Genomic DNA, 57671 nt, shown 5'->3' with positions numbered 1-57671 from the left:
CCCCGCCCGTCTGCCCAAGATCTTCTTGGTCAACTGGTTCCGACGCACACCTGAGGGTGGATTCGCATGGCCCGGATTCGGCGACAACGCCCGCGTCCTTAAATGGGCTATCGAGCGCCTCGAAGGCAAGGCTGAGGCGGTGGAGACGCCGATCGGTTTTGTTCCGACCGGTGAAGCCATCGATCTGGAAGGCCTGGACATGACTCCGGCCGAGGTTGAAGCCGCTGTTCGGGTGGATCCGGACGAGTGGGCAACCGAGCTGGCATCCATCGAGGAGTGGTTTGCCAACTTCGGCGAATCACTCCCGGCGGCACTGCAGTCCGAGCTGGATGGCCTTAAGGCCCGACTGGCCTAGACCTCTTAGGAACAACGGCGTTCTTAAGTGAACGACGGCGGCCCGTCACCCTCGGTTGAAGGGTGACGGGCCGCCGTCGTGCTTTGGTCAGAGTGCTTTGGTCAGAGTTGCGCCGCGGGCTTCCTGAATTCAGGCCGGAGGCCGATGGACTGGAAAACCGGGTTCATTTGTCGAGCATGGGGGAGCGATGAGATGACTACTCCGTCGAGCTCCTGGTAGAAAGCCTCACGTGCGCGACTCATGGCATGGCGCAGTGCGCATTCGGTGATGAGCGGACAATCCCCAGTGCTTGACTGACACTCGGCGGGGTCTTGCCGGCTGTCCAAATGGCGGAGGAGCGTTCCAACGGTGGCTTTACGCCCGGATTCGCTAAGCCGCGAACCGCCCAGACGGCCACGTTCAACGTCGATAAAGCCGAGCGAGCGCAAACGAACCATTGCCTTGCTGACATGGTTGTACGGTGTTCCGACTGCGTCGGCCACCGCCTGAGTGGTCAGCAGGGCGCCCTCAGGAACCGCCGCCAACACCATGATGGCGCGAAGGCTGACATCGGCGAAGGCGTTGATCTTCATGGATTCAGCCTAGGTAGCTCTCGTCCACCCAAATGGATGGCTCGTGGGTGTCGGGTTCCATCGCCTGAAAGACGAAGCCCTCAGCACCCGGGGTGTAGGGAATGATGGCGGCGCGCACGCTTCCATCCCGGTGCTCGGCCGCACCATGAATGCCGTCGGAGCCGTGTTCCGGGAGGCTGACATCGCTAATGATTGCTGCGGCCCGGAACTCGTCACGGCTTTGGCGAAGCAGCTCATGAAGATCGTCCAGCATCTTTCCGGCATCGACTTCCCCGTCCTCATCGGGCTCGCCGGGGGTGACGAGGAGAACCCTTAGCTCTCCATCATTTAAGAGCGTTACGCCGAAGGGAAAGAATCCGCCGTTCTGTTGGAGATGCTCCTGAGCCGTGCCTAGCCCGGTTCCCAGGGTTTCCCGTAACTCCCTATCCTGAACCGACTCCTGCGGACCAGTAAATTCCGCTGACGCAGCTGGTTCCCCGGACGGGGTATCGCCGGAATTTCCGTTGTCCGGGATGGCATCGCCGGTGCCCAATTCGCTCATACTGTCCGGCTCCTAAGCCCGGACCAGGGCGAGGACACGGTCACGGATCTTTTCCATGGTGGGCTGGTCCGTGGCCTCTGCGTTCAACCGGAGGAATGGTTCGGTGTTGGATGGACGCAAGTTGAACCACCAGCTACCGTCCTTGGCAGTGAAGGTGCTGCCGTCCAAATGATCGATTTCTACGTTTTCATTTTCGAAGTCCACGCGGACGCGCTCCACCGCTCCGGCTTTGTCCTCGATCTCCGAGTTGATTTCCCCGGAAGAGACGTAGGGCTCGTACTGGCGTCCGAGCTCGGACAGTGGACGGTCCTGCTCTCCTAAGGCGGCGAGGACGTGCATGGCGGCAAGCATTCCGGTGTCCGCGTTCCAGAAATCGCGGAAGTAGAAGTGGGCCGAGTGTTCCCCGCCGAAGACTGCTCCTTCCTCGGCCATGACGGCCTTAATGAACGAGTGCCCCACGCGGGTCCGGACTGCGCGACCGCCGTCTGTAGCTACGAGCTCCGGAACGGCCTTGGACGTCAGGAGATTGTGGATGATGACGGGGGTCTGTTCGCCCGCTGCCTGTGCCCTGGCGATCTCGCGGCGGGCGACCATGCCAGTGATGGCGGAAGGGGAAACCGGGTTACCGTTTTCGTCGATCACAAAGCAGCGGTCAGCGTCGCCGTCGAACGCCAAGCCGATGTCGGCGCCGTGCTTGATGACGGCGGCCTGGAGATCGCGGAGGTTCTCCGGTTCCAGCGGGTTGGCCGGGTGGTTCGGGAACGAGCCGTCAAGTTCGAAGTACAGCGGGATGATCTCGAACGGCAGGGCCGGAAGCAACCTGTCGCCCAGGACCGCCGGTGTGGTCAGGCCCGCCATTCCGTTGCCCGCGTCGACCACAATCCTCAGCGGACGGGAACCGGAGAGATCAACCAGTTGACGCAGGTACACAGAGTAGTCCTTGAGGACATCGTGCACGCCGATCTCCCCGCGGCTGGCCGCGGCGGGGATAACGCCGGCGTTCAGGTACTGCTCGGCGAGGGCTTGAATTTCCTTAAGTCCGGACTCAGAAGAGATGGGTTGCGCTCCGGCCTTGGCCATTTTGATGCCGTTGTACTGCGCAGGGTTGTGGCTCGCCGTGAACGTGGCGCCTGCAGCATTGAGGGCCCCGCATGCGTAATAAAGCTCATCGGTGGAGATCAGGTCCAGCAATTGCACGTTGGCTCCCCGTGTTGCTGCACCCTTGGCGAAGGCTTCGCTGAACTCCGGTGAAGATGGGCGCATATCGCCACCAACCAGCACTGTGCCGCCCTCGAGGCCCAGGACGTCAATGAACGCAGCACCGACGGCCTCGACGATCTGGGCCGTGATGGACTCACCCACGATGCCACGGACGTCATACGCCTTGAAGGAAGCGGAGAGGTCGAATGTCTTGTTCTGCTCTTTAGTCACGGGCTCAATCCTACTGTGGACGCGCAATTCGGCACCTATACCGGCCGCTGTCTGTGGACAGCCGATGGGCCTTGGCTGCTGTTGTCCACATAGGAGGCCCAGCGATTCCGGCCCTCATGACCGACTGGAATACTGGAGTGATGGCCAACAACTCCCCGAATGCTTCAGTTTCAGTGCAATCACCTACCGGACAGGACGCCCTGCAATGCCTCCGCGAACTGGTGGGGCACCCTGAAGCCACGTTCCACGACGGCCAATTTGAGGCTATTGAGGCTTTGGTCGACGAGGGGCGGCGCGCGTTGGTGGTCCAGCGCACCGGCTGGGGAAAATCCGCTGTTTACTTTGTGGCGTCATTGCTACTGCGCCGGCGGGGAACAGGTCCGACGCTGATCGTCTCGCCCTTGCTCGCGCTCATGCGGGACCAGGTGGCGGCAGCAGCCCGCGCAGGTGTGCGGGCTGTCGCCATAAACTCTGCCAATGCGCTCGACTGGGATAGCGTGCTGGGTCAGCTGGCTGCGGACCAGGTCGACGTGCTCCTTGTATCTCCCGAACGGCTCACCAATCCGTCTTTCAGGGAAAACCAGCTTCCGGAGCTCATCCGCAGGACGGGCCTTTTGGTTATTGACGAGGCTCATTGCATTTCCGACTGGGGGCACGATTTCCGTCCCGATTATCGTCGCATTGCCGACTTGATAGCCCAACTGCCGGCATCGGTTCCGGTCCTTGCTACCACTGCAACGGCGAACTCAAGGGTGGTGCATGATATCGAGGAGCAGCTCGGTGAGGGCGTGCTGACCATCCGCGGGGCCCTTGGCCGTGAGTCGCTGCGGCTCGGGGTGCTCAGCCTGCCCGACTCCCGGGACCGGTTGGGCTGGTTGCTGACCCACCTGGCTGAGATGCCCGGCAGCGGGATCATTTACACTCTCACTGTTTCAGCGGCGGAGGACACAGCCCGGCTTTTGGTTGAGGCTGGCCATAACGTCCTTTCATACACAGGGCGAACCGATCCGGCGGACCGGGAGCGGGCTGAACAGTTACTCAAGGAGAACAAGGTGAAGGCCCTTGTGGCCACCTCCGCCTTGGGCATGGGGTTCGACAAGCCGGATCTGGGGTTCGTGATCCACCTCGGTGCGCCCTCATCACCGGTCGCTTACTACCAGCAAGTTGGTCGTGCCGGGCGCGGAGCGGCCAACGCTGACGTACTGCTCCTCCCAGGAGCTGAGGACCGTGAAATCTGGCAGTACTTTGCTACGGCGTCCATGCCATCAGCTGAGAAAGCAGCCGCCGTATTGTCGGTTCTCGGTGAGGCAGGGGCAGCCCTTTCCACGGTTGCCCTGGAGGCGCGAGTGGATCTTCGACGAACGCCATTGGAGCTCCTGTTGAAAGTCTTGGCCGTGGACGGAGCTGTCGAACGCGTCGGCGGGGGGTGGAAAGCAACTGGACGATCCTGGACCTATGATGCCGAGCGCTACGCGCGTATCGCGGAGGCCCGTGTCGATGAGCAGGACTCCATGGTGATCTACCAAGACACGGCGGGCTGCCGCATGGAGTACATCACCTCCGTGCTGGATGACGAGAGCGCCACCGCCTGTGGTCGCTGTGATAATTGTGCAGGTCGATGGTTTCCCGAGGACATAGCGGCGTCCGCCGCCGACGCCGCGGGGCAAACCTTGCGCCGGGCCGGCGTTGTGATCGAACCACGACTCCAGTGGCCCTCAGGGATGGATCGTCTTGGCGTTGCCGTCAAAGGCAAGATCAGGCCAGACGAGAACGCGGCCGGAGGGCGTGCTTTGGCGAGGCTCACCGACTTGGGCTGGGGTGGCGCCCTCCGGGACCTGTTCGCGGCGGGCGCCCCCGACCGCTCCGTAGACCCGGGCATGCTGACAGCGTGTGTGCAGGTGTTGCGCGAATGGTCGGGCGCTGAAGGGGGTCCCGCGTGGAGTGGCGCAGGACGGCCAGCGGCCGTGATCAGTATCCCTTCGCGGAGTAAGCCTTTGCTGGTTGACTCGCTTGCCCGAGGAATTGCCGGTATTGGTCGTATGCCCTACTTGGGCCAACTGCAGATCGCTCACGGCGGCCCGGCGGGCTCCCGCGGGGGCAACAGCGCGTACAGGCTCGCGGGAGTCTGGGACCGCCTCGTGGTGGGCCCGGAGTTAGCCCAAGGCCTTACCGGGATCGATGGACAGCCGGTCCTCTTGGTGGACGATCTTATAGACAGCCGTTGGACCATGACTGTGTCGGCCCGGGCGTTGCGTCAAGCCGGCGTAGGAGCGGTGCTCCCGTTGGCCTTGGCCCAGGCAGGCTAGCTGGGACGTCATCTTGTGAGCGCTATCACGCGTTCCGGCTAGGATCAGAGAAACCCGTCCGTGTCCGCCCCACGGTTGGACCAGGCATACCTTGGACCGGAGCCATGACCTTAAATCCCAGAGATATCCAAACCGTCGACGCCGCGGAGAGCTCGTGGCGGCCGCAACTGGCCCTTCTGGTTGCAGCGACGTTCTTCATGGAGTTCCTGGATGGAACAATCCTCACCACAGCGATCCCCAGCATCGCCTCGGATTTCCATGCGGCCCCGGCTGATATCAATGTCACCATGACCGCATACTTGGTGACGGTGGCCATGGGAATTCCTCTTAGCAGCTGGCTCGCTGAAAGGTTCGGTGCCCGCAGGGTCTTTTGCCTGGCTATTTCGATATTCACCATCGCGTCGCTGTTTTGCGCGCTCAGCACGGGCTTGCCGGTGCTTACGCTCAGCCGTGTGGCCCAGGGCGTGGGCGGTGCCATGATGGTCCCCGTCGGAACGCTGGTGGTTTTGCGCGGCACCCCTAAGTCCGAGCTGCTGCGAGCCACCGCCTATCTGGTGTGGCCGGGCCTCCTCGCGCCCGTGCTGGCTCCGATGGTAGGCGGTGCCCTCACCACCTTCCTGTCCTGGCACTGGATTTTTCTCATCAACGTTCCGCTTGGAATCGCTGCCCTCATAACAGCCCTGCGCCTGGTTCCACGAACGAACTTCGACTCCGATCGTCGACTCGATTGGTTTGGCTTGGCGCTCACCACCCTGGGGGTCGGCGCGTTGGTGGTGGGCCTTGAAGCCCTCGGCGGGCGCGGGTCCAACTTGCTGGCCGGTGTAACGGTCGTCGGCGGTGTGCTTTCCCTCGGGGGAGCTGTCTGGTGGATGTCCAAGGCGAGGGTTCCGCTGTTCAACCTCGCTGTTTTTGCGACCAAGACTTTCCGTACGACGTCGACTGGCGGCTTCGTTTACCGTCTGACCATCAGTTCGGTGCCATTCCTGCTGCCCCTGATGTTCCAAGACGGGTTCGGGTGGGACCCGTTGAAGGCCGGGGTCATGGTCGCCGCAGTCTTCGTGGGTAACATCGGCATCAAGCCCGCTACGACTCCACTCATACGTCGCTTTGGGTTCAAGCCAGTCCTTGTCTTCGCGTCACTCGCGTCAGCCCTGACGTTCGCGATGTGCGCTCTCCTGACGGCCCAGACACCTGAACCGCTCATCTTCACTCTTCTACTTTTCAGTGGAGCGTTCCGTTCCATCGGTTTCTCGGCCTATGCCTCAGTGCAGTACGCGGACATCGTTCCGGCCCAGCTCCCTTCGGCCAACGCGATCTCCGCAACGCTGGTTCAGCTGGCCGCCGCTGGTGGAATCGCCATAGCCGCTTTGTTCCTCCGATCTTTTGAGACGTCACATCTGTTCGGTCCCGATCACGTGGGGGTTTACAAAGGGGCGTTCCTTGCTATGGCGGCGCTGATGCTCATCAGCACAGCCGACAGCCTTACTCTGCACCGGCACGCCGGTGCGGAAGTCAGCGGAGGGGCCAAGCGAAAGCAGGCAAATCCCTAGCCGCTGCCTCCCCGGGAATGAGGCGCCGGCCCAGGGACAGAACCCCTTAAACGCAGGTGGTCCGGTCGAAAGCGGGGACCACTTCGAGACATCGTTGACAGTCTTGGCATAGGCCGCGCCCACAAACACAAACGCATCATCCTGCTCGTCCGGGACACCGACGTCACCGCCGTCGAATACGGCACCGGCGAAATCCTCACCGACTTCAGCATCGACCCAGCCCGCGGCTGCCAACCGAAAAAACAAAACACCCCCGGTCCGAAGACCGGGGGTGTCAATGATGTCCTGACACATCCGTAAGGGATGTCCCGCTACATCACAACGCGGAGACGGGGGTGTGTAGTTTCACGACATAGTTCACACGTGAGTCGGGACATCGTTCTCAGGTGACACTTCCCCGGTGAGTCGGGACATCGTTCACACTTTTGTGGCCGAGCATGATTCATGTCGAAGCAGAAAGTCATCGTCCTCGCCGTCCGTGACCAAGGCCTGACCATCACGGCCGCAGCCCGCCGCTACGGAGTCAGCCGCCGCTGGGTCCACGAACTGCTCAGGCGCGAAGCAGAAGGAGGCATCGAGGCCGTCGAGCCCCGACCCAAACGCCCGCTGACCAACCCCCACCGAACCACCGAAGCCATGACCAACCGCATCCTGGCACTACGCCGCGAACTGGTAATCGCCGGCCTGGACGCCGGGCCCGTCACAATCGCTTGGCACCTTGAACGCGAAGCACTCCAACCGCCCTCAACCTCGACCATCCGGCGGGTCCTGCACACCGCAGACCTGATCACCCCCGAACCAAAGAAACGCCCCAAAGCGTCCCTGCACCGCTTCGAAGCCCACCAGCCCAACGAAACCTGGCAGTCCGACTTCACCCACTGGGCCCTGGCCGACGGCACGGACACCGAGATCCTGAACTTCCTCGATGACCACTCCCGCTATCTTCTGGCCTGCACCGCGTTCAGACCCGTCACAGTCACCACCGTCGTGACCACCTTCCTGGCCACCGCCGCGGACTACGGCCTCCCAGCCTCCACCCTGACCGACAACGGCATGGTCTACACCACCCGCCTCGCCGGCGGCCGGGGCGGCCGGAACGCCTTCGAACACCAACTCCACGCCCTAGGCATCACCCAGAAAAACGGATCCCCCAGCCACCCACAAACCCAAGGAAAAATCGAACGGTTCCACCAAACCCTCAAACGCTGGCTCACCGGGCAGCCCCGCGCCCACACCCTTAAAGACCTCAACGAACAACTGGACAAGTTCCGGCAGATCTACAACCACGAACGCCCCCACCGCGCCCTGGGCCGCCGAACGCCCGCCGCCGCCTACGTCGCGACACCCAAAGCAGCACCCGCCGGAGCGAAACAAGGAGACCACTGGCGCCGCCGCGTTGACCGCGTCGACAAATTCGGGAAACTCACCCTCCGCCATGCCGGACGCCTCCGCCACCTCGGCATCGGCCGCGCCCACGCCGGCACGCACGTCCTCATGCTCATCCACGACGCCGACGTCACCATCAGCAACGCAACCACCGGCGAGATCATCCGCGAACTCACCATCGACCCCACCAAGAACTACCAACCCAGAGAATCCGGACAAAGAAAAACACCCCGGTCCGAAGACCGGGGTGTAACCGATGACTCGACTCATCCGTGAAGGATGTCTCGACTCATCACACAACGCGGAGACGGGGGGATTTGAACCCCCGGTGGAGTTGTGCCCCACACTTCATTAGCAGTGAAGCCCATTCGGCCGCTCTGGCACGTCTCCGTTTGCTATTGCTAGCCCACCAAGGATACGCAGAACCTGTGGTCTAGCGCAAAACAGCCCGGGAAGCGCCCGATTCGGTGGTTCCCTGCCAACTGTGCCGTGCGCCCGGCCTCCTGCGCAGCGAACCATCGAGTCGGGTCCGAACCCCGGCCCGAACCCGGTCCGAACCCGGCCCAAGCCGGGTGCCTGAACTGGCCCGCCCTACTTGGCGCCCGCCAGCGAACGCCACAGGAAGTGGTTGCTCCGGGCTTGCAGGGCAGCGGCTTGGCGGTTGTCCGAGGCACCGGCGTGCCCACCTTCGAGGGCCTCGTGGAACCAGACGTTGGGAATGCCCATTGCTTGCATTCGTGCCGCCATTTTCCGCGCTTGCACAGGTCCTACACGGTCATCGGAGGTCGCCGTCCAAATGAACGTTTCCGGGTAGTCCACGCCGTCCCGAAGCAGGTGGTACGGCGAGAAGGTCCGGATGAATTCCCACTGCTCGGGCACATCCGGGTCCCCATACTCGGCAATCCACGAGTATCCCGCGGAGAGCTTGGTGTAGCGCCGCATATCCAGCAGCGGCACCCCGCAGGACACTGCGCCGAAGAGTTCCGGGTACTGGGTGAGCATGTTGCCGACCAAGAGTCCACCGTTGGAGCCGCCTACGCAACCCAAGCGACGCCGGCTGGTAACCCCGCGCGTCATGAGGTCCCTGGCCACTGCGGCGAAGTCCTCGTAGGCCCGGTGCCGGTTTTCCTGCAACGCCGCGCGATGCCAAGCAGGTCCGTACTCGCCCCCGCCGCGGATGTTGGCCACAACGTAGACCCCGCCGCGTGCGTGGGGAGCGTCGCCGCCGTCGGACGACGTGCGGCGCTCGAGCCAAGCCCGTCCGATCGTTCCGGAGTACGCGGGCGTGCGGGAGATCTCGAATCCCCCGTAGCCGGACAACTGGGTGGGGTTTTGGCCGTCCAGCACCAAATCCTTGGATGCCACTTGGAAATAAGGGATGCGTGTTCCATCCGCAGAGACCGCGAAATGCTGCTGCACTTCGTACCCGGCTTCATTGAAGAACGACGGCGACCGTTTGACCTCTGAGTGTTGGCTCATGACCTCGCCGTCCGGACCCGGGGTGAGAGTCCCGCGAGTGAGCGTGGTTGGAGTGGTGAACCCGGTGGCCACGAGCCAGAAGTCGTTGCCTGCACCGGTCTGATCGGTATCCTCGTCGTCCACGGCGTAGGCGTTGACGTCGTGGAGGGGCGGGCACGCGTCCAACACGGTGGAGCGCCAGCCGCCGTTGGCGTCGGATGTGGACGGGTCGAGCACTCGGATCTCGGAGGAAACGTCGCGCAACAAGTTCAGGAGCAGGTAGTCCTTGGTCCAGCTCCATGACTGCAGGGACGTGTGCTCGTCAGGCGAAAAGAGCACCACAAACTGGCGCGAACCGGCCAGGTACCCTTCAAAGTCCGCAGCGAGCAGGGACCCGGACGGGTACGTGTGGCCATCTACTTGCCAGTCTTTTTGTGGACGGAACAACAACCAATCCCGGTGGGCGCTGATATTCACATCCGTGGGCACGTCAATGTTCACCCACGAACTCTCGCGCAGGAGCCAGGTATTCCTGTTGTAGAAGTCGATGTAATCAACGGCGAAGGTCCGCTCATAACCTGGGGTGGAATCGTGGGCCACCATGGCCAGCATGTGGTCCTCGGGAATTTCGAAGAGCCGCTCAGCATCAGCAAGGGCCTGGCCTCTGCAGAGTTTCACGCCAGTGCGGGCGTACGACGATGAGGTCGCAGGCAGGCCATCGGCGGTGCTGGATACCAAGAGTGTGTCAGCGTCCAGCCAGCTAACGTTCCCCTTCGCCGTCGGCAGGTCGAAGCCCCCTTCGACAAAAGTGCGGGTCTCGACGTCGAACTCGCGGTGGCGGTCAGCGTCACCGCCGTCGGGGGAGAGGGAGACCATGGCCAAACGGTAGGCGGCACCGTCTGAAGGGCGCAGGAAACCGGCGCCGTGGAAGACCCACTCCACCCCTTCCGCATCGGCCAATGCATCGACATCCAGCAGCACGTCCCACTCGGGAGCGTCTGTAAGGTAGCTCTCCCACGTGGTCCGTCGCCAGAGGCCCTTGGGGTGCTCTTGGTCCTTCCAAAAGTTGTAGTAGAAGTTTCCGCGTTTGTTGACCATGGCGACGCGGTCCGTCGAATCAAGGACTTCGAGGATTCCGGCCTCGACTGCCGCGTAATCGGAGTCCTCCAACAATTCCTCGGTGCGGGCGTTCTGCTCACGGACCCAAGCAAGCTGTTGATCGCCGTGGATGTCTTCAAGCCAGATGTTCTCATCCGTTGGCATGGGGGCGATCTCCGCAGCGTGGCGGCCCCTGGGTTTACCGTCGATGGCATCGCCATCCCCGGGAAGTGGCGTGTGATCAGCTTCTGTGGTGGTCATGGGCCCATCCAAGCAACACTGTTCAGCGGTAAGCAAGTCACAGGAAGTTAAGCTTGAGCGTGGCTATATCCGAAACCAACCGTGTTGCCCTGATCGGGGCAGGCCCTCGGGGCACCAGCGTCCTTGAGCGGTTGCTCGCGAATTGGGCGCCGATGGGACGTTCAGTGGGCGCGCGACGCTTGCAGATCGACGTCGTCGATCCTTACCAAGCGGGCCCGGGACACGTGTGGCAGCCGGAACAATCCCGGCTGTACCTGATGAACACCCAGGCGTTCTATCCCACGCTCATCCCCGAAGACGCCGAACTGGCACCCCCTTTGGCCGGCGGTTCTTTTGACCAGTGGCGCGAACTTCGGCGTCGTGATGGCATCGGTTTGAACGACGCCGAAAAGGCGGAGCTGGCCACCCTCGAGTCCCACGATTTCCCCAGCCGCGCTTTGTACGGGCGGTACCTGCGCCAAACCCTGGAGTCGGTCCTTGAGCGACTACCCGACGGCGTCGCGGTCACCTTTAGGGAGACGACAGCGCTTGCGGTCCGCCCCGCCGGACGCCGGGATGGGATGTTCGACGTCGAACTGGCCGACGGCGCGACGCTCACCGTCGACTCCGTGGTGCTGGCCCTGGGCCACATCGAATCCCGGTTGAATCCCGAGCAGCGGTCCTTCCAGGGCGCCGCGGAAGAGCGCGGCTTGCGTTATTTCCCCCCAGCAGCACCGGCGGATGTCGACTGGCAGGCCGTGCCTGACAACGAACCAGTCCTGGTGCGGGGCATGGGCCTTAACTTTTTCGACGTCATGGGTCAGCTGACTGAGGGCCGCGGTGGCAAGTTCGTCGACGCCGGCCTGCCGGGTGCCGGGGTACTCGAATACCGTGCGTCCGGCCGGGAGCCCAAGATCATAGCCGCCTCACGCCGCGGAACGCCGTATCGGGCCAAAGCGGGTTTGGCTGGGTACTATCCGCGGAGCATCACTATGAGGTACCTGACCGAGGATGCCGTGGACCGGTTCCGCGCTGCCGGCATCCAGCCTGGTTTTGACCATGACCTGTGGCCTCTGCTGCACCGGGACGCGTTGTGGGCCTACTACTCGACGTTGGCGGCCTCACAGCCCGCTGCTATCCGTGATGCGGCCCAATTCCTGGCTGATCTTGCGGATGCGCTCCAACCCCACGCGCACACCACCGCGAACTGGGAACACGACGTAGGGGATCTGGTTGAAAAGCATGTGCTGGCCTGCCGCCGGCTGAACCTACGAGCACTCGCCGCCCCGCTGGCCGGCCGCACGTTCGGCTCCCGTAAGGAACTGGACGCAGCGGTCACAGCCTATTTGGACGACGACGCACGACGATCTGCCTTGGGTGAATCGGATCCGATAAAGATGGCCATCGGAGCCCTCCACACAGGCCGCGCCATCCTCAAATCCGTAGTAGCCGACGGCGGGATAACGGACGAATCCTGGCTGGCGGGGCTACGGGGTTGGTTTGAAGCGTTCGTCGAAGGGTTGGCCAGTGGTCCGCCCGCCATCCGTTCGGAACAGTTGGCCGCGTTGGCGCGCGCCGGCGTCGTAAGTTTTGTCGGGCCCGACCCCAAATTCACGGTGGACCGGGGCGCGCGGGTGTTTCGGGCGACGTCGCCGTGGGTACGCGATTCGCCAGCCGAAGCCAGGACCCTCATTGAGGCGATGTCGCCGGCAAACAGGGTGGGCGTCAATGTTTCCCCGCTGCTGGAACAGCTCCTCGCTGATGGGCTGGTGCGGCCCAAGATCATGATGAGCGTTGAAGGAATGCCCATGCAGACCACAGGTTTGGACGTGGAGCCACATCCGTACCGCCCGGTCGCTGCCAACGGCTCCGTCACCGAGGGTCTGTATATTCTGGGCCTGCAACTTTCGGCGTCACAATGGGGGACTGCGATTGCCGCAGAGGCGCGACCGCTCGCCGGGCCGGTCTACTCAAGTGGGCAGCGCACCCTCCGCGATGCGGATGAAATCGCGCGCGGCATTCTCAAGGGTTAACGGCGGTTCAGGGCCGCCCATCACTCACTGAGCGGCCCTGCCTCAAGGTGTCAGCTTTGTAGCCCTACGCGCCCGGGTTCAGGGCCTGTACCACCTTGAAAACCGCGCCGGTGGGATCGGATACGGTGGCCAGCCGCCCGAAAGGCGTGTCCTCGGCAGGCTGGATCACCGAGGCGCCGAGGCCCACGGCCCGCTCCACAGTGGCGTCTACATCGTCCACGGCAAAGTACACGCTCCACATGGAGGGAACTTCCTCCGGAAGGAATCCGGATGCGTCCATGATGCCTGCCTTGGCGTCGTCGCCGGAGCCCAAGGTGGTGTAACGGAACTCCGGGGTGTCGCTCATGACGGCGGTTTCCCACCCAAAGACGTTCCGGTAGAACGCCACAGCAGACTCATAGTCCTTGGCGAGGAGTTCATGCCACGCCGGAGCGCCGGACTCCGCAGCAAGCTGGAAGCCCTTCATCTGCCCGAATTGCCACGCACCAACGGAGGCTCCGGATGAATCAGCGTACATAGCCATGGCGCCCTGTTCGGGGACATCCATGGGTTCCATATACACCTGGCCGCCGTTCGCGGCGGCAGCTTCGGTGGTGGCTTTGATATCGTCCGTGCGCAGGTAGGTGGACCAGAGATCGGGCATGCCGCCCATGTCTTCCTGCTTCTGCATAATGCCGGCAACCAAACGGCCATCCTTGGAAGCGGTGATATAACCGCCGTAGGTTTCCTGGTCGCCTGTTTCATACGTCCAGCCGAAGAGGGCTGTATAGAAAGCTTTCGCCTTCTCCGTATCGGTGGTCATGAGGTCGATCCAGCATGGAGCGCCGGGGGTGATATCAGGGGTAGGCATACGTCAAGCTCCCGTTGTTGTTCTGCTGCCAAGATTCGGCGGTATCCGAAGATGGTGGAGACACTGAGAAGACTATGCGGGGGGTCTGACACTTTCAATGAAAACGCAAAAGTGCCCCGGGCTGGAACCCGGGGCACTGCATTGGCGGAAGGTAAGGGATTTGAACCCTTGGTACGGGGTTACCGCACACTGGTTTTCAAGACCAGCTCCTTAGGCCGCTCGGACAACCTTCCCTGCCTAGTAGTCTTTCATAGGGAGTTGGCTGTACCAAAACAGCCCGTACCAGTCCCTGCCCCGGGGCTGGAGCACAAGCAAGAAACCGGGAGTTCGTCATGAAAGCCGTCTACATCTCAGAGCCTGGCGGGCCCGAGGTCCTCGACATCCGGGAAGTCCCTGCTCCGGTGCCGGGCAACGGCGAGGTGCTGATCGACGTCGTCGCCGCCGGCCTGAACCGGGCCGATGTCCAGCAGCGCCGCGGCTTCTACCCGCCGCCTCCGGGCGCCTCGGACATCCCCGGACTTGAAGTATCGGGCCGGATCGCGGCCTTCGGTCCCGGCGTGACCAAGGCCTTCTCCCTCGGAGACAAAGTGGTGGCCCTGCTGGCCGGTGGCGGGTACGCCCAACAGGTTGCGGTCTCGGCCGAACAGGTCCTCCGGATTCCCGAGGGCGTGGACCTGATCACGGCTGCGGCGCTTCCTGAAGTCGCAGCGACCGTGTACTCGAACCTCATCATGACGGCCCAGCTGCAGCCCGGTGAGACGGTCCTTATCCACGGTGCCACCGGCGGCATCGGCACCATGGCTATTCAGCTGGCCAAAGCGTACGGAGCCACCGTGGCAACAACGGCAGGGACAGACGAAAAAGTTAGTACGGCCAAAGCCTTCCTCGGAGCCGACATCGCCATCAATTACACCGAGGAGGATTTCCCCGAAAGCCTCAAAGCCTCCAACGGAGGCAAAGGCGCAGACGTGATCCTCGACGTCGTGGGCGCCAAATCCCTGCAACAAAACATAGATGCGCTCGCCGACTACGGCCGCCTGGTCATCATCGGCCTCCAAGGCGGGACCAAGGCCGAAATCAACCTCGGGCAGCTCCTCAGCAAGCGCGCCGCCGTCATCGGCACCGCCCTCCGTCCGCGCCCGGTGGCCGAAAAAGGCATCATCATGTCTGCCGTCCGCGAGGTTGTATGGCCAATGCTCACCGACGGGCGCATCAAGCCCCTCGTAGCGAAGACTTTCCCGTTGGAGCAGGTCCAGCAGGCCCACGAATACTTCGATAGCGGCGAGCACATGGGTAAGGTGCTGTTGCTTCTCTGATCCGTCCGTCCCAAGGCAGCAAGGAGCACCATGTCTATCCGGCACAGCCTGCTGGCACTGCTTCACGGCCAACCGCGTTACGGCTACGAGCTACGCGTCGAGTTCGAGGATCGGACCGGTGCAGCCTGGCCGCTGAATATCGGACAGGTGTACACCACTCTGGACCGGTTGGAGCGGGACGGCTTAGTCACCAAAGAGGGCGACGACGGCGGCGGCCACGTCATCTACAGCCTCACCGAGGCGGGGGCTGAGCAAGTCCGGGCGTGGTTTTCAGGGGCGGTGGACCGGGGCAATCCGCCCCGGAACGAGATCGCCATCAAACTCGCGCTCGCTGTGACGATGCCCGGAGTGGATGTTTCGGCCGTCATCCAATCCCAACGCGAGGCATCCCTCAGGGCCCTACAGGAACATACGCAGTCGAGGAAGTCGGTCGGTGCGAACCAGCGACCCGCGGATACGGCATGGCTCCTCGTCCTGGATTCGCTGATATTCCAAGCCGAGGCTGAGGTGCGTTGGCTGGATCTGTGCGAGGCGCGGATGGTCCAATTCCAACCGGGAGGCAACCAGTAGTTCCGGGCCTTTTCGCTACGGACGAAGTCCAAAATTGACCCTCGGCTCCGGGACCCTGCGAACCACATGAGAGTATGAACCAATGAGCGATCTGAACAACATTCAGCCTGCGGATGAGGCTTCGGACGACACCCCCGTGGAAGGCACTCCCGTGGATGCCGAAGCACCCGCGGAGCCGCCGCATGGCGCTACCCTCCAAGAACTCGTGGACGAGCCGGCAAAAGTCATGCGGATCGGCACCATGATCCGCCAGCTCCTTGAAGAGGTAAAGAGTGCCCCGTTGGATGACGCCGCACGGGGTCGCCTGGCCGAAATCCACGAACGCTCCATCAAGGAACTCGAGGACGGACTCGCTCCGCAGCTGATCGAAGAGCTGGAGCGGATCACGTTGCCGTTTCCCGAGGAAACCACCCCCAGCGACGCAGAGCTGCGCATCGCACAGGCCCAGCTTGTGGGATGGCTCGAAGGGCTTTTCCACGGAATCCAGGCGGCCATAGCGGCGCAGCAGGCCGCCAAGGAGCACGCAGCCGCCCAAATGCAACTCCGCCAGCTCCCCCCGGGCACGGTGATCGCGCCCGGAATCGTCATCGGCGAGAACGGCCAGCCCCAGCGCGCAGCTGCTCCCGGCGCTCCGGGCACCGCGCCGCGGGGGCGCCCGGAAGATCCGGACCACCGTCCCGGCCAGTACCTCTGAGCTGGCGCATGGGTTTCTTTGGGGCCGTCCGGCAAGGGCGGAGAGATGATCTCGAGCTCGGCAAGGGTATTTGGCGCAGGGCCCACGACCGCTTTCACCGCGGGTTGGACCGGTATCACCAGGTCCTGGAGGGCGTAGACGACGAACAGCTTTATGGCGAACTTTTAGTAATCGCCAACGAGCTCGCTGAGTTATCCCCACGTGTCAGGTCTATTTGTGTGGAGGCCCAGAAGCGCTCTCCAAGTGATGGGCTGGACGTCCCGGGGCCGCTCGCCGGTGTGCACCGGGCCCTTTCCAAGGCCGGAAATTCGCTGGCCACCACGGCAGAGGCTGCCGCCATGTTGCGGCTTGCGGTGGGTCCGGTGCCCGTGGGCGCATTGTCTGTCCGGCGTCGCTTGGAGTCGGTGTACGAACAAGTCGAGGACGCCGAGCGCCAACTCCGAGGCTAGGTTAAAGGGCGGCGTCAGCAACTACGAGCGTGCGCGGTTATTCCGTTTTTACAATGAGTTAAGCGGATAGCTGATAAGGGCAATCCTGGGTGCCTGAGGCAACCACTGCTGGCACTATGGGACCATGACTTCCTCTCCCACACTTACATTCAACGACGGCAACACTATTCCCCAGCTCGGCTACGGGGTGTGGCAAGTTGAAGACGATGTAGCCGAAAAAGTGGTGCGTCAAGCGTTCGAAGCCGGCTTCCGCCACATCGACACCGCTAAGATCTATGGCAACGAGTCCGGCGTCGGCCGTGCCATCGCGTCCTCGGGCTTGTCTGCTGAGGAAATCTTCATCACCACCAAGCTGTGGAACGCCGACCAAGGTTACGAGTCCACGCTGGAGGCCTTCGAAGCGTCCATGGACCGCCTCGGAATCCAGACACTGGACCTGTACCTCATCCACTGGCAGCAGCCCAAGCAGGAAAAGTACGTCGACACCTGGAAGGCCCTGATCGAGCTCAAGAAGCGCGGCCGGGTCAAGTCCATCGGAGTCTCCAACTTCACAAAGGAGGGCCTGCAGCGCATCATCGATGAAACCGGGGTCGTTCCGGCCATCAACCAGGTTGAACTGCACCCGTTCTTCAACCAGGCCGACCTCCGCGAGTTCAACGCCTCCAAGGGCATCCTGACCCAGGCTTGGTCGCCCCTCGGACAGGGCGGCGAACTTCTGGAGAACGCCACTATTGCCGAGATCGCTGAGAAGCACGGTGCCACACCGGCACAGGTTGTCATCGCATGGCACCTGACGATCGGCAATGTCGTCATCCCCAAGTCCGTCACCGAGTCACGGATCCAGGAGAACTTCGCCGCCTTGAACGTCACGTTGGACGCAACCGACGTCGAGGCCATCAGCAGTCTGGACCGCGGCACCGAAGGCCGCATCGGCCCCGATCCTGCAGTCTCCGACTTCGCCTAAGCACTGTTCAGCGCTAACTAAAAGCGCCCCGCATGCAACCATTCGGTTGTGCGCGGGGCGCTTTTGGTTAAGTGACGACGGCTTTAACCGGCAATCGACGGCGCCTTGGCAGCGCTGCTTTCCCGCACCCGCAGCGTTGGCGTTAACCTTGCCGGCTCGGGTTTTTCGCCCCTGAGCACGGCCTGCATGAGCTGCAATGCCGTCCGTCCGATGTCCTCCATCGGGGAATGGACCGAAGTCAACGGGACGGGAAGCTCGGCCGCCAGGGACGTGTCGTTGTAGCCCACAACCGCGACGTCCTCTCCTACTGTGAGGCCGCGGGAGCGCAAAGCGCCCATGGCTCCAATGGCTGCGAAATCGTTGACGGCGAAGATGGCGGTAGGGCAGATCTTGCTGTTGGCGAGGATTTTTTCTGCGGCCTCGCGGCCGCCGGCCGTATCGAACCTGGACAGCACCACGTCGTCGTCGGAAATGGTGCCACCCAGTGACCGCCAGCGGTCCAGGAATCCGGCTGTACGGTCGACGCCGGTACTCGCATACGGTTCGCCCGCAATAACCGCCACTTGCCGGTGGCCCATTTCCCACAAGTGAGCAGCCACGAGTTCACCGCCAACGACGTCGTCACACGTGGCAGATGGGTAGCCGGGCACCCGACGGTTCATCAGCACGAAGGGAACCTTGCGGTCAGTAAGTTCCTGGAGGAGGCTGCTGTCCAGATGGGCGTCGCCAATGATCAGGCCGTCCACCCTGCGGGCAAGCATGAGGTCAATCTTCCGTCGCTGTTCTTCGGGGTCGTCGCGCGAGTTCATCACGAAAGCGGAGTAACCCACCTGCGCTGAGGCCGCATCGATGCCCTCGTACATGATTGCGAGGACCAGGTCCGAGAGCCGCGGGACGATGACGCCGAGCAACTTGGTCCGCCTGGTCCGAAGGCTGGCGGCCTGCGGATCGGGGGAGTAGCCGAGCTTCCGGGCCAGTTCACGGACGCGCTCCGCCGTCGCAGCCGAGGCAGCTCCCTTGGCTACGTCGGACCCGGAGTGCAGGACCCGGGAAACCGTGGAGGGATGAACGCCCAGCTCCCGTGCCAGATCCTTCAACGTGACCGCAGCGTCGCCGTCGGCCTTTTCTTTCATGTCCCTCTCCTGCCCACCGGCATCACTGTAGCCCAGGTCTGTTACGGAAGGTCTTAGGGCACCCCTTGACGTGACCTCCTTCACATTCTATAGTCGTTTTTCAGTGTTACCCAAACGATTGGGTAACGGGCAGACCACCAGGCGCCACACCCCCGGCGCCATTCACCACTCTTGCCTCTTCCCTTAATGCGGAAAGTTACCCAAACGATTGGGTTGCTTGCCGCAGAGCAACCAACGGAGCTGAAATGACTGTTACCGGCGCCCACGTCGTGCTGCTGGCCACGGGAGGCACCATCTCGTCGCGTTCATCCCACAAAGGCGGGGCTGTCGCATCCGATACGGGTGCCGAGGTGTTCAAAGCCATGGGCTCACCGACCCCCCACCCCGTCCGGGTATTGGATGTGTTCCAGAAAGGTTCGTATCTGCTCACCTTCGAGGACATGCTCAGGATCTGCGCCACCATCAAGGATGTCCTCAAGGATCCCGACGTCTTGGGCGTCGTGGTGACCCACGGAACGGACACCATGGAAGAGACAGCCTTCCTCGCCGACCTGACCCATGACGATATGCGCCCGGTCGTCTTCACCGGTTCGCAGCGTGCTGCCGACTCGGAAGCCCCCGACGGGCCGGACAACCTGGCCCGCGCCATCGCCGTTGCAGGTTCGACGGAGGGGAGGGGTAAGGGCGTCATGGTTCACTTTGCCGGCAGCGTCTTTCCCGCAGCCGGGATCCGCAAAAGCCAGACCCTTCGGCTTGATGCCTTCGCCAACCCCGATTTCGGGTCACTCGGTCGCGTCAGTGCCCAAGGAGAGGTAGCAATGCTCGACGGCGGCAGCCGGCCTGAGCCTTTGCCGTTGCCGGAACCCGGCGGAACCTGCCCGCGCGTCGACCTCGTGGCCGCCTATCCCGGCGCCGACGCCACCCTGATGCGCGCCGCCCTTCGGGCCGGCGCGACAGGCATCGTCCTGCAAGGCACCGGAAGCGGCAATGCCAACCCCAGCCTCTGTTCGGAAGTCGCGGCTGCCGTGGCGTCCGGCGTCGTGGTTATCACGAGCACCCGCGTGGACGCCGGACCTGTGGTCCCGATCTACGGTGCTGGCGGCGGCGGTGAAGACCTCCGGGCCGCCGGGGCGATCGGTTCCGGCCATCTCCGGCCGTCGCAGGCCCTGATTCTGCTCAACCTCCTGCTCAGCATCAACACCGGCCCGGAGCGGATCGGCGAAATCTTCACCCACCGAGGGAGGCCCCCCAAACCTTCCGCCTGACACCCCAAAAGCTCCCGGACTTAACACTTTGAAAGGAAAATCTCATGGCTAAGGACATTCAAGTCGCCTTCGGCGTTGACGTAGACGCAGTGGCGGGCATGCTCGGATCTTATGGAGGGGAGGACTCCCCGTGTGACATTAGCCGCGGCCTGTTCAGCGGCGAAGTGGGGGGACCTCGCCTGATCCGCTTGTTCCAGAAATACAACCTCCCGGCAACCTGGTTCGTGCCCGGTCATTCGATCGAGACGTTCCCGGAACTGACACAGATGATCGTCGACGCCGGTCACGAGATCGGCGTGCACGGATATTCGCACGAGAACCCGATTGCCATGACCCGGGAACAAGAGACCGCCATCTTGGACCGCTCGATCGAACTGATCGAGAAGGTGTCCGGTCGCAGGCCCACAGGCTACGTTGCGCCGTGGTGGGAATTTTCGCCTGTCACTAACGAAATCCTCCTCGAGCGGGGCATCAAATACGATCACTCCCTGATGCACCGTGACTTTGAGCCCTACTACGTCCGGGTAGGCGACTCCTGGAAAAAGATCGACTACACCAAGGACGCCGAGACGTGGATGGAACCCCTCAAGCGCGGACAGGAAACGGACCTCGTGGAGATACCAGCCAACTGGTACCTGGATGACCTGCCTCCCATGATGTTCATCAAAGCGTCCCCGAACTCCCACGGGTTCGTCAATCCCCGCGATATCGAGCAGATGTGGCGTGACCAGTTCGACTGGGTCTACCGCGAAATGGACCAAGCCGTGTTCACCATGACCATTCACCCGGACGTATCGGGACGCCCCCAGGTCCTGCTGATGCTCGAACGCCTGATTGAACACATCAACTCGCACGACGGCGTCAGCTGGCTCACCTTCGACCAGATCGCAGACTCCTTCATCTCCCGCAGCCCTCGTAAGGAAAGCAAGTCATGACCATCCAAGAACCAGCTGTTGACCTTTCGCAGCCCCGCCCCAACGAGAAGCGCCGTTTCCCCATCTTCTCCAAGCGCCACACCACCACCGCCACAGTCCTCGCCCTGCTGGCCTGGACAGTGGCCGTCTTCGACTACGGCCTGTTCGGCACCCTGCTGCCGGCCATGCAGCAGGAATTCGGCTGGTCGGCCACGGAGGCATATGCCATCAACACATGGATCGCCGTCGGTACCGCGATCGTCTGCTTTGGTATCGGCCCCGTCATCGACCGGCTCGGACGCCGCAAAGGCATGATGAGCACCATCGGTGGAACCGCCGTCGTCTCCGCCCTGACTGCTGCGATTCCCACCGGCATTCCGGTTCTCAGCAACGCACTCCTGGTAGTAGTCCGGTCCTTCGGCGGCTTGGGCTTCTCCGAACAAGCCGTGAACGCCACCTACATGAATGAGGTCTACCAGGTCACGGAGGTTGCCGATAAGCGCAAGCGCCCCGGGTTCCACTACTCCTTCATCCAGGGCGGATGGCCCCTGGGCTTCCTATTGGCCAGCGCGCTGGCACTTGCCTTCCTGCCTTCCCTGGGATGGCGCGCCCTGTACCTGATGGCCACCATTCCCGCAGCCATCATCGTCTGGACCATCGCCCGGAAGCTCAAAGAAACCCCGCAGTTTGAACTGCACCACAAGCTCACCGAGCTGGAAAAGGGCGGGAGGTCCGAAGAAGCGCACTCACTCGCCAAGGCCTACGGCGTCGAGCATTCCTCAGCAGCCCCGCTGAAGCGCATCTGGGAGCCGCAACTGCGCCGGAACACCATCGTTTTCTCGATCGCGTGGATCGTGAACTTCTTCGGTATCACCATCTTCAGCGTCCTCGGCAGTTCGGTGCTGAAGAACGCCAAGGGCGTGGAGCTCTCGGATGCTTTCTGGATGCTGATCGTCATCAACCTCCTGGCCTACTTTGGGTACGTCTTCCACGGCTGGATCGGGGACAAAATCGGCCGCAAGCGGACCATCATCGGTGGCTGGATCATCTCCGGCATCTGCTTCTCCATCATGCTAAGCCCCCTCGCGGCAAGCCCCGTCATGATCATCCTGACCTACGGCGCCGGGCTGTTCTTCCTGGTGGGCCCGTATGCTGCCATCCAGTACTTCATGGCCGAGTGCTACCCGGTAAGCTGCCGGGCCACGGGTACCGCCTTCATTGGTGCCATGAGCCAGCCCGGAACCATCATCGGTGGCGCGATCTTTACCGCCATCGCAGCCGTCGCCGGTACCGGCAGTGCGGCCCTCTGGGTCGGTGCCCTCGGCACCTTGGTTTCCGGACTCTTGATGATCGCAGCCAAGCCACCCGTTGAAGCCTTGAGCGAGGATCACCCGCATGACGTCTAACCACAAAGCCGCCATTATCACCGGCGCTGCCAGCGGCATCGGACGGGCCCTGGCCGTCCACTACGCCCGCCAAAAAGTAGTGTCCGTCATTGGCACCTTCCCCGGCGACCCCCACGATCCCGAGGAAACCCTCCGCCTGGTCAAGGAAGCCGGCGGTGAAGCCGTGATCCATGAAGTGGACGTCCGCACCACTGAGTCCGTGGACGCCCTGGCGCAACGGGCCGTGGACGAGTACGGCCGGCTGGACATCGCCATCGCCAACGCCGGAATCCTGCGCAATTCTTCACTCAGCGAGATGTCGGACGAGCGCTGGCATGACATGCTCAACGTTGACCTCACCGGCGTGCTGCGCACGCTGCGCGCTGGTGCGGAGAGAATGTCCGACGGCGGAGCGCTGGTTGCCGTCTCGTCCATCGCCGGCGGCGTCTATGGGTGGGAGGAGCACGCCCACTATGCCGCGGCAAAGGCCGGCGTCCTGGGGCTGGTCCGCAGCGTGGCCGTGGAGCTCGGTCCCCGGCAGATCCGGGCCAACGCCGTTATCCCGGGACTCATCGAAACCCCCCAGTCCTTGGACCCTGTGAATTCGCTGGGTCCGGAGGGGCTGAAACGGGCCGGAAACGATATCCCGTGGGGCAGGGTGGGAACACCGGAGGAAGTGGCCAGCGTGATCGCTTTCCTCACCTCCGACGACTCCCGCTACATCACGGGTCAGGCACTGGTGGTCGACGGCGGACTGACCGTCAAGATGCGGGCCTGACGGCGTGACCCGAGAAGGAAAGGACAGCATGGACACGTTGACTGACGGTGCTGGCCGGCCGTCCGGGAGCGTCCCGGACGGCAAGGGCCGGGGAGTGGTTGTCACAGGCGGTTCCAGCGGGATCGGTAAGGCCATCGCCGAGGCTTTCATGGCCAACGGGGACCGGGTGGCGGTGCTGGACAGGGCCGGAGGCGAAGGCGTCATCCGCGTGGACGTGGCCGACGAAGCCAGCGTACGGTCTGCCTTCGCCGAGGCACGGGAGACGCTGGGCGAAATCGATGTCCTGGTCAACAGCGCAGGACTTTTGACGGAGTCTCCCCTTGAGGACATGTCCTTGGCCACGTGGAATGAGACCCTGACGGTGGACCTGACCGGGGTATTCCTCTGTTGCCGGGAGGTGGTGGGGGAGATGCGGCAGCGAAAGTGGGGCCGCATCATCAATATCGCCTCCCAGTTGGCAATCAAGGGCGGGGTGGGGCTGACCCATTACAGTGCTGCGAAGGCTGGTGTGGTTGGTCTTTCCAAAGCCCTGGCCTTGGAAACAGCGGCGGACAATGTGCTCGTCAACTGCATCGCCCCGGGCCCGATCGAAACGCCGTTGGTGGAGGGCATCTCGGAAAGCTGGAAGGCAGCTAAGCGCGCCGAACTTCCCCTCGGTCGCTTTGGGACGCCAGAGGAAGTAGCCCCTGCAGCCTTGTTGCTGGCAAGCGATCCGGGCGGCAATCTTTTCGTCGGACAAACGCTGGGGCCCAACTCAGGCGACGTCATGCCGTAGGGCCGTCACCTCAAAAAGGCGCGATCGAAAACTGGAGGAAACGATATGTGCGGTGCCTGTGGAAGGACAACCGTTGCCGACCCGATCCTCGGGCCGGTGCGGACCATGCGGCAACACCTGATTGTGGCCGCTACGATCAGCGCGGTCTGCACCGGCCTCCCAGGGGCTCCAAAAGTTACTGCCCTTGCAGACGGCTGGATGATGACGGGTCCCTCAGGAACCTCCGCCCAGTGCCGGACCGTGGAAGAACTATGTTCCGCTGTGCTCGGCTGTTTCACCAATGCTTCGGTTATCGACCACTTGGTCAGGCGCGGGCAGGCATACGCAACCGATTCAGCTAACGCGGGCCTGCCTGCGCTCGTAGCCCGGGCATTTGATGCCTCTCCGGACGCAGCAGCATCACCCGATCACTCCGAAGGAAAACTTTATGACTGATTACACCCCTCTCTGGTCACCTATCCGGATCGGCACCACCGAGCTGGACAACCGGGTTGCCTTGGCACCCATGACGCGAATCAGCGCAACGGAGGACGGGCATGCCACGGATAGGATGGCCTCCTACTACCAGCGGTTCGCCCGGGGTGGTTTCGGCCTGCTGATCACCGAAGGCATCTATCCGGACACTGCCCACAGCCAGGGCTACCTGCACCAGCCGGGCATCGCAACCCAAGGGCAGACACAGGCTTGGGCCAGGGTTGTCGACGGCGTCCACGCTGCGGGCTCGAAGATCTTCGCCCAGCTGATGCATGCCGGAGCGCAGAGCCAGGGAAACCGGTTTGTTAGCTCCTCCGTGGGGCCCTCGGCTGTGGCCCCGAAGGGGGAGCAGCTGGGCTTCTACCGCGGTGAAGGTCCCTATCGCGTTCCCGCGGCGTTGACCCTGGCCCAGATGAAGGAAGTCCGGGAAGGCTTCGTCCAGGCGGCACTGCGCGCACAAGAGGCGGGCTTCGACGGCGTCGAGATCCATGGTGCCAACGGGTACCTGCTGGATCAGTTCCTCACGGACTATTTGAACCAGCGTGAGGACCAGTACGGCGGCTCCCCGGAAAACAGGGTGCGGTTTGCCGCCGAAATCTGCCGCGACGTTCGCGAAGCTGTTGGCCCGGCCATGACAGTGGGCATCCGAATCTCCCAGTCCAAGGTCAGTGACCACGCCCACAAGTGGCGCGGAGGGGTGGAGGAAGCCGAAGTCATCTTCGCGACACTGGGGGACACCGGCATCGATTTCGTCCATACCACCGAGTATCGCGCCACTGAACCGGCGTTCGCGGACTCAACGGAAACACTCGCTGCGTTGGCCAGGAAATACTCGGGCGTAGCCGTGATTGCCAATGGCCAGCTGGATGATCCGGTCACTGCGGTGTCCATGGTGGCGGACGGCTCAGCCGACGTTATTGCCCTTGGCAAAGCCGCTTTGGCTAATCGAAACTGGCCCCAGTTGGTCCGCAGCAACCAAGGGTTGGGGGAACTGGACCCCTCCGTGTTTGCTCCCCTGGCGGACGTCAAGGATTGGGAACTGGCAGATCCGGCGTAGCAGGCTTACGGGGCCGTTGGGCTCCCAACAAAAATCCCCGCAGGTTCATCTGAACCTGCGGGGATTTTTCTCTGAGCTTCCTATCAGAATCGAACTGATGACCTTTTCATTACGAGTGAAACGCTCTACCGACTGAGCTAAGGAAGCACCGCGCTTTTCCCCGGTTTCCCGGCTGATCACGCAAGACACCACTGTAATAGAGCTACGCCGCCCGGGTCAAAACGAGCCCCGGCGGGTGTTCGGGGCCCCCGGGGAGCCGGCTACGGATCGTTCGGCGTTTAGGTTCAGGAGCCGGAATTGAGCAGCTCCACTGCGGCCATGTTCCATTGGTCCGATGTTGGCGCGGTAGCCCCGATTTTCACTGGAGTCCCGGCAGGACCTGTTGCTTGATTGGTGTACTCGCTCCATGAGGTGTCGCCATGGGCGGTATCCACGCATTGATCCAGCATGGCAAAGCCCGTGGGAGGGTCCTGGCTACAGCCTTGTCCCAATCATGGCCCACGGCCAGTACCAGTGAGGTGGCCGCCGTCGTAGTGACGGTAAGGGTCGGCGCCCCACTGGCTGCACCACCGGTGGAGACTGCCCCGGTTCCGGTGGCACCCTCGAACGCGACAACGGTCAGGTCCTGCGCATAACCACACTTGGCGGGTGCGGATCTCACCGTCACGTTGTGGAGCACCGTGGAGGCCGTTGCGGTCCAGATTTCAGCGTCCCCGGACCGGGAGTTGGCCCGGCCCACGAGCTTCCAGGTTAGGCCCGCTCCGGAGACCGTTGCTGACTGGCCAGCCGCTCCGCCGGAGCCATCCATGGACACGAATGCAAGGAGCACCTCTCCCGAAATAACAGTGCTGAACGCCCCCGTTTGAACTGTCCCTGTTCCACGAGCCGCGATGCTGGTTTGCAGGACGAAGCAGGTCATGGGCGGCGTCGGGTTTTGGACAGTGACGGCGATCCCGGCAGCTGAGCCCACGTTGCCGCTCGGGTCGGTCGCTTTTGCCGATAAGGTGTGGGCTCCATTGGTACTCGTGGTGGTATTGAGGCTGGCGGCATAAGGCGCGGCGGTGACGGGATTACCTAAGGGCTGGCCATCAAGCAGGAACTGCACTGACGAGACCGCGACATTGTCGGTGGCATTCGCAGCTACCGTGATGGTGCCGGACACGGTCTGTCCAGCGGTCGGGTTGGTGATCTGGACACTGGGCGGAGTGGTGTCTTGCGGGGGCGGTGGCGGGCTGGCCGCCCCGGGAGTGACTTCGATTCAGGTAAATGAACCGGCGGACGTCGATGCGAAGCTCACCGACGGCGCCCCGGATGCGGCTCCCGCTGCTCCCGACTCGAAATGGTGCCGGTATCGTGTTGCTGCCAGTGTCACCAGTGCCCCCAACGCGGTTCCTTATGGAACGGGGACCACCGCGCCAGCTAGCATTTGACGCCGTCCTGCGGGAGGGTTCCGTCAATGAAGTAGTTGTCGACGGCGGAGCTGACGCAGGAATTCGAGCGACCGTAGGCTGTGTGCCCCTCGCCTTGCCAGGTGACCAAGGAAGCGTTTCCCAATTGCTTGCGTAATGACTGCGCCCACTCATAAGGGGTTGCGGGATCACCCGTGGTGCCAACCACAACGATCGGGGCCGAGCCTGCGTAGTTCACGGGCGCGGGGGTCCGCGTGTTCTTGTAGGGCCAGTCCTTGCATGTCACCCCGCCGTAAGCAAAGAACTCGCCGAAGGTAGGGGAGTCCTTCAGGAGGCTTGCTTCTTCCGCGCGCATCCCGGGGGTGTCCGTGATCATCGGATAGTCGAGGCAGTTGACAGCTTGGAACGCGAAGGCCGAGTTGGAGGTGTAACTCCCATTAGGATCACGGTCAGCGCCGAGATCGGCAATCCGCATCATTTGGGACACGTCACCGGACAGCGCGCCCTGGAGTGCCTGGGTCAGCGCGGGCCAGCTTTGGTTGTCATACAGGGGCAGGATGATGCCGTTAATGAAGTCCGAGACGGTCACCCGGCGCCCGTCCTTGGCGGTCTGCGGATTCTGGTTGATGGACTGGATGAGGTCCCTGATTTCCTGTACTCCGTTATCCACCGAACCACTGAGCGGGCATGAACTCTGGCGGAGGCAGTCAGCAACGTAGGTGTGGATGGCTTGTTCGAAGGCTCGGGCTTGTCCGGCGGTCAATTCTGCGTTGCTGATGGACGGGTCCACTGCGCCGTCCAGAACCACACGGCCCACATTGTCAGGGAACAACGAGGCGTAGGTGGAGCCCAGGAACGTCCCGTACGAGAAGCCGAGGTAGTTCAGTTTGGACTGGTTGGTGATGGCCCGCAAAATGTCGAGGTCCTTTGCTGCACTGACCGTATCAACGTGTCCCAGCACGGCCCCTGTCTGCTGGGCACACTGCTCAGCGGTGGACTTGTTGAAGGCTAGCGCAGCTGCGAGTCCCTCATCAGTGTTCTCGTGGAAGACCTTTGCACGGGCGGCATCCCGCTCGGCGTCGCTCATGCACTTCACCGGGGCCGACCGCTTAACTCCCCGGGGGTCAAAACCCACAAGATCATAGCTGGACCGGAGCTTTGCGGTGAAGTGTGTGCTGCCGGCGTCCCGCACGAAATCAACTCCGGAACCACCGGGGCCGCCTGGGTTGACCAGGATGGATCCGAGCTTCTTCCCGGTGCTCGGCAGCTTGTTGACGGCTAATGAGATCTCGCCCGAGCCGGGGTTGGCGTAATCCAATGGAACCCGCACTGTTCCGCACTGCAAGCCGTTGTCGCAGGATGTCCACTCCACTGTCTGGGAGTAGAAACTTTCAAGGCCTTTGGGAGCCGATGCCGCGACGGAAGGATCAACAGTATTGGTGGTCGGCTTCGCAGTAGGGGAAGGCAGGAACGGCAGCGAGCAAGCGCTGAACACCAGCGCAGAAGCAAGCGCAATGACCACGGCAGCCAGTGTCCTGCGGCGCCCACTGGCGCCTTCGGACTGGCCAGGCCGGCCCCGAAAGGGGTTGCCGGCAGGCCGGCGTCGTGCGGACGTCATGGATTCTCCTATTGCTGGATCAGGCTTGTGGCCATGGACTCGACTGCCAACAGCGGGGCCACATTAGTGGTGGTAATACGGACCCGGGCTTTGTTGATCGCATCCATCCTGGCGAGGGTGGTTTCCGGCGTAGAACGGCCTGCGTAGTCGGCCAGCTCGGCGCCGAGGTCAGCGTTGACCAGGTCTACGGCGTTCCCCAACTGGATGATCAACACGTCCCGATAAAACGACAACAGATCGGTCAGGGTCCGGTCCAGGGAGTCAGTGATGGACCGTTTGGCGCGCCGCTTCTGGTCGTCCTCGAGCTGCTTGACCTGGCTGCGCATGGATGGCGGCAAAGTTCCTGACTCGGGTGCGCCCAAGTTGGCCAGAAGGGCAATCTTCTCGGCAGCATCGCGTTCATCGTTGGAGCTGTTGGCTTCGTCGGTGGCGATCTTGACGAGTTTCTCGGCCATCATCACAGCTGCGGTAACGCCCCTGAGGCCAAGCGGTATGCGGACCGTTTCCGTGCGGCGCTGCCTGGCCTCGGCGTCCCGGGCCAGTCGCCGCGCGATGCCGATATGGCTTTGGGCGGCTCGTGCGGCCTGCTGCGCCAGTCCAGGATCGACGCCGTCGCGCCTCACCAGGAGATCGGCGACGTCGGAGGCTGGCGGAAGGCGCAAGCTCACCGGACGGCACCGGGAACGGATCGTCACCAGGACGTCCGCCGGTGAGGGAGCGCACAGCATCCAGATGGTGCGTGGTGTGGGTTCCTCGATCGCTTTGAGCAGGACGTTGGTGGTGCGCTCAGCCATGCGGTCCGCGTCTTCAACCACCACAATCCGCCACCTGCCGGTGGCGGGGCGGTCGCCGGCCTTGGAAACGAGCGAGCGGGCTTCATCGATGGTGATGGTGACTTTCTCAGTGCGCACGAACGTCACGTCAGGATGGGTCTCGCCCAGGATCGTGTGGCACGCCGTACATTCGCCGCAACCGCGCTGCGTGACATCATCCTTCTCGCAATTCAGCGCTGCAGCAAAGGCCTTGGCGGCATTCGAACGCCCTGAACCCGGCGGTCCCGTGAAAAGCCACGCGTGCGTGAGGCCGGACTCGCTTTGGGCTGCCTTGCGGAGCTGTTCCACCACAGGTGCTTGGCCTTGGAGATCGTCCCAGACACTCATGGGCACCCGCCCGGAACGTGTTCACGCGGCGCCAGCTCGGACAACAGCGAGTCCACCCGTGCAAGGATCTGCGCCGCGAGCGTCCCCATGTCACCATCTGCCGCAAGCACCAAGTAGCGGGAAGGGTTGGCCTCAGCCAGGTCCAAGAACGCATTACGTATGGCCGAATGGAAAGCATCAGGTTCGGATTCCAACCGGTCTTCGGAGGCCTCGCCGGCGGTGCGGCGTTGGCGCGCGTGGGCGGGGTCGACGTCGAGAAGCACCGTCAGGTCCGGGTGAAGGCCCTCGGTGGCCCAATGGTTGAGCGTGGAGACGCCCTCGGCACCCAACCCGCGGCCAATGCCCTGATAGGCGACCGACGAATCTATGTAGCGGTCGGTAATCACCACAGTGCCGTTCTCAAGGGCTGGCCGGATTACTTGGTGCGTGTGGGCAGCCCGGGCGGCCGCGAACATGAGGGCCTCGGTGCGGGCATCTATGGTTCCATGCCCGTGATCCAGCACGAGGGACCGCAGTTTCTCCCCGATGGGCGTTCCGCCGGGCTCCCGCGTCCGCAGCACCTTGAGTCCGCGCGATTCGAGGGTTTCAGAGAGCCGGGCGGCCTGGGTTGACTTGCCCGCACCGTCCCCGCCTTCGAAGGCGATGAAAAGACCTGCGCTCTGAATACTCACTCGTCTAGACTACCGAGTTGGACGGTCTGTCATGGCTTTCGTCCACAGGCGCGCCCGCGGTTACGCTGGCAACATGAGCCTCTCCGAGCAGCAAGCCGCCGAACTGTCCCCGGAAACCGTTGTGGTTGCGGCTGGGCGGCCGGAACGTTCCCACGATGAACCGGTGAACCCGCCGATCGTCCTGTCCTCCACATACTTCGGCACTGGGCAGTTGGGTGAGGGTGATCGCGGTTACGGACGTTATGCCAACCCCACATGGGACCCCTTCGAAGAAGCCCTCGCAACCCTGGAGGGCGCGGCTCTTCCCGGCCTGCTTTACGCGTCCGGCTTGGCAGCCGTCAGTTCGGCACTCTCGCTTGTCCCTGCCGGAGGCGTGGTGGTCATGCCCTCCCACAGCTACGCAGGCTCTTTGGTCATGGCCACGGAGCTCGCCGAGAAAGGCTTCCTGGAGCTGCGCACCGTAGATATCGCGGACACGGACGCCGTGAAGGCGCTGCTTGCACCGGACAATGGCAAGAAAGCGGACTTGCTGTGGCTGGAGAGCCCCACAAACCCGATGCTCGGCATCGCCGACGTCCGCGCGCTGACCGATGCCGCGCACTCAGTTGGCGCCATCGTGGTCACGGACAACACCTTCTCCACCCCTTTGGTTCAACAACCCCTCAAACTAGGTTCCGACGTCGTACTTCACTCGGTGACCAAGTACCTGGCCGGGCATTCCGACGTCGTCCTTGGCGCTTTGGTGACATCCAACCCGGAGCTGAGGGCCACACTGCTGCACCACCGCATCATCCACGGTGGTATCGCCGGGCCGTTCGAGGCGTGGCTGGCCCTCCGCGGCCTGCGTACGCTTGCGCTCCGGATTGAGCGCTCGCAGGCTTCCGCGGCAACGCTTGCTGAACGGCTCAGCACCCACCCCCGCGTCGAGGCCATTCGCTACCCGGGCCTGGCAACAGATCCGGGACATGAGCGGGCGAAGCAGCAGATGAAGGGATTCGGCTCCATCCTTTGCATCCAGATTGCTGGAGACCAACACCGCAGCGGCGCCGATGCTGCCGACGATGTGGTGCGCGCCCTGCAGCTGTGGTTGCCGGCAACTTCCTTGGGAGGCGTTGAGTCACTCATTGAACGACGACGCCGGCACGCGGCAGAGCCGCACAGCGTTCCTGAAAACCTGGTCAGGCTCAGCGTGGGGATCGAGAACGTGGAGGACCTCTGGTCTGACCTCGAGCAGGCGCTGAAGTCGCTGGACAGCTAGGCTTGGGGCGTGGACGGAAAACTCTTGATCGCCTATGTCACCAACGGGATCTACTTCATCCTTGGCCTGGTCGCCCTTGCCTTGGAACTGTGGGCGTTCGTGGATTGCTTGCGCCACCGCCCCACGCTGTACGTGGCGGCGTCCAAGCGCACCAAGACTTTCTGGTTGGCCCTTACCGGCTTTTCGATGGCGGTCGGGGCTTTGACGGTCCTGACCGGGGGCAACGGCCTGGGGCTGTTCGGTATTGCGGCCGTCACCGCGGCCAGCGTCTACCTCGCCGATGTCCGCCCGGCACTGCGGGAAGCGGGCAGCGGCGGCAACCGCAATGTCGGTCCGTACGGCCCGTGGTAAACAGCGCTCGGCCCTTGGTAAACAGCGTTTAGTCGGACTGCTTCCGCAGGGCTGCCCAGGCCTGGAATCCTCCGATAAGGTCGGTGGCAAGTGTCAGCCCCAGCCGTTGCAAGGTGTGCGCGGCCAGGCTTGAGCTGTACCCCTCATTGCAGACGATCACGATGCGCCGAGCGGGGTCGTCCGCAATCGGCAGCCGGTGGGAGCTGGAGGGATCGAGTCGCCACTCGAGGACGTTGCGGTCGATGACCACCGCCCCCGGAAGCTCGCCGTCCCGGTTCCGTTGATCTACCGGCCGCGTGTCAACAACCAGGGCGCCCGCTGCCATCTCCCGTTCAAGGTCGGACGGGTGAACGCGGTCGAGCCCTATGCGGCTCTCTGCCAGTAATTCGTCGATGGTCAGATGTGGCACTGCTTCACCGCTTCCTCGCTTGCCCGGTATTAGCGTCTTTCGTTCCACCATACGGCGTAGTGAGGGGCTCGTTCGGCCTATTGCGGAGAAGCTCCCGTTCGCCACCTTTACCGGGGCGCTACCGCTTCCCACGCCACCGTCAGTTCACCGAGGCGCCACCGGGCGGGGCCATCCTGAAGGGGCCATCCGGCGTCGTGCAGTGAACGGCACATTCCAGTCCACCGCTGTCGGTTCCCGAATGATGCCAAGGGGGCCGCGTCCAGCCACGCTTTGTCCATGGCCTGCAGGAACGCATGGATCGGTTCTCCCGGTACGTTGCGATGGATGAGCGCCTTGGGCAGCCGTTCAGCAACCTCGGAGGGCAGTTCGAAGCTGCCGAACCGCACCGAGAAGCTAAGGCTCAACGGGCGTTCCGGACCCAGCGCTACCCACGTGACGCGTCGTCCGATCTCGTCGGAGGTGCCGTCGATGAACAGCCCTCCCGGCGCCAAGCGGGACTGCACCAAACTCCAGATCCCTTGGACGTCCGCTTCCTCGTACTGCCGCAGCACGTTGAACGCGCGCACCAGCACCGGACTCCCTGCCACCGGAAGCTCAAAGCCGCCCAGATGGAAACTGAGTCCGGGCCGTTCAAGGGCTCGTGCACTGCGGACCCGGTCCGGCTCGATCTCGATCCCACACACCCGGACATCCGCCCGGACGGCACGCAAACGTTCAAAAAGTTCGACGGCGGTAGTCGGCGAGGCGCCGTAGCCAAGATCCACCACAAGAGGGTCGACGGCGGCGCGCAGCCGCCACGCCTGCGGACCGGCGAGCCAGCGGTCCAGCCTGCGCATGCGGTTGGGGTTGGTGGTTCCGCGGGTGATGTTTCCAACCGGTTTGCCGCCCCGACTGCGGGGAGAGCCCACCCGTTCCGCTTTTTGCACCACAACCACAACATTATCGCCGGGTGCAGGATTCCGTTGCCCGACGTAACGCCCGGCGGCGCATAGCGACGCTCGGATAGGATGAAAAGCATGACTTACAAGCTGATTCTGCTGCGCCACGGCCACAGCGACTGGAACGCCAAGAACCTGTTCACCGGTTGGGTGGACGTTGACCTGAATGACCAAGGCCGCGAAGAAGCAGTGCGCGGGGGAGAGCTCCTGGTTGAGAACAACATCCTCCCGGACGTCCTCTACACTTCGCTCCTGAAGCGTGCCATCAACACCGCCAACATGGCACTTGATAAGGCCAACCGCGGCTGGATCCCGGTCAAGCGGGATTGGCGCCTTAACGAGCGCCACTACGGCGCCTTGCAGGGCAAGGACAAGGCCCAGACCCTCGCCGAGTTCGGTGAAGAGCAGTTCATGGAATGGCGCCGCAGCTACGACACCCCGCCGCCGCCCCTGTCAGACGACAGCGAGTTCTCCCAGGCACATGACCCCCGCTACGCAGACCTCGGCGACGCCTTGCCACGCACCGAGTGCCTTAAGGACGTCCTGGTCCGGTTGCTCCCGTACTGGGAATCGGACATCAAGGAAGATCTCAAGGCCGGCAAGACCGTCCTGGTCACTGCCCACGGCAACTCGTTGCGCGCGCTGGTAAAGCACCTGGACGGGATCAGCGACGAAGCGATTGCCTCCCTGAACATTCCCACGGGCATCCCGCTAGTGTACGAACTGGATGAGGACTTCAAGCCGGTCAACCCGGGTGGAACCTACTTGGACCCCGAAGCAGCAGAGCAGGCCATCCTCGCCGTGGCCAACCAAGGCAAAAAATAAGGGCAAAAAGTAAGCCAAACGACGGCGGCCGGTCACCAAGGTGACCGGCCGCCGTCGTCGTCGTTAAGCCCGTATAAGGCTGCATAAGCCTGTAATACGGAAGGCTAGAAGCCCTCAGGCTGCCATTCTCCGGTGACCAGGTAGGTGACCTTGCGGGCAACGGAAACGCCGTGGTCTGCGAAGCGCTCGAAGTAGCGGCTGGCCAGGGCCACGTCCACAGTGGTGGAAGCGGATTCGTTCCAGTCCGGGGAGGCGATGGCCTTGAAGACGCTGAGGTGGAGATCGTCCAAGGCGATGTTGATCTTCAGGACGTCACGGGCAACTTCAAGGTCTCGCGTTTCCAGAAGCTCAGTGACCTTGGCCGTGATGTCGATGTCGTGCTGCGCCATGGCCTTGAAAGTCTGGGTCAGCGAGGCGGGGATCACGGTTGCCGGGTAGCGGAGGCGGGCCAGCTGGGCCACGTGGCGTGCCAGGTCACCCATGCGCTCAAGTGATGCGCTCATGCGCAACGAACCAACGATCATGCGGAGGTCGCTTGCCACCGGGCCCTGCAGGGCCAGGATGTCGATTGCCCGCTCGTCCAGGCTGTTCTGGAGGAAGTCGATACGCGCGTCTGCGGCGATGACATCTTGGGCCAAGTCCACATCGGCGCCTTCGAAGGACGTCGTGGCTTTCGTGATGGCTTCATGAACCAACTTGGAGATCTCGATGAGGTCGTCACCTACCTGGGTGAGCTCCTCCTGAAAAACCTTGCGCACTAAGGCGTCCTTTCCTTGGAAATCCGGTCCCGTCCCGGGCCGCATTTCAAAAACCATGGGTAGTCCAACGAGTAACTGTGTCAGGGCCCAGTGAACTGTTCGACACCTTTAGGTGAACGTTAGCTGAACCCACCGTTTTTGGCTCGGATCAATGACTTCGGCCTCTGTACACAGCATAAGCTGAACACGTGGATCCGTTGCTTATAGGTGTCGTCGCAGGCCTGGTGGGCTTGTCTTTGGGCGTCTTTGGCGTGCTCGCTTTCAGGATCAGTGAACGCCAGCGCAGCATCGTGGACCTTGACGTGACCGAGCCACTGCTGCCTGAAGGTGCAGCGGAAGTGCTCGCCGTCGTCGGGCGCGCTTTTGTGGTGGTGGATGCGGTCGACGGCGTCGTCCGGGCCAGTCCCGCGGCCTACGCCTACGGTTTGGTTCGCGGGCATACCGTGGTCCACAAGCAACTCTTGGACATGACAGCGAAGGTCCGCCGCGATGGCGTGATCCTGGAGGAACAGTACGAGCTCCCGCGCGGTCCGCTCGGCAAGGGGACCATCGTGGTCCAGGTCCGGGCGGCCATGCTCGGCTGGGAGTACATCGTTTTACTGGCGGACGACCGCACCGAGATCACCCGCACCGAGGAGATCCGTAACGACTTCGTTGCCAACGTGTCCCACGAGCTCAAAACCCCCGTCGGCGCCATCTCCCTCCTTGCCGAGGCCCTTGAAGCGTCTCCGGATGACGAGGAAGCCGTGAGGCGTTTTGCCAAACGCATGCACAAGGAATCCGGACGCCTGGCAGCGTTGGTCCAGGACATCATCGAGCTCTCCCGCCTGCAGGGAACCAACGTTGCGCAGCAGGGAAATGCCGTTGATATCAACATGGTGATCAACGAGGCTGTCGACAGGTCCCAACTGCCGGCCGAAAGCAAAGACATACAGATCGTGGTGGGCGGTCGCGTGGACTCCTTGGTCTTCGGGGACCGCGACCTCCTGGTTACTGCCCTCCGCAACTTGATCGACAACGCCATCCGATACTCTCCCGAGAACACGCGTGTCGGTGTGGGGGTCAGGACCCGGGAGGGCGTCGTCGCCATCTCGGTCACGGACCAAGGCGAGGGCCTGACGCCCGAGGACCAAGAACGTGTGTTCGAACGTTTCTACCGCGTGGATTCGGCACGTTCCAGGCATACAGGCGGCACGGGCCTGGGGCTGAGTATCGTCAAACACGTCGTATCCAACCATGGCGGCGAGGTGACCGTCTGGTCCCAGCCTGGCCAAGGCTCAACTTTCACTATTCGCCTCCCGGAGATGGAAGGCCAAGAGCCTGACGGTGCAGAGGCACAGGACAGGGAGCACGACGGCGGTCCGCGCTCCCAGGAGCCGGGTCGGTCCACCCGCTCGGTGGAGCAAAACCTGCAGCAAAGCCAACAAGGGGGCGCCAGTAGCGCCCAAGAGCAAGGAGCCAGCGCTTGAGCCGGATTTTGATTGTGGAGGACGAAGAGTCCTTCAGTGACCCACTGTCCTACCTTTTGGGCAAAGAAGGGTTCGACGTCGAAGTGGTGGACAACGGCACCGATGCCATCGTCGAGTTTGACCGCAACGGTGCAGATCTTGTCCTACTTGACCTGCAACTGCCCGGAACCCCTGGAACTGAAGTTTGCCGCCAGTTACGCCAGCGATCCAGTGTTCCCGTCATCATGCTCACGGCAAAGGATTCGGAGATCGACAAGGTCGTGGGGCTGGAGCTCGGCGCCGATGATTACGTCACCAAGCCCTATTCCTCCCGGGAACTGGTGGCCCGCGTCCGTGCGGTCCTCCGCCGCCAAGGCGAGCCGGAAGAACTGATCACCGCCACGGTCCAGGCGGGTCCTGTTCGGATGGACATCGAACGCCACGTGGTCAGCGTCAATGGCGAGCAGGTTTCCTTGCCGTTGAAGGAGTTCGAACTGCTCGAAATGCTTCTCCGCAACTCCGGACGCGTGCTGACCCGTGGTCAGTTGATCGATCGGGTATGGGGTTCGGACTATGTTGGCGACACCAAGACCCTGGACGTCCACGTGAAGAGGCTTCGGAGCAAAATTGAGCCGGACCCCTCCGTTCCCCGGTACTTGGTGACGGTGCGGGGCTTGGGCTACAAGTTCGAGCCCTAACCATAGACAGCAAAAAGGGTCCCGCCGATGTGAAGTTCACAACGGCGGGACCCTTTTGTGCGCTGTATCCCTTGCTTCCTGACCTCTCAGGCGAGGACCCTCAGGCGAGGTCCTCTCAGACCAAGACCGAGAGCTACGGCTTCGCGGTTGCGGAAGGCGTCGTGCCTGCCGAGGGGGACGTGCTCGAGGAAGACGTGCTCGATGAAGACGTGCTTGAAGAGGACGATGTGCTGCTGGGGTTGGCAGAACTCGTGGGCAAGTACTGCTTGTACTCAGGAAGCGTGCCATTGACCACGGGGATGTTCATCTTGGCCGTGTCCGACCCGCTGCGGATCGTCACTTGGGCCAGGCCGCCGGGAGCTGAGCCTGCGTTGCTCAAGATGACGGCGGTCGAGTCTTCGTTCAGGTAGGTCTCGGACTTGGCTTTGACCGGGATTTCAGCTTGGCCGCCGTCGGCACCGCTGATGGTCAGGGTGGCATCGGAGGCGGACTGGTTGAAGACGGCGCCGATCACACGGCCCGGCTGGTGCTCGCCTGCGGCAACAATCAACATGTTGCGCAGTTGCAACTGGCCGAGATCAGCCCTGAGCCCGTCAGATGGTGAGTACTGGTGGGAAGTCTGCTGGGCGTTGGTAAATCCACAGCCGGTAACGGACAGAAGACCGACGCCGATTGCAGCCGCCGCAATTGCCAGCTTGCCGCGCTGGACAGGGTTCATCGCAGTATTGCGCACGACACCTACTCCTCAAGAGTCATTGGAACACTTTTCAGCCATAGCCTATCGGCAAACGCCTCAAAAGAAGGATTCGGGCGGCCTTTATGGCGCGCTCGTCCGGCCAGAAACGGTCGATAGCGGGAATGAATCGGTCGGGAGCGTATCCGACTTAATGCATCTTTCTTCCGCTACGTCAAGACCTTGGAGGAACCCTTTGTGGGCCTGCTTCCCAGTAATGGCGCGGGTGAAGCGCTGTTCCGGGTGCCAGTCGTATGCCTTAAACGTGATAGACTAATCTGCGGGAAAGGGGAAAGTCCACATGGTTTTTGAGGTCGGCGAAACAGTAGTTTACCCTCACCACGGTGCAGCAAAAATTGAGGAAATCAAGATGCGCACCATCAAGGGCGAAGAGAAGATGTATCTCAAGCTCAAGGTGGCTCAGGGTGATCTGACCATTGAAGTTCCAGCAGAGAACGTTGACCTGGTTGGGGTTCGGGACGTAGTGGGCAAAGAAGGCTTGGAGCACGTTTTTGACGTTCTTCGTGCCGAGTTCACCGAAGAGCCCACTAACTGGTCACGTCGTTACAAGGCGAACCTGGAGAAGCTCGCTTCGGGCGATGTCATCAAGGTGGCGGAGGTCGTTCGCGACCTTTGGCGTCGTGATCACGATCGCGGCCTTTCCGCAGGCGAGAAGCGGATGCTGGCCAAGGCTCGGCAAATTCTGATTTCAGAGCTTGCCTTGGCTGAAAAGACGGACGAAGAGAAGGCTGCAAGCGTTCTTGACGAGGTCTTGGCTTCCTAAGAATTGAGTCCCGGTGGTGCGGAAGCGCCGCCGGGTTTCTTTTTGCCACAAAGTAGGCTTGTGGCCATGAGCATTCCTTCCAAGCGCGCCGTCTCGGCCGTGATCGTTGTTGCCGCCGGTTCTGGCGAGCGCCTCGGTTACGGCATACCCAAAGCACAGGTTCCTTTGGGTGGTGAGGCCATTCTGATGCACGCGCTGCGCGGGGTGGTAGCTGCCGACGTCGCGCGGCAGGTATGCGTCGCAGTGCCCCAAGGCGACACAGCCTTGCGCGAGTTGATTGCCGAATTCACCATCGACCTTGTGGATGGTGGCCCCGAAATAACGGTGGTCGACGGCGGAGCCTCCCGGGCGGACTCCGTCCGCGCTGCCATGGCGGCCCTGGAGGACGGAACTGAACTGGTCCTGGTTCACGACGCTGCACGCGCGCTGGCTCCCGAGCGGGTTTTCCAGCGGGTAGCCGATGCCTTGGCCTCCGGCGCGTTGTCTGTCATCCCTGTCATTCCGGTGGTCGACACCATCAAGACGGTGACGGGAACCAGCGGTCCGGATGCCTCCATAGCCCCCGAGGTGGTCACGGGCACAGCTCCGCGGGAGGAGCTTCGCGCAGTGCAGACGCCGCAAGGGTTCGAGTTGGGAACACTTCGCCGTGCACACGAGGCCGCCCGGACTTTTAGCGAGGCGCAAACCGCAGTGGTCACCGACGACGCCATGCTCGTGGAACTCCTTGGCGTCCCGGTGCACGCGGTACAGGGTGCCAGCCAGTCGCTGAAGATCACAACGCCTTTGGACCTCATCATCGCCGAGGGCCTGCTCGAAGGACCGCTCGGCATCCGGTGGGTTGAGGGCTGATGAACTCCCCAGCGAACCTGCCGCTGCCCCGCACGGGCATTGGCATCGATGTCCATGCGTTTGCGCCCGCGGAAGACCCGCAGCCGCTGTGGTTGGGCGGACTCTTTTGGGAGGGCGAGCAAGGCCTTTCCGGCCATTCCGACGGCGATTGCGTAGCCCATGCGGCAGCCGACGCACTCTTTTCCGCGGCGGGAATAGGCGATCTTGGCACCCACTTTGGCACCGACCGCCCTGAGTTTGCCGGCGCTTCCGGAGTGAGCCTTCTTGGGGAAGCCGCACGGATCGTCCGCGCTGCAGGCTTCGAGATCGGGAACGTCGCAGTGCAGTTCGTTGCCAATCGGCCGAAGTTCGGGCCCCGCCGCGAAGAGTCGCAGCGCGTCCTGACGGAAGCTGCGAACGCGCCCGTCAGCGTCACGGCAACCACCAGCGACGGTTTAGGATTTACGGGACGCGGCGAAGGGATTTCTGCCATGGCCACGGCCCTCGTTTACCCTGTGAATCCCGTTACCGTCGCTACCAACCAGACCTTAACGGAAGGTGACCCGCATGCCTGAGTCGCGTACCGGCGTCGTGCGCTTTACTTCGATTCTGTCAGCAGGAGCTGCTGTGGCGCTCCTCCTCGGTGGCTGCGCGGGAGCATCCACCATGGACGTCAAAGCGAGTTGCGAGTTCCTGAATAACGACACTTTCAAGCCGGACGGTAACCAGCAGCACCAGTCCACGCAGATCGCAGCCCACTACCATGACATCGCAGGCAAACTGGCGCCGGAAATAGGCGAGCCCATCAAGGTTATGGCCGGGATCATGGACCAGGCAGCGGCGTCCTCGCTGGGAGCGACCACCCAACAGCAGCAACAACAGCTGAAGGTGCAATTCGACAAGATAGGCCAATACTGCAAGTAGGCGGAGGGGGCCTCGTCATCGGCTAATCTGGAGCGGTGACCTTGCGCTTTTATGACACTGCCTCCGCCGAAGTCCGGGACTTCGTTCCCCTCGAAGACGGCAAAGCGAGCGTGTATTACTGCGGTGCCACCGTCCAAGGGATGCCGCACGTGGGCCACGTCCGGTCCGCGATCGCGTTCGACCAGCTGACCCGTTGGCTTGAGTTCCGTGGCATCCGGGTCACCGTTGTGCGCAATGTCACCGACATTGACGACAAGATCCTGGCCAAGTCGGCGCAGTCGTTCGGACCCGACTGGGAATTGGAACCGACGGCGCGCCAGGCGGAGGAGTGGTGGGCCCTGGCCTACCGCTACGAGCAGGAATTCGAGAACGCCTACGATTCCCTGGGCGTGCAGCGCCCCACGTACGAGCCCCGCGCCACGGGCCACATCCCGGAAATGCATGCCCTCATCCAGCGCCTTATTGACCGCGGCCACGCCTACCCGGCCTCCGATGATTCCGGTGATGTCTATTTCGATGTCCGATCGTGGAGCAAGTACGGGTCACTGACACGGCAGAATATCGACGACATGCAGGGAGCGCCCGACGTCGAGGCTCAATTCATCAGCAGGAAACGCGATCCTCGTGACTTCGCTTTGTGGAAGGGCTACAAAGAGGGGGAGCCACGCTCGGCGAGTTGGGATTCACCATGGGGTGCCGGCCGTCCGGGATGGCACCTCGAGTGCTCGGCGATGGTGACCAAATATCTGGGCCAGCGCTTCGATATCCACGGTGGGGGACTGGACCTTCGCTTCCCGCACCACGAGAACGAAATGGCACAATCGCAGGCTTCCGGGGATGACTTCGCCAACTTCTGGATGCACAACGGCATGGTCACCTACGCGGGCGAAAAAATGTCCAAGTCGATCGGCAATACTGTGAGCCCGGCCGAAATGCTCGAGCTCGCCTCACCCCGCGTTGTCAGGTACTACCTCGGCCAGGCTCACTACCGGTCTGTGCTGGATTACAGGCCCACATCCCTCCAGGAGGCTGCGGCCGCCGTCGAGCGCATTGACGGTTTCATCAGCAAGGCAACGGCCATGCTCCAGACAACCGTGGATGTTGCTCCGCAAGCGAACATACCGCCGGCGTTCAGTGCCGCCATGGACGATGACTTGAACGTGCCCCAAGCGCTCGGAGTCCTCCACGAAACGGTGCGCTCGGGCAACACCGCATTGGCCGCCGGTGACGGGGAAGCAGCCAAGGCGGCCCTGTATAGCGTGCTGTCCATGACCGAAGTGCTTGGGCTCGACGCCGTGAAACAACCCGAAGCTGTCCAGGGCCGCGAACACAATGCCCTCAAGATCCTCGTGGAAGCACAACTCCAGGCCCGTGCAGCAGCGCGGTCCGCCAAGGATTGGGCGGCGTCCGATGCGATTCGCGACACCCTCGCAGCAGCCGGGGTGGTAGTCGAAGATGGTGCGGACGGCGCCACCTGGAGCCTGAAGCGCGGCTGAAAAACGGGCCCGACGGCCGAATTGCATTGGGTCAGTAGACTTGATTCCAGACTTACTCACGAAATCAAGGATGGAAAACTCATGGCCAATAACGGTCGCCGGTCGGTCAAGCAGAAGAAGGGCCCCTCCACCGGAACCGGTGGCCACGGCCGCAAGGCCCTGGAAGGCAAGGGTCCCACGCCCAAAGCGGAGGACCGCACCTACCACAAGGCGTACAAGAGCAAACAGCTCGCGGAGCGCTCGGCCGCCAAGCGCGGCCCTGCACGTCCGGGCACCGGTGCGCGCTCCGGCCCCAAGGGTCGTGCTACTGAAGAACTGGTCACCGGCCGCAACTCCGTGGTTGAAGCCCTGCGCGCAGGCATCCCTGCCAAGGCCCTGCACGTAGCCATCCGGATCGAAATGGATGATCGCGTCAAGGAGTCCCTCAAGCTTGCCGCCGAACGCGGTATCCCGCTCCTGGAAACCGGGAAGCCAGAGCTGGACCGCATGACCGAGGAGGCCGTCCACCAAGGCCTGGTCCTGCAGATCCCTCCGTATGAATACCAGGACGCGTACGACCTCGCCGAGGAAACCCTCGCCAAGTGGAAGAAGGGGCACATCTCCAACGCCCCTATCTTCGTTGCGCTGGACGGCATCACCGACCCCCGCAACCTTGGCGCGATCATCCGCTCCGTCTCAGCCTTCAGTGGCCATGGGGTTATCGTCCCCGAGCGTCGCTCCGTGGGCGTCACGGCCTCTGCATGGAAGACCAGCGCTGGTGCCGCTGTCCGCGTACCGGTGGCCCGCGCGTCGAACCTCAACAACGCGCTCAAGCAGTTCAAGAACATGGGCATCTACGTGCTGGGGCTGGACGGCGACGGCGACGTATCGCTGCCTGACCTCACGGTAGCGACCGAACCGGTATGCATCGTGGTGGGCTCCGAGGGCAAGGGCCTCAGCCGGCTCGTCCGCGAGAATTGCGATCAAATTGTCTCGATCCCCATCGACTCCGCCATGGAATCGCTCAACGCATCGATGGCAGTCGGGATCTCGCTGTACGAGGTCTCGAGGCAGCGCTCCGCAAAGTAATCCCTTAGCTGAGGCGGCGTGGCGCTCCCGACGGGCGGGAGCGCTTTCGCGGGGGAGTTAGAACTCGCGGCGGTTGGCCAGGACCGGGAGTTTTCGCCTGGCATCCTCCACCTCGGCGGGATCGAGATCCGCGAAGATGAGGCCGGGCTCCGCTTCCAGGGCTTCGACCACCTGGCCAAACGGGGACACGACGGCGGAGTACCCAACGCCCGTGGGTGCGGAGCCTCTCGCTTCGACACCCTGGGTTGCGGGGTCGCCTTGCCCGCAAGCGAGAACAAACGTGGTGGTGTCCACGGCCCGGGCGCGCGCCAGAAGCTGCCATTGCTCGGCCTTGCCCGGGCCGGATCCCCAGGACGCGGAAACGATGTTCACCACTGCGCCTCGGTGGGCGTTAGCGGTGAACAAAGCCGGGAAACGTATGTCGTAACAGGTCGCCAACCCGAAGGTGAGGCCTCCGGCGTCGAACGTTACGGGATCAGTGCCGGCTTCAACGGTGTCCGATTCGGCAAAGCCAAACGCGTCAAAAAGGTGCACCTTCTGGTACGCCGCTTCAACGCCGGGGCCTGTGGCAAGCAGCGTGTTGCGGACCCGGGGATGGCCGGATTTCGCGGGCGTGCCGGGGGTGAACATTCCTGCCACAATCACCAACTGCAGCTCGCGGGCGAGTGAGCGCACACGGCTGGCCCAGGGACCATCCAGGGGTTCTGCGATGTCCAGCAAGGAGTTTCCGAAGGCACGCATCATCGCCTCGGGGAAGACCACCAGTTCGGCTCCGCCGTCCTTGGCACGCCGGGCGTATTCCTCCAGCAATTGCAGATTTTGGGCCACATCCCGGCCGCTGATGACTTGGGCGAGCGCCACACGCACGATTCGAACCTCCCGTTTTCTCCTCCCAGTATGGCAACAATAAGGTTTCAAGACCTCGAAACGCGTCACACAGGAGGGTAAGGCGGCACATACTGGCCGTGGAACTAAACTTGCGAGTAATGGTTATGCCTATTTTGGACACAGCAACTGCCGTCGATGCGTCGCGGCCACGGCCACTGGGACTCAGTACGCCCCAGGCCGGCCTCTTTGATGCGGGGAGTGCCGCGAACCATCAAGTGAACGTCGCCGTCTTCGCTCCGGACCTGGAGCACGTGGAAGTCGTGTACCAAGCTCCCGGGGAAGTGTGGCGTACATGCACCCTCCCGAATCTCGAGGACGGCGTGCATTTTGGCCTCGTCACGGGGATGCCCCCGGGAACGCGCTACGGGTTCCGATCGGCGCCGGCGGACGATCGCCTGCCGTTGCCTGTCCAGTCTGAGGACTTTGAGGACGACGCCGGACATCCGCTGCTGCTCGACCCCTACGGACGGGCTGTGGATCAGCGCGGAGAACTCCTGACTAGCGTCCACATGGCGGGCGATTTCGATTGGGGCGACGATACCGCCCCTCGTATTCCCCTTCGGACCTCAGTCATCTACGAGGCCCACGTCCGTGGTCAAACAATGCTGCACCCGGACATCCCTGAGCACCTTCGGGGAACATATGCCGGAATGGCGCACCCGGTGATGATCGAGCACCTCACCGAGTTGGGTATCACCGCGATCCAGCTCCTGCCGATCCATTTCCATCTGGACGAGTCACACCTCCAGGACCTTGGCCTGACCAACTACTGGGGCTATAACACTGCGGCGTTTTTTGCTCCCCACGCCGCGTACGCCACGGAAGCTGCGCGTAATGCCGGACCCCACGCGGTGCAGGACGAACTCAAGGGCATGATAAAGCTGTTGCATGCGGCTGGCATTGAGGTCATTCTCGACGTCGTCTACAACCACACTGCCGAGGCAGGGCCGGACGGGCCACCCATCAGCTTCCGGGGCTTGGCGGAGAAGCGCTATTACCGCCATGACGCCCACGGCCGTTACTTGGATACAACCGGCTGTGGCAACACCTTGGACTTCAGCGATCCCGTGGTGGTGGACTTGGCCTTGGATTCGTTGCGGCACTGGGTCAATGACTACCACGTGGATGGTTTCCGTTTCGATCTCGCCGTGACCCTCTGTCGTGACGCCGGGAACCAGTTCGATTCCAACCATCCCTTCCTCCAAGCCATCGCCGAGGACCCGGTGCTTTCCGAGGTCAAGTTGATCTCCGAGCCGTGGGATGTTGGTTACGGCGGGTGGCAGACGGGCCGTTTTCCGCAGGGCTGGTCGGATTGGAATGACCATTTCCGCGACGGCGTCCGGCGCTTTTGGCTCTCTGACCGCGCGGCAATGGAAGCCGGCGGGCAAGGCGGGTCGGTAGCTTCGTTGGCTGAACTCATGTCCGGCTCAGCTAATCTCTTCGCCCCGTCTGGCCGCACGCGCCTGGCCTCGCTCAACTTCATCACAGCCCATGACGGTTTCACGCTCAAGGACCTGGTGAGCTACGACCGTAAGCACAATGAAGCCAACGGCGAGCAGAACCGTGATGGCCATGGCGACAACCGCAGCTATAACCACGGCTTTGAAGGCAGGAGCGAGAACGAGGCCATCGTGGCCGCCCGCGCCTTGTCAGTACGCAATTTGATGGCTACGTTGCTGCTTTCCTTCGGCGTCCCCATGATCACGGCGGGAGATGAAATCGGCCGGACTCAGCACGGCAACAACAATGCCTACTGCCAGGACAATCCCACATCATGGCTGGACTGGAGCCGAACCCAGGAAGCCAACGCTATGTTCAGGACCACCCGCGAATTGATCCGGCTCCGCAGGTGGTTCCTGCGGCACCAGCCCGAGAGCTTCCCGGCGGCCGCGAACGATTCCAGCCTTCAGTGGTTTGACGACAAAGGAAAGCCGATGACGCCCGCACGATGGGACGACCCAAGTGTGCGTTCTGTCCAGTTGCTGATGGGTCACGAGGACAGCGAGATCCGCGGCCTGGTGGTGGTGAACGGGAGCAACCAGGACGTCAAGATGGTGCTGCCGGAAATCCTCAGCGGGTCCGGGGTGGGCCGTCGGATGTTCGAACTCCGTTTCACAACGTCGGTGCTTCATGATCGCCGGAAGGGTGCGCTTGTGGCCTCGGGGGAGCGGGATATCCTGCAAGCCAACACGATCAATATCTACCGCACATAGCGATCAACCCACTCAGGTACCAAGCAAAGAGGGAGTCCCCCGAATGAACCGCAGCCGCAGCAAGTTGGTGGCCTTTGCGGGTCTGGTGATCGCCGTCGTCGTGCTGGTGGTCGCCATGGTGGGCGGCGGTTCGCTGAAGGCGCCTACCAGCACGCCCGCCACGACGCCGGCACCGGGCGGACCATCGGTTGCTGCAGCTTCCGTTGCCAACCCGTCCAGCCTGCCGGCGATCAACGCGTCACAATTGCCCAAGGAAGCCCGGCAGACGTTGGCGCTGATCGTCAAGGGAGGGCCTTTCCCGTATAGCCGGGATGGGATTAATTTCGGAAACTTCGAGGGTGTGCTGCCCAAGAAACCCAGCGGATTCTACGCGGAGTACACGGTGGTCACGCCGGGAGAGGCAGACCGGGGCGCGCGCAGGATCATTGCGGGCAAGGACTCAGCCAAGTACTACACGGCAGACCATTACCAAACGTTCAAGTTCATTGTCGAAGACAAGTAGGAGCCCATGAAGATCTATTCGGCAGACACGTGGACCCTTGAGGAACTGCAGGAACAGGTCGCGGACGCGGGCCGCAGGACCGTCCTCGTGCCACCCGCGGCAACCAAACAGGGAGTCCTTGAGGTTTTCGGGCAAGTCCTTGATTTCCCCGAATACTACGGCGTGAACCTCGATGCCCTCAATGACTCCCTGCATGACTTCGCGGATGCCCTCTCAGAGGACGACGACGGCCCGGTCACCATGCTCTGGCAGGTGCCTGCCGCCTACCGCACGGACCGTTCCTTCGGCGTCGTCTGCGAGATCCTGCAGGACGCGGAGCGTTACGCAGGCCGGGACCTCGCAGTGATCGCAGTCTTCCAGAACTAAGCCGCCCAACGGGCGAGCCTGGCTAGGCGTTCGCGATCAACCCCAGCTCAGCCTTGGAAGCCAGCGAGGAGTGCTTCGGGAACACGCGCACGGTGTAACCAAAGGAACCTGAGCGGTTGATGACCAAGGAACCGCTGAAGAGGTAACGTCCGCCGCCGAGGTCCTCTTGGGAATCCAGTTCGGCGAGCAGGACATCGTCGAGTTCGTCCGATTCCTCGGCGCGACCGAACGCCACTTCCACGCACACGTCGTCAGGGGTCAAGTTGTCCAGGGCCACGTAGGCGTTCACCTGGAGGGCGTCACCCACCTGGGGCTCCTCGGACACTCCCACGGAGTCCACATGTTCCACCACAACCTCGGGCCAAGCGCTGCGGACCTTGGAGGTCCAGGCCGCGAGCTCCTTGGCCTCCTTGAACGATTCCGCCGTGGCACGCCGTCCGGCCAACGCTGCAGGGCAGTACAGGTTGTTCACGTAATCGTGGAGCATGCGTTCGGCCGAGACAGCCGGGCCCAGATTGGCCAGCGTGTGCTTGATCATGGCCACCCAATGGGTTGGCACCGTTTCCTGGCTGTACTCGGACGGCCCTGCGGCCCCGGCTCCCTGCGCAACGGTGGTGCCGTAGAAGCGCGGAGCCACCTGGTTCTCCAGCAATTCGTAGAGCGCGGCAGCTTCGATGTCGTCGCGCTCGTCCGATGACGCGCCGTTGTTGGCCGTCGGAATCGCCCAGCCGTTTTCGCCGTCGTACATCTCGTCCCACCAGCCGTCCAAGACCGAAAGGTTGAGCGAGCCGTTGATCGCGGCCTTCATTCCGGAGGTGCCGCAGGCTTCCAAGGGGCGGAGCGGGTTGTTGAGCCACACATCACAACCGGGGAACAACGTCCGTGCCATGGCAATGTCGTAGTTCGGGAGGAAGACGATGCGGTGCCTGACTTCGGGATCGTCCGTGAAGCGGACCAAGTCCTGGATCATCTTTTTGCCCGCGTCATCGGCCGGGTGCGACTTGCCCGCGATGACCAACTGGATGGGGCGTTGGGGGTCCAGCAAGAGTGCCTTGAGGCGGGCGGGGTTCCGTAGCATGAGCGTGAGGCGTTTGTAGGTTGGGACACGCCGGGCGAAGCCAATCGTCAAAACATCGGGATCCAACACGGAGTCAGTCCAGCCAAGTTCGGCATCGGCGGCGCCGCGCTTCTTCCACGAGGCCCGGAGCCGGCGTCGAACGTCCTCAACGAGCTGGGCGCGCAACTTGCGGCGAAGGGCCCACACGTCCTCGTCGCTGACGTCGTAGGCGAGGTCCCACCGGCCCTGCGCCTCGGCTTCAGCGCCAAAGTGGTGGCGGGCCAGGGAGGCAACCAACGGGTCCACCCACGTGGGCGCGTGAACGCCATTGGTGACGGAGGTAATCGGGATTTCGGAGTGGTCGAATCCTGGCCATAGGCCGGAGAACATCTCTCGGGAAACAACGCCGTGCAACTTGGCCACGCCGTTGGCCCGTTGGGCAAGGCGCAAGCCCATGACAGCCATGTTGAAGACGGACGGGTTACCGCCGTCGTAGTTCTCACTGCCGAGTTCCAGGATCCTGTCCGTGGGCACCGCCGGGGCGAGCCCCGCTTCGAAGAAGTGCCGTATCTGGACGGTCTCGAACCGGTCGATGCCGGCTGGGACCGGGGTGTGGGTGGTGAAAACCGTGGACGCCCGTCCCGCTGCCAGGGCCTCTTCCCACGTCAAAGCGTTGTTGGGATCGGACATGGCTTCCTGGATCCGCTCGATCCCCAGGAAACCGGCGTGGCCCTCATTGGTGTGGAATACCTCCGGGGCGGGGTTGCCGGTGAGCTCCTGGTAGACGCGCAGGGCCTTGACGCCGCCCATGCCGAGCAGAAGTTCCTGTTGCAGGCGGTGGTCGCCTCCTCCGCCATACAGGCGGTCAGTGATGCCGCGTGCGGCTTCGTCATTGGACGGAACGTTGGAGTCCAGCAGCAGCAGTGGAACGCGGCCGACGTCGGCCCGCCACACATGCGCGTGCAGCTCGCGTCCGTTGGGAAGCGGCAAGGAGATATGCACGGGCTTGCCGGGGACCCCGTCTTTGCCCGGGTGCCGAAGCAACGTCAGGGGCAGGCCGTCGGGATCGAGCACAGGATAGGTCTCCTGCTGCCAGGCGTCACGGGACAAGGATTGCTTGAAGTAGCCTGCTTGGTACAAGAGCCCGACGCCGATCAGCGGCACGCCCAGATCCGATGCCGCTTTGAGGTGGTCACCGGCAAGAATTCCGAGGCCACCGGAATACTGCGGCAAGACTTCCGTGATGCCAAACTCGGGGGAGAAGTAGGCGATGCACGCGGGCGCGTCGTCGCCCAGGCTTTGGTACCAGCGCGGTTCACTGAGGTAGCGGTCCAGGTCTGCCGCCGCCTCTTGCACCCGGTTCACCAGCTCACCGTTATTGGCGAGGTCCTGAAGGCGTTCGCGGCTGATGGAACCCAAAAGGGCAATGGGATCATGCTGCGAGGCCTCCCAGAGTGCGGGGTCCAAGCCCGCAAAAAGTTCCCGGGTTGGCCGGTGCCAGGACCAGCGCAAATTGGTCGCCAAACGCGCCAACGGCCGGATGGACTCGGGGAGGACGGTACGGACTGTAAACCTTCGAATAGCCTTCACGAGCGCCACACTAACCGACGGACCTGCCAGCCGGTACTGCTTTGGGTTTCTTTTAGGTAAAAGTCATCCTCAATGCGGACATGCGCGAAAGATAGGTCGTGTACTTAGCATTCTTGTGGGATTGTCGCTAACGTCGTGCTTGTGACGAATACCGTGCGAACCACCCCCGCTCTGAAATCCAAGACGAAAACGGACATAACCGACGGACTTCGCTTCGGTCGGTTCCCCATCACGGCCGTTCAGCCGGTGGTGGACGGTGGCCGTTTCCCGGCAAAGGCCCTGCCTGGAGAGGACCTCGCCGTCGGCGCCACGGTCTTCCGGGAAGGCCACGACCAGCTCGGTGTCACCGCCGTGCTGCTCGACCCCAGGGGCCGGGAACGCCAACGCGTCCGCCTCATGCCCGCCCAAGGCGAGCAGTGGCGGGGCCTGGACCGCTGGGAAGGCCTCATCACCCCCAGCGGCACCGGCGCGTGGTCGTTCGTTATCGAAGCTTGGCACGACTGTTATGGCACGTGGCACCACAACGCCGAAGTCAAGGTTGGCGCCGGCATCGACGTCGAGCTGATGCTCGCCGAGGGCGCGGCGCTCCTTGGAGAGGCAGCCGACGACGCCGGACGCACCGGCGCGGAGAAGCGCACCTTGCGGGCGGCCTCAGTCGCGCTCGCGGACGCCACGAAATCTGCCGAGGAGCGCCTCGGGGCAGGGTTCAGCGCGGAGGTGCTTGCCGCCGTCGGGCGCGTTCCGATCCGTGAACTCGTGACGACCTCAGAGCGGTTCCCCCTGCAGGTGGAGCGCGACCTCGCCGGCCGTGGCTCTTGGTATGAGTTCTTCCCCCGTTCCGAAGGTGCCGTCCTGGACCACGCCACGGGCGAATGGACCTCCGGAAACTTCCGCACCGCTGCGAAGAGGCTCGACGCCGTCGCGGACATGGGCTTCGACGTCATCTACCTGCCACCCATCCACCCCATCGGTTTCCAGCACCGGAAGGGCCGCAACAACACGTTGACCCCGGGACCGCAGGATCCGGGGTCGCCGTGGGCCATCGGCTCAAAGGATGGTGGCCATGACGCCATCCATCCGGACCTGGGTACGTTCGCGGATTTTGATGCCTTTGTGGCACGCGCCGGGGAGCTTGGGCTGGAGGTGGCTTTGGACCTTGCACTGCAGGCTGCTCCGGACCACCCGTGGGTCACGAGTAATCCCGAATGGTTCACCACGCGCGTTGACGGGTCCATCGCCTACGCGGAGAACCCGCCGAAGAAGTACCAAGACATCTTCCCCCTGAACTTCGACAACGACCCTGCGGGCCTTTCCAAGGAAATCCTGCGGATCGTGCAGTTGTGGATCAGCCACGGAGTGAAGATTTTCCGCGTGGACAACCCGCATACCAAGCCCGTTTGGTTCTGGGAATGGTTGATCGGAAAGATCAACAAGAAGAACCCGGAGGTCGTCTTCCTGGCAGAGGCCTTCACCCGTCCGCCCATGATGCATGCGCTGGGCCGCGCCGGTTTCCAGCAGTCCTATTCATACTTCACGTGGCGCAACACCAAGACGGAGCTGGAAGAGTACTTCCACGAGATCAGCCACGTCAGCCCGGCGTACTTCCGGCCGAACTTCTTCGTGAACACCCCGGACATCCTCACCGAGTACCTGCAGTATGGCGGCCCGGCGGCGTTCAAGATCCGTGCTGTCCTCGCGGCCACTGCCAGCCCTTTGTGGGGCGTGTACGCCGGCTACGAACTCTATGAACATGTGGCACGCCCAGGTGCCGAAGAGTACATAGACAACGAAAAGTACGAGTACAAGGCCAGGGATTGGGACGGTGCCGCAGAGTCCGGCAGGACCATGGCCCCGTACATCACCCGTCTCAACACCATCCGCAAGGATCACGTGGCGTTGGGTGACCTGCAGAACCTCACGCTGCACCACAGCACGGACGATTCCACGATTGTCTACTCAAAGCACAAAACCCTTCCTGACGGCACCAAGGACACCTTGATCATTGTGGTCAATGTGGATCCCCACAACACCCGGGAGAGCACCGTCTCCTTGGACTTGGCAGCCCTGCAGTTGGATCCTTCGGACCTTAACGAGGATGGACGCTTCCGGGTCGATGACCTGATCAGCGGCCAAAGCTGGGAGTGGGGCGAGCACAACTATGTTCGGCTGGACGCCCACGTTGAACCGGCGCACGTCCTGAGCATCCGGAGGCGGCCCTAAGTGAGTTTTTCTCCGCAGAACCCCACCCAGTACTTCACCCCGAAGAACACGTTCGAGCTGAACGCGCCAGGTCTCCAGCATGATCCGCATTGGTACCGCAAGGCAGTCTTCTATGAGGTGCTGGTCCGGGCTTTTGCGGATGCGAACGGGGACGGGTCCGGTGATTTCCACGGCCTGATCGCCAAGCTGGACTATCTCCAATGGCTGGGTGTGGATTGCCTCTGGTTGCCGCCGTTCTTCCATTCCCCGTTGCGCGATGGTGGCTACGACATCGCGGACTACACGTCCGTGTTGGATGAATTCGGCACCATCAGCGATTTCAAACGGTTGGTGGCCGAGGCACATGCCAGGGGAGTCCGGGTCATCATCGACCTTCCGTTGAACCACACCTCAGACCAGCACCCGTGGTTTCAGGAGTCGCGTAAGGACCCCACCGGTCCGTACGGCGACTTCTATGTGTGGAGCGATACGGACGAGAAGTACCAGGATGCCCGCATCATCTTCGTGGACACCGAGGAGTCCAACTGGACCTTCGATCCCATCCGTAGGCAGTTCTTCTGGCACCGCTTCTTCAGCCACCAACCAGACCTGAACTTCGAGAACCCCAAGGTGACCGAGGCGTTATACGACGTCGTCCGGTTTTGGCTGGACCAAGGAATCGACGGCTTCCGCGCCGACGCCATTCCCTACCTCTTCGAGGAAGACGGCACCAACTGCGAGAACCTCGCGGCCACGCATAAGTTCCTCCAGGACCTTCGCCGGATGGTCGACGAGAACTACCCGGGCAGGGTGATCATCGCCGAAGCGAACCAGCCGCCGCACGAGGTTGTGGAGTATTTCGGCACCGAGGAAGCTCCCGAGTGCCATATGGCATTCCATTTTCCGATCATGCCGCGGCTTTATTATGCTTTGCGGGACCAAAAAGCCGCTCCGATCATCGAAACGCTGCGTGATACCCCGCCCATACCCAAGGGAGCCCAGTGGGGCACCTTCCTGAGGAACCACGACGAACTCACTTTGGAGATGGTCTCGGCGGATGACCGGGCCGCCATGCTGGGCTGGTACGCACCCGATCCGCGGATGCGGGCCAACATCGGAATTCGACGCCGGTTGGCGCCTCTGCTGGACAATTCACGGTCCGAGATTGAACTGATCAACGCTTTGCTGCTGTCCCTTCCCGGCAGCCCGTTCCTGTACTACGGAGACGAGATCGGGATGGGCGACAACATCTGGCTGGATGACCGCGACGCGGTGCGTACCCCGATGCAGTGGACACCGGACCGCAACGCAGGCTTCTCCGCCGCAGATCCGGGAAAGTTGTATCTGCCCGTTATCCAGTCCCTGGTCTACAACTACGCCATGGCCAATGTGGAAGCAGAATCGGCACACTCGGGTTCCTTACTGCGCTGGACGCGCCAAATATTGAGCGTCCGGAAGAACCATCCAGTGTTCGGCTTGGGCGGTTTCCGCCATATCGAGGCGGACCACGAGGTCGTGTTGGCTTACGTTCGGGAGCTCGCGCCGGGAAACGCGGAAGGAGAAGACGCAGAAACCATCCTGTGCGTCTTCAACCTTTCTCAACACCCCGTGGCGGCAACCTTGGACCTCCCCGAGTTTGCAGGCCGTGGCCTGCGAGATATTTTCGGCGGCCAGCCGTTCCCGGCTGTCGGAGACAACGGTCAGTTGACCGTCATGCTGGGCAGCCACAACTTTTACTGGCTGCGGCTTCGCTCGGCTTTTTCCAATCCCGCGTCGCCTTTTACGCAGGCGATCCCAGTGGTGACGTCCAAAGGATGAGATGAGCAAGGAAAACTTGAACCCCTCCATTGAAGGACTTCTCAGGAACTGGCTGCCAGGAAAACGCTGGTTCCCCGTCAAAAGCGGCGACTTTGCGCTGGAGCGCGTTGGCGGCTTCAGCCTTCCCGTTGCGCGCGGCGGTACCGGCCTGGAGGTGGTCCTGCTGGCGGTGACCTACCGAACGGCCGACGGTGTACAGCGAACTGACGTGGTGCAGGTCCCGCTGAGCTACCGGAGCCACGAGTCCGCTGAGGCTTCCGCCGCCCTGCTGGGCCAGTACACGGACCCTGACCATGGCATCCGAGCGGTTTACGACGCCGTCTACGATCCCGATTTCGTGGCTGCCTGGTTGGAGCTCATGCGCAGCGAAGCATCGTTGCCGGATGGACTTGCCCGCGGACATGTCACCCGCGGCAGTGTGGCCCTTCCGGCCAAGCCCACCTCCATCCGGGTTATCTCCGGCGAACAGTCCAACACCTCCGTGATAGTGGACGACGGCGATTCGGCAGCTATCGTGAAGATCTTCCGGGTGGTGGCGGCAGGCAAGAACCCCGAAGTGGAACTGGGCGCGGCCCTGACCGCGGCCAGCACCCGTGAAGTTCCCGCGACGCTTGGTTGGATTACCGGCTCCTGGGCGGACCCGGCGTCGAACGCTTCCGCAGCGGCAACAGGCGAGCTGACGGTCGCCCATGAGTTCCTTGCGGGCGGGCAGGACGCCTGGCGGTTGGCCGTTGACGCCGCCGCCGCCGGTCAGGACTTCACTGAGGAGGCCCGCGGCCTCGGCGCTGCGACCGCCACGGTCCACGCCCGGCTCGCTGAAACTTTCGGCACCACCGATGGCCAGCTGCAGGGTGATGAGATCATTGCCACGGTGGATCGTCGCATGCGGCAGTCGTGGGCCGAGGCAGCGTCCGCCGTCGGGCCTTATGGCGACGAACTTGACCACCTGCTGGCGGCCCTGACCCCCCAGGACGTCGGGCAGTTGCAGCGAGTCCATGGGGACCTGCACCTGGGCCAGATTCTGAGGGTGCCAAGCCGTGACGGGCGAGCCGGCCGGTGGGCCATTCTCGACTTCGAGGGCGAGCCACTACGCACGATCAACGAACGCAACACCCCTGATCTGCCGTTGCGCGACGTTACCGGCATGCTGAGGTCGTTTGACTACGCTGCCGGTGCGGCCATGCGCGAAAACGCCGAAGCCCACGTGCCGGACACATGGGTGGACGATTGTGCCACGGCGTTCCTCGAGGGGTACAGCGAGGTCAATCCGGGAACCATAGACCGCCGCTCGCCGCTCTTTGTGGCATTGTGGCTGGACAAGGCACTGTACGAGGTGGTTTATGAACTGCGAAACCGGCCGGACTGGTTGTCCATTCCGGTCAAGGCAGCACAACGAATCCTGGACACAACAAGCCGTGGAAAGCACGCGGCAGCTACAGCGGAAGGTAACTACATGACTGGCTCTGCACGCACCGATCGGCCCCGAGTTCCCCTGCACGTGGACTCCGAGACCTTGGAACGCGTGGCTGCCGGCGCCTACCACGCACCGCATTCGGTACTCGGCGCCCACCTCGATGACCACGGACACGTGACCATCCGCACCGTCAAGCACCTCGCCAAATCCGTGACGGTGGTGACGGAGGCAGGGCGCACAGAGATGACCCACGAGTCACACGGCGTCTGGGTTGCCGTCCTGGAACCGGTCCAGCACGGCCACGCACCGGACTACCGTTTGGAAGTGGTGTACGACGCCGAACCCGTCACCATCGATGACCCGTACCACTACCTGCCCACCGTCGGAGAGGTGGACCTGCACCTCATCGGTGAAGGCCGTCATGAGCGTTTGTGGGACGTCTTGGGCGCCCACGTCCAGCACTATCGCTCCGCGCTCAGCGATGTGGACGGTGTTTCGTTCGCCGTGTGGGCGCCGAATGCCCAAGCGGTGCGTGTCAAAGGCGACTTCAACGGCTGGGACGGCCGCTCGCACGGTATGCGCTCACTGGGCTCTTCGGGAGTCTGGGAGCTCTTCATTCCAGGCGTTGTAGCAGGGGCGTGCTACAAATACGAGATCCTTACCAAAGGCGGCGAGTGGTTGGAGAAAGCCGATCCTTTGGCCTTCGGTACCGAGGTCCCGCCCCTGACCGCATCCCGCGTGGTTGATCCCAGCTACCGGTTCAAAGACGACGAGTGGATGACCGCCCGTGCGGCACGGGACCCGCACAATTCACCGATGAGCGTCTACGAGGTGCACTTGGGGTCGTGGCGCCTGGGCCTTGGCTACAAAGAGTTGGCCAAGGAGCTCGTTGAGTACGTGAAGTGGCTCGGCTTTACCCACGTGGAATTCATGCCCGTGGCCGAGCACCCCTTCGGTGGTTCATGGGGATACCAAGTGACCTCCTACTTTGCGCCGACGTCGAGGTTCGGCCACCCGGACGAGTTCCGGTTCTTGGTTGATTCCCTCCACCAAGCAGGGATCGGCGTCCTCTTGGACTGGGTTCCCGCCCACTTCCCCAAGGACTCTTGGGCCTTGGCAAAGTTCGACGGGCAGCCGTTGTATGAGCACTCGGACCCGGCTTTGGGTGAACACCCGGACTGGGGCACTTTGATCTTCGACTTCGGCCGCAGCGAAGTCCGGAACTTCCTGGTGGCCAACGCCTTGTACTGGTTGGAGGAATTCCACATCGATGGCCTCCGCGTGGACGCGGTGGCCTCCATGATCTACCTGGACTACTCCCGCGAAGAAGGCCAATGGCGGCCCAACAAGTTTGGTGGCCGCGAAAACCTCGAGGCGATTTCCTTCATGCAGGAAGTCAACGCGACGGTCTACAAGTCCCACCCAGGAGCGATCATCATCGCCGAGGAGTCCACGGCTTTCCCCGGTGTCACGGCGCCCACCAACCACGGCGGACTGGGCTTCGGCCTCAAATGGAACATGGGGTGGATGCATGACTCGCTGAAATACATCTCCGAGGACCCCATCAACCGGAAATGGCACCACGGCACCATTACCTTTTCCTTGGTCTATGCCTTTACCGAGAATTTCCTGCTGCCCATCAGCCACGATGAGGTTGTCCACGGCAAGGGATCCTTGCTCCGGAAGATGCCCGGCGACCGTTGGCAACAGTTGGCGAATCTCCGCTCATTCTTCGCTTACCAGTGGGCACACCCGGGCAAACAGCTGATCTTCATGGGTACGGAGTTCGGGCAGGAGGCCGAGTGGTCCGAGCAATACGGACTCGACTGGTTCCTGGCTGACATCCCCTCCCACCGTGGCATCCAGCTTCTCGTGAAGGATCTCAACGAGCTCTACGCATCGACTCCGGCGCTTTACGAACGGGACAACGAGGCGGGCGGATTCCAGTGGATTAATGGTGGGGACGCCGATCACAACGTCCTGACGTTTATCCGTTGGAGTAACGACGGGAAACCTCTCGTTTGCGCGGTGAACTTCTCCGGAGGCCCGCACAAGGACTACATCTTGGGCGTCCCATCCGCGGGAGAGTGGACCGAGGTTCTGAACACGGATTCCGAAACATATGGCGGCTCGGGTGTTGTCAACGCCGGTGTCCTCAAAGCCACGGCGCCGGGAACGGACGGCCAGCCAGCTGCGTTGACCGTAACGCTGCCGCCCCTCGGCGCTTCCTGGTTCACCGTGGCGGACGAGGTCCGGTAGCTGAGTGGATTCGGTGACTGACTAGGTTCAGTGACTGACTTGGCACGGTGAGTGACTAGATAGCCAGGAGCGGAGGGCCTGGAGCTGCGTGCTCCGGGCCCTCCTTCCCTATGTTTCAGGGGTAATTCCACGGTTTCGGATCCCGCAGGGAGTTGCCTTGCTGGGGCCCTTTGCCATCTCGCCGGACTGGAGGTATAGTTAGTACCCGCGCTGCTCCACGAGCTGAGATCGCAAGCTGACAAGAAACCGCAAGGAAATCTACGTCATGCGTGTCGATTTGACTCCAAGGAATCCAGCCGGTAAGTTTGGAAAGTTGCTCCGGAGCGATCCTGGACCCTGTTGGGGTGTGGGTGGTGCCGGTTAGTGTCTGTTGTTTGAGAACTCAATAGTGTGCC

At 62.7% G+C, this 57671-nt stretch carries 49 protein-coding genes and 3 tRNA genes (1 of these 52 running past the window's edge); 33 read left to right on the top strand and 19 right to left on the bottom strand.

The features are described from left to right. On the top strand, positions 1 to 355 hold the 3' end of the coding sequence (locus QRN42_RS10270) for a phosphoenolpyruvate carboxykinase (GTP) (RefSeq protein ID WP_284979087.1). The gene continues 1472 nt to the left of window position 1, outside the view; only the last 355 of its 1827 coding nucleotides appear in the window; the start codon falls outside the window, past its left edge; its stop codon occupies positions 353 to 355. A 101-nt stretch (positions 356 to 456) separates the two neighbouring features. Here the strand turns inward: QRN42_RS10270 and QRN42_RS10265 are convergent, their stop codons facing one another. The 3 genes from QRN42_RS10265 to QRN42_RS10255 are packed head-to-tail and all read right to left on the bottom strand — an operon-like array spanning position 457 to position 2899. Continuing rightward, on the bottom strand, positions 457 to 927 hold the full coding sequence (locus QRN42_RS10265; RefSeq protein WP_284979086.1) for an RrF2 family transcriptional regulator: 471 nt from the start codon (positions 925 to 927) through the stop codon (positions 457 to 459). A 4-nt stretch (positions 928 to 931) separates the two neighbouring features. Then, complete coding sequence (locus QRN42_RS10260) at positions 932 to 1468, bottom strand: hypothetical protein (protein WP_284979085.1); 537 nt, start codon at positions 1466 to 1468, stop codon at positions 932 to 934. 12 nt (positions 1469 to 1480) lie between these two features. Beyond that, a complete protein-coding gene (locus QRN42_RS10255) occupies positions 1481 to 2899 on the bottom strand; it encodes a phosphomannomutase/phosphoglucomutase (protein WP_284979084.1) in 1419 nt (472 codons plus the stop codon). A 140-nt stretch (positions 2900 to 3039) separates the two neighbouring features. Here QRN42_RS10255 and QRN42_RS10250 point away from each other — a divergent pair, with 140 nt between their 5' ends. From QRN42_RS10250 to QRN42_RS10240, 3 genes are all read left to right on the top strand, one after another. Then, entirely contained in the window at positions 3040 to 5205 is a 2166-nt protein-coding gene (locus tag QRN42_RS10250; RefSeq protein WP_284979083.1) for a RecQ family ATP-dependent DNA helicase, read from the top strand. A gap of 104 nt (positions 5206 to 5309) precedes the next feature. Next, entirely contained in the window at positions 5310 to 6755 is a 1446-nt protein-coding gene (locus QRN42_RS10245; protein ID WP_284979082.1) for an MFS transporter, read from the top strand. A 444-nt stretch (positions 6756 to 7199) separates the two neighbouring features. Continuing rightward, a complete protein-coding gene (locus QRN42_RS10240; protein ID WP_284979081.1) occupies positions 7200 to 8417 on the top strand; it encodes an IS481 family transposase in 1218 nt (405 codons plus the stop codon). A 26-nt stretch (positions 8418 to 8443) separates the two neighbouring features. On the opposite strand, the gene QRN42_RS10235 is transcribed toward QRN42_RS10240, so the two are convergent. Together QRN42_RS10235 and QRN42_RS10230 are read right to left on the bottom strand one after the other, a co-directional pair. Then, positions 8444 to 8531, bottom strand: a tRNA-Ser gene (locus QRN42_RS10235). Positions 8532 to 8732: 201 nt separating this feature from the next. Beyond that, complete coding sequence (locus QRN42_RS10230; protein WP_284979080.1) at positions 8733 to 10958, bottom strand: prolyl oligopeptidase family serine peptidase; 2226 nt, start codon at positions 10956 to 10958, stop codon at positions 8733 to 8735. 59 nt (positions 10959 to 11017) lie between these two features. Between QRN42_RS10230 and QRN42_RS10225 the strand changes: the two genes are divergently transcribed. Further along, the gene (locus tag QRN42_RS10225) at positions 11018 to 12970 is read left to right on the top strand and encodes an FAD/NAD(P)-binding protein (RefSeq protein ID WP_284979078.1); all 1953 of its coding nucleotides are present in this window, start codon (positions 11018 to 11020) and stop codon (positions 12968 to 12970) included. Between the two features lie 64 nt (positions 12971 to 13034). Here the strand turns inward: QRN42_RS10225 and QRN42_RS10220 are convergent, their stop codons facing one another. Together QRN42_RS10220 and QRN42_RS10215 are read right to left on the bottom strand one after the other, a co-directional pair. Beyond that, positions 13035 to 13820: a VOC family protein gene (locus QRN42_RS10220; RefSeq protein ID WP_284979077.1), complete on the bottom strand. Its 786-nt coding sequence runs from the start codon at positions 13818 to 13820 to the stop codon at positions 13035 to 13037. A 142-nt stretch (positions 13821 to 13962) separates the two neighbouring features. Then, a tRNA-Ser gene (locus QRN42_RS10215) sits at positions 13963 to 14053 on the bottom strand. 99 nt (positions 14054 to 14152) lie between these two features. On the opposite strand from QRN42_RS10215, the gene QRN42_RS10210 reads away from it, so the two are divergent. The 5 genes from QRN42_RS10210 to QRN42_RS10190 all read left to right on the top strand — a co-directional run bounded on the left by QRN42_RS10210 (position 14153) and on the right by QRN42_RS10190 (position 17813). Beyond that, a complete protein-coding gene (locus QRN42_RS10210; RefSeq protein WP_284979076.1) occupies positions 14153 to 15136 on the top strand; it encodes an NAD(P)H-quinone oxidoreductase in 984 nt (327 codons plus the stop codon). Positions 15137 to 15166: 30 nt separating this feature from the next. Then, positions 15167 to 15706 carry a PadR family transcriptional regulator gene (locus tag QRN42_RS10205; protein WP_284979075.1) on the top strand — a complete coding sequence of 180 codons (540 nt, stop codon included), beginning with the start codon at positions 15167 to 15169 and terminating at the stop codon, positions 15704 to 15706. Positions 15707 to 15788: 82 nt separating this feature from the next. Next, on the top strand, positions 15789 to 16400 hold the full coding sequence (locus tag QRN42_RS10200) for a bacterial proteasome activator family protein (protein ID WP_284979074.1): 612 nt from the start codon (positions 15789 to 15791) through the stop codon (positions 16398 to 16400). A gap of 8 nt (positions 16401 to 16408) precedes the next feature. Continuing rightward, positions 16409 to 16849: a hypothetical protein gene (locus tag QRN42_RS10195; RefSeq protein WP_284977246.1), complete on the top strand. Its 441-nt coding sequence runs from the start codon at positions 16409 to 16411 to the stop codon at positions 16847 to 16849. Between the two features lie 124 nt (positions 16850 to 16973). Then, positions 16974 to 17813: an aldo/keto reductase gene (locus QRN42_RS10190; protein WP_284979073.1), complete on the top strand. Its 840-nt coding sequence runs from the start codon at positions 16974 to 16976 to the stop codon at positions 17811 to 17813. A gap of 83 nt (positions 17814 to 17896) precedes the next feature. On the opposite strand, the gene QRN42_RS10185 is transcribed toward QRN42_RS10190, so the two are convergent. Then, positions 17897 to 18946, bottom strand: coding sequence for a LacI family DNA-binding transcriptional regulator (locus QRN42_RS10185; RefSeq protein WP_284979072.1), 1050 nt, complete (start codon positions 18944 to 18946; stop codon positions 17897 to 17899). A gap of 245 nt (positions 18947 to 19191) precedes the next feature. Here QRN42_RS10185 and QRN42_RS10180 point away from each other — a divergent pair, with 245 nt between their 5' ends. The 6 genes from QRN42_RS10180 to QRN42_RS10155 all read left to right on the top strand — a co-directional run bounded on the left by QRN42_RS10180 (position 19192) and on the right by QRN42_RS10155 (position 25594). Continuing rightward, positions 19192 to 20211 carry an asparaginase gene (locus tag QRN42_RS10180; protein ID WP_284979071.1) on the top strand — a complete coding sequence of 340 codons (1020 nt, stop codon included), beginning with the start codon at positions 19192 to 19194 and terminating at the stop codon, positions 20209 to 20211. A gap of 44 nt (positions 20212 to 20255) precedes the next feature. Then, positions 20256 to 21146, top strand: a complete 891-nt coding sequence (locus QRN42_RS10175; protein ID WP_284977250.1) for a polysaccharide deacetylase family protein — start codon at positions 20256 to 20258, stop codon at positions 21144 to 21146. Beyond that, positions 21143 to 22531, top strand: coding sequence for an MFS transporter (locus tag QRN42_RS10170; protein WP_284979070.1), 1389 nt, complete (start codon positions 21143 to 21145; stop codon positions 22529 to 22531). The genes QRN42_RS10175 and QRN42_RS10170 overlap by 4 nt, the downstream gene beginning before the upstream one ends. Then, complete coding sequence (locus QRN42_RS10165) at positions 22521 to 23288, top strand: SDR family NAD(P)-dependent oxidoreductase (protein WP_284979069.1); 768 nt, start codon at positions 22521 to 22523, stop codon at positions 23286 to 23288. Before QRN42_RS10170 ends, QRN42_RS10165 begins: the two co-directional genes overlap by 11 nt. A gap of 28 nt (positions 23289 to 23316) precedes the next feature. Then, on the top strand, positions 23317 to 24063 hold the full coding sequence (locus tag QRN42_RS10160) for an SDR family NAD(P)-dependent oxidoreductase (protein WP_284979068.1): 747 nt from the start codon (positions 23317 to 23319) through the stop codon (positions 24061 to 24063). Between the two features lie 427 nt (positions 24064 to 24490). Beyond that, positions 24491 to 25594 carry an oxidoreductase gene (locus tag QRN42_RS10155; protein ID WP_284979067.1) on the top strand — a complete coding sequence of 368 codons (1104 nt, stop codon included), beginning with the start codon at positions 24491 to 24493 and terminating at the stop codon, positions 25592 to 25594. A gap of 74 nt (positions 25595 to 25668) precedes the next feature. Here the strand turns inward: QRN42_RS10155 and QRN42_RS10150 are convergent. From QRN42_RS10150 to tmk, 5 genes are all read right to left on the bottom strand, one after another. Then, positions 25669 to 25741, bottom strand: a tRNA-Thr gene (locus QRN42_RS10150). A gap of 211 nt (positions 25742 to 25952) precedes the next feature. Next, on the bottom strand, positions 25953 to 26783 hold the full coding sequence (locus tag QRN42_RS10145; protein ID WP_284979438.1) for an Ig-like domain-containing protein: 831 nt from the start codon (positions 26781 to 26783) through the stop codon (positions 25953 to 25955). 230 nt (positions 26784 to 27013) lie between these two features. Beyond that, positions 27014 to 28621, bottom strand: coding sequence for an alpha/beta hydrolase (locus QRN42_RS10140; RefSeq protein WP_284979066.1), 1608 nt, complete (start codon positions 28619 to 28621; stop codon positions 27014 to 27016). An 8-nt stretch (positions 28622 to 28629) separates the two neighbouring features. Further along, positions 28630 to 29781, bottom strand: a complete 1152-nt coding sequence (locus tag QRN42_RS10135) for a DNA polymerase III subunit delta' (protein WP_284979064.1) — start codon at positions 29779 to 29781, stop codon at positions 28630 to 28632. Beyond that, positions 29778 to 30452, bottom strand: coding sequence for a dTMP kinase (tmk, locus tag QRN42_RS10130; protein ID WP_284979063.1), 675 nt, complete (start codon positions 30450 to 30452; stop codon positions 29778 to 29780). Before tmk ends, QRN42_RS10135 begins: the two co-directional genes overlap by 4 nt. Before the next feature lie 73 nt (positions 30453 to 30525). Here tmk and QRN42_RS10125 point away from each other — a divergent pair, with 73 nt between their 5' ends. Beyond that, positions 30526 to 31710 carry a trans-sulfuration enzyme family protein gene (locus QRN42_RS10125; protein WP_284979062.1) on the top strand — a complete coding sequence of 395 codons (1185 nt, stop codon included), beginning with the start codon at positions 30526 to 30528 and terminating at the stop codon, positions 31708 to 31710. Positions 31711 to 31719: 9 nt separating this feature from the next. Further along, a complete protein-coding gene (locus QRN42_RS10120; RefSeq protein ID WP_284977261.1) occupies positions 31720 to 32061 on the top strand; it encodes a DUF2516 family protein in 342 nt (113 codons plus the stop codon). 28 nt (positions 32062 to 32089) lie between these two features. On the opposite strand, the gene QRN42_RS10115 is transcribed toward QRN42_RS10120, so the two are convergent. Further along, the gene (locus QRN42_RS10115; protein WP_284979061.1) at positions 32090 to 32470 is read right to left on the bottom strand and encodes a rhodanese-like domain-containing protein; all 381 of its coding nucleotides are present in this window, start codon (positions 32468 to 32470) and stop codon (positions 32090 to 32092) included. A 107-nt stretch (positions 32471 to 32577) separates the two neighbouring features. After that, on the bottom strand, positions 32578 to 33399 hold the full coding sequence (locus tag QRN42_RS10110) for a class I SAM-dependent methyltransferase (RefSeq protein WP_284979060.1): 822 nt from the start codon (positions 33397 to 33399) through the stop codon (positions 32578 to 32580). An 87-nt stretch (positions 33400 to 33486) separates the two neighbouring features. Here QRN42_RS10110 and QRN42_RS10105 point away from each other — a divergent pair, with 87 nt between their 5' ends. Beyond that, positions 33487 to 34233: a phosphoglyceromutase gene (locus QRN42_RS10105; RefSeq protein WP_284979059.1), complete on the top strand. Its 747-nt coding sequence runs from the start codon at positions 33487 to 33489 to the stop codon at positions 34231 to 34233. A gap of 104 nt (positions 34234 to 34337) precedes the next feature. Here QRN42_RS10105 and phoU read toward each other — a convergent pair whose 3' ends face one another. Next, entirely contained in the window at positions 34338 to 34991 is a 654-nt protein-coding gene (phoU, locus tag QRN42_RS10100; RefSeq protein ID WP_284979058.1) for a phosphate signaling complex protein PhoU, read from the bottom strand. Between the two features lie 197 nt (positions 34992 to 35188). On the opposite strand from phoU, the gene QRN42_RS10095 reads away from it, so the two are divergent. Further along, positions 35189 to 36460, top strand: coding sequence for a sensor histidine kinase (locus QRN42_RS10095; protein WP_284979437.1), 1272 nt, complete (start codon positions 35189 to 35191; stop codon positions 36458 to 36460). Continuing rightward, positions 36457 to 37137: a winged helix-turn-helix domain-containing protein gene (locus QRN42_RS10090; RefSeq protein WP_284977266.1), complete on the top strand. Its 681-nt coding sequence runs from the start codon at positions 36457 to 36459 to the stop codon at positions 37135 to 37137. The genes QRN42_RS10095 and QRN42_RS10090 overlap by 4 nt, the downstream gene beginning before the upstream one ends. 133 nt (positions 37138 to 37270) lie before the next feature. Here the strand turns inward: QRN42_RS10090 and QRN42_RS10085 are convergent, their stop codons facing one another. Then, complete coding sequence (locus QRN42_RS10085) at positions 37271 to 37855, bottom strand: hypothetical protein (RefSeq protein ID WP_284979436.1); 585 nt, start codon at positions 37853 to 37855, stop codon at positions 37271 to 37273. Positions 37856 to 38171: 316 nt separating this feature from the next. Between QRN42_RS10085 and QRN42_RS10080 the strand changes: the two genes are divergently transcribed. The 6 genes from QRN42_RS10080 to rlmB all read left to right on the top strand — a co-directional run bounded on the left by QRN42_RS10080 (position 38172) and on the right by rlmB (position 42970). After that, entirely contained in the window at positions 38172 to 38654 is a 483-nt protein-coding gene (locus QRN42_RS10080; RefSeq protein ID WP_011690592.1) for a CarD family transcriptional regulator, read from the top strand. A gap of 66 nt (positions 38655 to 38720) precedes the next feature. Then, positions 38721 to 39503, top strand: a complete 783-nt coding sequence (gene ispD / locus QRN42_RS10075; protein WP_284979057.1) for a 2-C-methyl-D-erythritol 4-phosphate cytidylyltransferase — start codon at positions 38721 to 38723, stop codon at positions 39501 to 39503. Next, positions 39503 to 40057 (top strand): 2-C-methyl-D-erythritol 2,4-cyclodiphosphate synthase, encoded by a 555-nt coding sequence (gene ispF / locus QRN42_RS10070; RefSeq protein WP_284977268.1) that lies wholly within the window; start codon positions 39503 to 39505, stop codon positions 40055 to 40057. The genes ispD and ispF overlap by 1 nt, the downstream gene beginning before the upstream one ends. Beyond that, on the top strand, positions 40050 to 40406 hold the full coding sequence (locus QRN42_RS10065; protein ID WP_284977269.1) for a hypothetical protein: 357 nt from the start codon (positions 40050 to 40052) through the stop codon (positions 40404 to 40406). Before ispF ends, QRN42_RS10065 begins: the two co-directional genes overlap by 8 nt. Positions 40407 to 40441: 35 nt before the next feature. Then, on the top strand, positions 40442 to 41902 hold the full coding sequence (cysS, locus tag QRN42_RS10060; protein ID WP_284979056.1) for a cysteine--tRNA ligase: 1461 nt from the start codon (positions 40442 to 40444) through the stop codon (positions 41900 to 41902). Between the two features lie 81 nt (positions 41903 to 41983). Next, entirely contained in the window at positions 41984 to 42970 is a 987-nt protein-coding gene (rlmB, locus tag QRN42_RS10055) for a 23S rRNA (guanosine(2251)-2'-O)-methyltransferase RlmB (protein WP_284977271.1), read from the top strand. A gap of 57 nt (positions 42971 to 43027) precedes the next feature. On the opposite strand, the gene QRN42_RS10050 is transcribed toward rlmB, so the two are convergent. Beyond that, positions 43028 to 43837, bottom strand: a complete 810-nt coding sequence (locus QRN42_RS10050) for a carbon-nitrogen hydrolase family protein (RefSeq protein WP_284979055.1) — start codon at positions 43835 to 43837, stop codon at positions 43028 to 43030. Positions 43838 to 43956: 119 nt separating this feature from the next. On the opposite strand from QRN42_RS10050, the gene glgX reads away from it, so the two are divergent. From glgX to QRN42_RS10035, 3 genes are read left to right on the top strand one after another with little or no spacing between them, the layout of a single operon-like run. Beyond that, positions 43957 to 46071, top strand: a complete 2115-nt coding sequence (gene glgX, locus QRN42_RS10045; protein WP_284979054.1) for a glycogen debranching protein GlgX — start codon at positions 43957 to 43959, stop codon at positions 46069 to 46071. 43 nt (positions 46072 to 46114) lie between these two features. Beyond that, positions 46115 to 46573, top strand: coding sequence for a guanyl-specific ribonuclease (locus QRN42_RS10040; protein WP_284979053.1), 459 nt, complete (start codon positions 46115 to 46117; stop codon positions 46571 to 46573). 6 nt (positions 46574 to 46579) lie between these two features. Then, positions 46580 to 46939, top strand: coding sequence for a barstar family protein (locus QRN42_RS10035; RefSeq protein ID WP_284979052.1), 360 nt, complete (start codon positions 46580 to 46582; stop codon positions 46937 to 46939). A 22-nt stretch (positions 46940 to 46961) separates the two neighbouring features. Here the strand turns inward: QRN42_RS10035 and glgP are convergent, their stop codons facing one another. Next, the gene (glgP, locus tag QRN42_RS10030; protein ID WP_284979051.1) at positions 46962 to 49586 is read right to left on the bottom strand and encodes an alpha-glucan family phosphorylase; all 2625 of its coding nucleotides are present in this window, start codon (positions 49584 to 49586) and stop codon (positions 46962 to 46964) included. Positions 49587 to 49721: 135 nt separating this feature from the next. Between glgP and QRN42_RS10025 the strand changes: the two genes are divergently transcribed. Genes QRN42_RS10025 through QRN42_RS10015 form a run of 3 tightly spaced genes read left to right on the top strand, consistent with a single transcriptional unit; the run spans position 49722 to position 57276 of the window. Next, on the top strand, positions 49722 to 51806 hold the full coding sequence (locus QRN42_RS10025) for an alpha-1,4-glucan--maltose-1-phosphate maltosyltransferase (RefSeq protein WP_284979050.1): 2085 nt from the start codon (positions 49722 to 49724) through the stop codon (positions 51804 to 51806). After that, on the top strand, positions 51807 to 53603 hold the full coding sequence (gene treS / locus QRN42_RS10020) for a maltose alpha-D-glucosyltransferase (protein WP_284979049.1): 1797 nt from the start codon (positions 51807 to 51809) through the stop codon (positions 53601 to 53603). It abuts the gene before it with no gap. 1 nt (position 53604) lies between these two features. Beyond that, positions 53605 to 57276, top strand: coding sequence for a 1,4-alpha-glucan branching enzyme (locus QRN42_RS10015; protein WP_284979048.1), 3672 nt, complete (start codon positions 53605 to 53607; stop codon positions 57274 to 57276). Positions 57277 to 57671: the final 395 nt, after the last annotated feature.

The sequence above is a fragment of the Arthrobacter sp. fls2-241-R2A-200 genome, from assembly GCF_030209745.1.
Taxonomy (GTDB): domain Bacteria; phylum Actinomycetota; class Actinomycetes; order Actinomycetales; family Micrococcaceae; genus Arthrobacter.
The sequence above is the reverse complement of the archived record's forward strand: the minus strand, read 5'-3'. Positions and strand labels throughout refer to the sequence as shown.

Excerpts from the sequence above, each read along its gene's own strand:
- QRN42_RS10265 (WP_284979086.1), bottom strand. The coding sequence starts at position 927 with ATGAAGATCAACGCCTTCGCCGATGTCAGCCTTCGCGCCATCATGGTG.
- QRN42_RS10260 (WP_284979085.1), bottom strand. The coding sequence starts at position 1,468 with ATGAGCGAATTGGGCACCGGCGATGCCATCCCGGACAACGGAAATTCC.
- QRN42_RS10250 (WP_284979083.1), top strand. The coding sequence starts at position 3,040 with ATGGCCAACAACTCCCCGAATGCTTCAGTTTCAGTGCAATCACCTACC.
- QRN42_RS10245 (WP_284979082.1), top strand. The coding sequence starts at position 5,310 with ATGACCTTAAATCCCAGAGATATCCAAACCGTCGACGCCGCGGAGAGC.
- QRN42_RS10240 (WP_284979081.1), top strand. The coding sequence starts at position 7,200 with ATGTCGAAGCAGAAAGTCATCGTCCTCGCCGTCCGTGACCAAGGCCTG.
- QRN42_RS10230 (WP_284979080.1), bottom strand. The coding sequence starts at position 10,958 with ATGACCACCACAGAAGCTGATCACACGCCACTTCCCGGGGATGGCGAT.
- QRN42_RS10220 (WP_284979077.1), bottom strand. The coding sequence starts at position 13,820 with ATGCCTACCCCTGATATCACCCCCGGCGCTCCATGCTGGATCGACCTC.
- QRN42_RS10210 (WP_284979076.1), top strand. The coding sequence starts at position 14,153 with ATGAAAGCCGTCTACATCTCAGAGCCTGGCGGGCCCGAGGTCCTCGAC.
- QRN42_RS10205 (WP_284979075.1), top strand. The coding sequence starts at position 15,167 with ATGTCTATCCGGCACAGCCTGCTGGCACTGCTTCACGGCCAACCGCGT.
- QRN42_RS10200 (WP_284979074.1), top strand. The coding sequence starts at position 15,789 with ATGAGCGATCTGAACAACATTCAGCCTGCGGATGAGGCTTCGGACGAC.
- QRN42_RS10195 (WP_284977246.1), top strand. The coding sequence starts at position 16,409 with ATGGGTTTCTTTGGGGCCGTCCGGCAAGGGCGGAGAGATGATCTCGAG.
- QRN42_RS10190 (WP_284979073.1), top strand. The coding sequence starts at position 16,974 with ATGACTTCCTCTCCCACACTTACATTCAACGACGGCAACACTATTCCC.
- QRN42_RS10185 (WP_284979072.1), bottom strand. The coding sequence starts at position 18,946 with ATGAAAGAAAAGGCCGACGGCGACGCTGCGGTCACGTTGAAGGATCTG.
- QRN42_RS10180 (WP_284979071.1), top strand. The coding sequence starts at position 19,192 with ATGACTGTTACCGGCGCCCACGTCGTGCTGCTGGCCACGGGAGGCACC.
- QRN42_RS10175 (WP_284977250.1), top strand. The coding sequence starts at position 20,256 with ATGGCTAAGGACATTCAAGTCGCCTTCGGCGTTGACGTAGACGCAGTG.
- QRN42_RS10170 (WP_284979070.1), top strand. The coding sequence starts at position 21,143 with ATGACCATCCAAGAACCAGCTGTTGACCTTTCGCAGCCCCGCCCCAAC.
- QRN42_RS10165 (WP_284979069.1), top strand. The coding sequence starts at position 22,521 with ATGACGTCTAACCACAAAGCCGCCATTATCACCGGCGCTGCCAGCGGC.
- QRN42_RS10160 (WP_284979068.1), top strand. The coding sequence starts at position 23,317 with ATGGACACGTTGACTGACGGTGCTGGCCGGCCGTCCGGGAGCGTCCCG.
- QRN42_RS10155 (WP_284979067.1), top strand. The coding sequence starts at position 24,491 with ATGACTGATTACACCCCTCTCTGGTCACCTATCCGGATCGGCACCACC.
- QRN42_RS10140 (WP_284979066.1), bottom strand. The coding sequence starts at position 28,621 with ATGACGTCCGCACGACGCCGGCCTGCCGGCAACCCCTTTCGGGGCCGG.
- QRN42_RS10135 (WP_284979064.1), bottom strand. The coding sequence starts at position 29,781 with ATGAGTGTCTGGGACGATCTCCAAGGCCAAGCACCTGTGGTGGAACAG.
- QRN42_RS10125 (WP_284979062.1), top strand. The coding sequence starts at position 30,526 with ATGAGCCTCTCCGAGCAGCAAGCCGCCGAACTGTCCCCGGAAACCGTT.
- QRN42_RS10105 (WP_284979059.1), top strand. The coding sequence starts at position 33,487 with ATGACTTACAAGCTGATTCTGCTGCGCCACGGCCACAGCGACTGGAAC.
- QRN42_RS10085 (WP_284979436.1), bottom strand. The coding sequence starts at position 37,855 with ATGAACCCTGTCCAGCGCGGCAAGCTGGCAATTGCGGCGGCTGCAATC.
- QRN42_RS10080 (WP_011690592.1), top strand. The coding sequence starts at position 38,172 with ATGGTTTTTGAGGTCGGCGAAACAGTAGTTTACCCTCACCACGGTGCA.
- ispD (WP_284979057.1), top strand. The coding sequence starts at position 38,721 with ATGAGCATTCCTTCCAAGCGCGCCGTCTCGGCCGTGATCGTTGTTGCC.
- ispF (WP_284977268.1), top strand. The coding sequence starts at position 39,503 with ATGAACTCCCCAGCGAACCTGCCGCTGCCCCGCACGGGCATTGGCATC.
- QRN42_RS10065 (WP_284977269.1), top strand. The coding sequence starts at position 40,050 with ATGCCTGAGTCGCGTACCGGCGTCGTGCGCTTTACTTCGATTCTGTCA.
- rlmB (WP_284977271.1), top strand. The coding sequence starts at position 41,984 with ATGGCCAATAACGGTCGCCGGTCGGTCAAGCAGAAGAAGGGCCCCTCC.
- glgX (WP_284979054.1), top strand. The coding sequence starts at position 43,957 with ATGGTTATGCCTATTTTGGACACAGCAACTGCCGTCGATGCGTCGCGG.
- QRN42_RS10040 (WP_284979053.1), top strand. The coding sequence starts at position 46,115 with ATGAACCGCAGCCGCAGCAAGTTGGTGGCCTTTGCGGGTCTGGTGATC.
- QRN42_RS10035 (WP_284979052.1), top strand. The coding sequence starts at position 46,580 with ATGAAGATCTATTCGGCAGACACGTGGACCCTTGAGGAACTGCAGGAA.
- QRN42_RS10015 (WP_284979048.1), top strand. The coding sequence starts at position 53,605 with ATGAGCAAGGAAAACTTGAACCCCTCCATTGAAGGACTTCTCAGGAAC.